Genomic DNA, 57671 nt, shown 5'->3' with positions numbered 1-57671 from the left:
CACAGTTCGCTCGGAAGCCGGGGCTGCCCTTCCTCTTAAGTGCGAAACCGCTGCGAAAGACCATCGCACGAATGGTCTCGGATCACGAGTACGCCTACTGGGATAGTGAGACGGGAACAGCGTACTGGAACGCCCAGTCCCAGCCAGACAATTGGCAACACAACGCGCCACTCCCGGAGTCACCGGACGTCACGACCTCGATTACCGATTCACAGGTCAAGATCGGCGACGAGTACGAACTCTTCGGGACAATCGAGGATCTCCTCGATCAGCACGCCGACGAGATTCGCCCGCCGGAACTGACGGAATGTGCGAACTGCGGTAAGGACCTCCCGCCCCAGAGCACCCACAAGCTGTGTAAGGAATGTCGAAACAAACCCGCCGAGTGTGACGACTGCGGAGAACAGGTGGACGGCAAGACGAAAGCCGACGAGCCCGTCCTCTGCGAGCACTGCAAAATGGGTCCCAGTGGAACGTGGAACAAATCCACCGGTTCGATGAGCGCGAAGCGGGCCTTCAGCGAAATTCGGGGGCACGCCGTATCCCAAGCCGGCAGTGATGCGACGCCGGGAATCGACTCACTCATCGTCCAGATCGAAGGCGATCAGCCATTCAAGCACGGATCCTTTGTCGCGCAACGATCGCCCGTCAAGTCCCGAAATGAGTCCATTACCGTGGATCTCGACTACAAGAGCCGTGCCGAGATGGGCAACGGCGAGGCAACCTTCAATGCTAACTTCACCGGGCCGCTTGACGCCTTCACCACGCTGAATCAGAGTCCCGAGGGCTTCAGCGACCGGGCAGGTGGTAATCAGAAGATCAAGCTGAGCTTTAAGTTCCAGATGGACGAACCGGAGGCCATCGACGGCGACGAAGACGACGTGCTCGCCCAGCTCGGTGACGAACTCGACGGGACGAACATTACCGTCAGAGCGCAGGCCGACGGACCGACGAACATCGAAGGTGACGACTCATGAGCATTCAACGAGACGAGGAACGAGCAGAGGCCTTCGCCCTGGGAAGTAGCGTCTACGGTGGACGTCCCACGTTTGCTCTCGTTCGCGACGAGACAGGGAACGAAGCAACGATCACGCTCTACGAACTTCTCCCGACTGAACAGGCTGACGCACGTCAGCGTCGACTGGAACGCCGCCGGCAACAGTCATCGAAAACCCATCCATTCCGCGAAGTGATTGGTGAAAACATAGAGGGTACAGAGGATTGGACGTGGGACGACTGGGTCGCTATGAAGGTGCGGCGGCTCTTCGGGTCCCGCCTTCGGTGTCTTCTCCAACTCTTCGATGAAGCTCTCAGTGATACGGATATTGATCCGTCGCTAGTTACCGGGACCGGATCTGCAACCGTCCTCATTCCCGAAGAGCCAGGAGTTCGGCTCTCACTCGGGTTCATCGGAATCAAACCGTTACAGCGAGTCGATCGGATGCGAGCACTCACCCGTGGCGTTGCACGGATGAGTTTAGAAGAGTGCTATTATTGGCACGCCAAGTGCCGTTCGCCGAATAGCCCAAGTGGAGAGAAGTCACTTCGAGTTTTATTGACCAACCATATTTCATAAACATGAGTGAAGAAACCCCTACCACAGAGACGGATGACAACAAAAGCGAAAGAAAGCCGCTGAAGGTACATAGCAACCTACCGATTAGATCAGTAGGGCTCGAAACAAAACGTGAACAAAAGAATTTCTCTGATAAGCCACCTCAGAACTACATTCACGTTTGGTTTGCTCGTAGACCCACTCCAGCAACGCGTTTAGGGGTACTCTCATCTGTTTTACCAGATACCGTAGATGATGATACGCTCCTGCGGTGGATGGGGATGAATCCAAATAATCTTGAAGATGACATGAGCATCGCAGAGCATATTCGATACAAATCGGACACCCTGGATCAAAGAAGCGGTCGCGTCTACGATCACTATGGATATCGCAAGGCGTACAAAAACCTCCCCGATGAAGAAGAGATGGGTAATTTCCATCAACAGGTACGGGAGACATGGGGAGGAGAACTCCCTACGGTTCTAGACGCCACTGCCGGTGGGGGATCAATTCCCTTCGAAAGTCGTCGTTATCAGCTTCCAACAATTGCGAACGAACTTAATCCGGTCCCGTCTGTTATTTTGAAAGCAGTACTTCAACAACCCCAAGTCGATGGTGATCTGTCTGATGATATCCAAAAATGGGGGGACCGTATCAATAAGCGTGCTCGTGAGCAACTGAAGGAGTATTATCCAGATGTTGAGGGACAACGTGATCTGGAATATATATGGATGCATCAGATTACCTGTCCTGACTGTGGATCAGAGATACCCCTCACCTTGAATTGGTGGCTTGAGCGTGAATCGTCGACAAGTGGTACTGCGCTTCAGCCGAAATCCGCTGAAGGGTCAACTGAATTAAAACTCCCCGTAGTGGAAGTGGGAACGGATGTCAAAAAGTCCGAATTCGACCCTGCATCAGGAACGGTAACGAGGGGGAAGGCAGAGTGTCCAACTTGTAATGTTACCGTAGATGGAGATGAGGTAAAAGAACAGGCCAATAACGGTGATATAGAGCTTCGGCTAACGGCCGTTCACTATGAATCACTTCACAAAGGAGACGGAAAGCGATATCGGGCAGCCAGAGAGGAGGACCTCAGAGCAGTAAACCGCGCCAATAAGAAAGTAAACAATGACCCAGACTTAGCGACCTTCCTGACAGAGAAAATCGAATCTGGAGCCAAAACCAGCGAACCGCGGAGATACGGGATGGACATGTGGCGGGATATGTTTGCACCACGCCAGCTGCTTACTCACTACACGTATTGGCAGACATTTGAGGAAGTGAAAAAGGCGATTCGTGACGGAGATCCTTCTGCCTCAATCTTGGAAAATGAAGAACCGACACCAGATTATGACGAAAAAGAAGCCGAAGTAATACTGACCTTCCTAGCGCTTGGTGCTGACAAGGCTGTTGACTACAATTCGCGTATGTGTACCTGGGTCCACAGTGCAGGAAAGATCGGCCACGCTTTCGGTCAGCATGACTTCGGGTTCAAATGGAGGTTTGCTGAAAGTCGGCTTCCAGCTGAAGGCCTAGGATATGACTGGGTCCTCGATTCGATGGTAGAAGTCTATGAGGAACTGAAAGAACTTGCAGGTCATGCTTCTGCTCCTATTGAGGTATTTCAAGAGGACGCTGCAAATCTGCCGTTAGACGACGGGGAAATCGAAGTAATCGTTCTTGACCCGCCCTATTATGATAATGTGATGTACGCAGAACTTTCAGATTACTTTTATGTATGGCTCCGTAGATATCTTGGTGACGTATATCCGGACTTCTTCCAGCAAGATCTCACCGAGAAGAATGAAGAAGCTGTGGCAAACGCCTCTAAGTTCGATGATATTGCGGGAGATAAATCGAAATCTGAACTAGCCAAGAATGATTATGAGAGTAAGATGTCTGAGATTTTCGGAGAGCTCTCCCGTGTACTCAATGATGAAGGTGTCTTCACCCTCATGTTCACGCACAAGAAGACTGAGGCCTGGGATACCCTAACAAAGGCTCTGATCAATTCTGGATTTGTGGTAAAATCAACGCATCCTATCAGTACGGAACGTCCAGAGAGTCTACATCAGCGGGGGAAAAATTCGGCTGAGAGCACTATATTGCTCTCAGCTGAGAAGCGTGGCGAGCGTGAAGACGAGTCCACCCTCTGGGGAGAAGTAAAGAATCGCACTCGTGAAGTTGCGCGTTCCCAAGCTGAGGAGATGTATCAGGATGAAGTCGAATTCTCGAAGGTAGACATTATGTTGGCCGCATTCGGGCCGACTCTGGAAGTATTCACGGAAAGTTATCCCGTCGTTGACGATGAAGGGAACGAGGTGCATCCTCAGATTGCTCTTGACGAAGCTCGAGGAGCAGTTAGAGACTACTTTATCGACAAACATCTCAATGAAGGAGTGAGGGATATCGATCCGAAATCTGAGTGGTACATACTATCCTGGTTGGTATTCGAGGCGCAACGATTCCCTTACGATGAAGCCCGACGTCTCGCAATCGGAGTCGGAGAGGACCTGGATTCGCTGAAGAAAACCCACCGAATGTGGCGAAAGAAGAGTGGTGATGTACTTCTCCGTCCCCATGGAGACCGGGTCCAAGACGTGAACAAGGATCGGGATAATCGATCGGGTCGCAAACCCGTAGACCCCGATGCCCTCTCATTCGGGGCTGCGCTCGACAAGGTTCACGCAGCCATGCATATCTATGATGTTCAAGGGGCAACCGAAGCGTGGAATTGGATGAATGAGAGAAACTGTGGCTCCGATCCAGCATTCAAAGCTACATTAGAGGCACTCCTGCGTGTCTTGCCGCATGACCATGACGATTGGGAGATAGCTAGAGACATCGCAGCTGGCGAAACTGGAGAACTGCTCGATCTCGACCTCGACGCCGATATCTTCATCGAGGAAGGCGAGGACAAGATACAGGGTAGCCTCAAAGATTTCTGAATTAATCCTCTTCAGCAGCTGGGACAGCTGATTTAGTCTTTTCAGTGATGGTGTCTGGCCATCGTGTCTTGATAATTTCTGCCATTCGTTTTTCTCGGTCCTCTATACGCTCAACAGACCAATCATCATTCTCGAAGATCTCGTTGAGCATCCGGAACTTGGACTCATCGAAGGCAGCTTTCTTCTTCTCGAAGGGGTCATTCTGGTTCCCGGCGTTATCCTCGATGGTCATCAGCGCCAGATTGCCCAGCCGGTCGCTGTTCTCGTTGATGATCTCTTGGAGGTGTTCGGGAAATTCGTCCGATACAGTCTGTGGCCAAACGTGCTCGATCGTGAAGCGGTCGTCCTCGTTGTCGACGACTTTCTGCACCTCGAAGGGGATGTTCTCCCGTTCGCGTTCTAGTGAGAGTTCATACGCGTAGAGCAGGTATCGAAGCTCGTTCTTCCGGTTGGAATCGCTGTAGTAAGAATAGACGTCGGCATCGTAGAGTGTGTCCATCAGGGTTTCATCGTCGCAGTAGTTGTTGACGTGGTCAGCTAGCTTGGCGATGACGTCGTCGACAGTACTTGGACTGATGTCTTCTGCTTGCTTGCCCGGTTCGTTGTAGTAGAGCTGCCGGGCCAGGGGATAGGCTCTTGTTCGCCCCGTGTCAGCGGCTTTCTGCTCGATCAAATACGTTCGAACGATGAACGTCTCGATTTTCTTGAGGAGACGGACGAACTCCGATTCCGAAATGAGGTCGCGGGTGTACTGGTCGTAGGCAGTGATGAGGAGGGGATAGAAATTTCCGAGACGACCTACGGCGTAGAGATTCCCCAGCCGAGTCTCAATAGGATTACTGCTAATTCCATCCAACGTGACCAGTTCCCGAAGCCGCTGGAAGGACCGCTTCAGATCGTTCGTATAGTCGATAATCTCCTCAGCGAGGTCGCCGTTGTCCGTGACGAACGCCTTCTTGACGTGCTCGAGGTGATTCTGGTAGTACCGTTTGTCGTAGCTCGTCGTCCAGTTTGCATCCCAGAGGATAAAGTGATAGCGCTGGATCTGGTCTTCGTCAAGGCCGCTCCCGACATCAGTGTCGGTGATCTGCTCGATGTTCGAATAGATCTCGCCGAAGTTCTCTTGGACGATGTTGATGAGTCCCTCAGTCCGCTGTTCCTCGTCATCTTCCCCATCCCGAGGCTCGTCGTCGGTAACCAGGGCGAGCCGATGCATCAGATAGCTCTTCGTGATTTCGAGGTCGGTGAGACCCTTCCCCCGGTCGTTGACGGTCTGGAAGATCCGCGCGGCTTCGGCCCGTGATTCGACGACGTACGCGAGGAGATCGAGATTCTGAATCGTCGAATAGAGGTCAGTGTAGAACTCCACCGGGCCCTCGTAATCGGTGTTTTCCGGCGGTGCGTCCTCCAGTTTCTCACGGAAGAACGACTTCGTATTCGCCAGCCGGCGTTTCGAGGGTGTGTCGAGCGTGTACTCTGCCTCGGGGTTCGAGCTCTGCGTCGATTTTTCCGTGTCGATGATGTCTTCGAGGATGTATTTCTTGAAAAATTTCGCATCGTCGTCTTCCTGGAGCCGAAGTCGTTGCTGGTCAGAAGCAACGAGGTAGTTATCCAAGATGTCGTCCGCGTATTCCTCCTTTCCGTGAGTGTGAAGCTGTTCCTGTAGTTCGAAGAGTAAGATTAGGAGTGTTGTAAGCCGTTGCTGTCCATCGATGATTCCAACTTCGTCGTACAGACTGTCATCTGATTCGTCCGAATCCTCGATCAGGAACGTCCCGATGTAGTGCGTCTTGTCGAGAGATTCGAGGAGATCCTCCCAGAGCTCACGGCGTTGCTTTTCATCCCACGAGTAGTTGCGCTGGTATTTCGGCACGTAGAATAGGTCACGGCCGGGTACGAGGTTTTTGAAGGGCTTCTTCCCAGTTTGCATGAAACATACCTCCAGGCGGCACCGCAAAAATTCTGTGCTACTTTATCAAAATGACCCACTCTTTATGTTGTGGAGCAGGCATACGTCAATATCAGATGGCTAATTCCCTCCGTGACTACGACTGGCAGTCTATCTACGAAAGCCAGCCCAGCAACGACGCAGCTCATCTAATCAAGGAGTTCTACGTTCCGGCGCTCGAACGAAGTATCCAGTACGACCGGATTGCAGGATACTTCGATAGCGGTTCTCTCGCTGCTGCTGCGAATGGAATCGAGACACTCGTCGAAAACGACGGCCGAATGCGACTCATCGTCGGCGCACAACTTCAGCCGAAGGACCGGCCTGTATTGGAAGCACTCGCCGACGATCTCGACGAGAATCTGACGGACTTGGAGGACGAAACACTCGATCAACAGCTACAGCTGCTTGCCTGGCTCCTCCGGGAGGGTCGACTCGAACTCAAGATCGCAGTCCCCAGCCGCGGGGAGTGGGGCATCTTCCACCCCAAAGTAGGCATCTTCCAAGATGAGGACAGGAACTGGATCTCGTTCGAAGGGAGCATCAACGAGACGGCTGGTGGCTGGACGCGGAACTACGAGCGGTTCAAAGTCCACCGCTCGTGGGACGACGGTCAAGCCCCCTATGTCGAAGGTGACCGAGAGTCGTTTAAGCAGCTGTGGCAAGACGAGCACGCCTACGTCGACGTCTACGATCTTCCGGAGGCCCTGAAAGAGGAGCTCATCGACTGGAAAGCCCCAGACAACGACGTCGAAGTCTCCCAAATCGTCGAGAAAATCCGCGAACCAAAGGCCCCGACCGACGGCGACAAAGGGCGAATTCTAGCCGACGGGGCACAAGCTCCTGGCGGCCTCCAACTCGCCGAGGAAGCGAGCACGATCGATCCGTGGCCACACCAGCGAGTCGTTTCCGATACGGCAGTCAACACGTATCCGAACTCATACCTCCTTTGCGATGAGGTTGGCCTCGGGAAAACCATCGAGGTTGGCCTGACACTCTCCCGCCTCGGACTGACTGGCGAACTCGAGAACACTCTCGTTCTCACACCAGCGAGTCTTGCCGTCCAGTGGCAGGAAGAGCTCTGGGAGAAGTTCAACATCAACGCCTATCGATATGACCGAGGGAGTGACTACGATTACGCCTTTGTTGATTCGTTTGGCCAAGAGCATCCAATCCCGGGAGGCGGAGATCTGGATATTGATGCGGACCGACGAGACGAGGCGTGGACGAACAGTCCGCTATGGCGGTTCGTACACACTCGGAGCGATGATCCCACGCCGACCGTCATCATCATGTCCTGGCACACGGCGCGTCTCACAGGCCGATGGGATCAGGTTGCTCCGGCTGACGAGGGGACCGTCCGAACGAGAAACGATATCCCAGCAAGCTGTCGAGGGCGAAGTACAGACGGGCGAGAGGGCGTTTGGGACGCTGTCGTCGTCGACGAGTCGCACAACGCTCGCCGTGGAAGCAACTTCTACAATCTCCTCGAACGGCTACGCGACCACACCCACTGCTACTACCTGCTCACCGCGACGCCAATGCAACTCCACCATCGAGAGCTATACGACCTTCTGACACTCCTCGATATTCCCGAGGCGTGGGATAGTCGGGATCAGTTCGTCGATTTCTTTGAAACACGCCAAGCACTTTCGACTGTTATCGAAGGTGGGGCCGACCTCTCGTCTCGGTCAATGCCGAACGAGCCGTCGCAGGCAACCCTCGATGGGTCCTTTCGGGATCGCTTTGATTCTTCGATAGAGTACGCAGACGTCATCCTCGAAGGGATCGTCGACGAACTCGGGTTGGAGGACCAAGGCCGAGGCGTTGCGAAGCAGCGACTGCTCCAAGCGTGCAACCTAGCACGAGGATATGGTCAACAGTATGATGACTACCGACGGAAGGTAGACACTACGATCAGCGATCAAATTGACCCGTTCGGAGCAGATGAAGATACCAAACTCAAGCGGCTGCTGTATCCGGAATCAGTGCTGAACGAGGAGATGATCATTTCCTCGCGAAGTGATCGCCTCGACGCGATTGACGAACTCAGTGAGGACGGTTGGCATGTGTTGCAAGACGTTTTCTCGTGGGCCACCCCGGTCGATGCGTGTATTCACCGGAATACACGAGATACACTAAGGAAATACCGCAAGGCAGGACTACTCGAGGCAATGGTCCCGACGCGAAAACCTGAACGTCGGCGGATCGAACTCAATGATCAGACCCGCCGGGTGTACGACCGGATCGACGATTACACTCGAACCTTCTACAAGAAGGCCCAGCAGTCGACTGAAACAGAAGCACGAGCAATCGGGTTCGTGATGACCACGTATCGTCAGCGGCTCACAAGCAGTGTCTACGCTATTTCACAGAGCCTCTCGTCGCGCCTCGAGAAGCTCCGTACTCAGCGGAAAGTACTCGAACGGCAGAAACGCATCCGGAATGAACAGGATGATGATCGTCAGGCGGCTCTGGATGCACTGAGCGACTTTGATGAGGACGAGATTGCCCAGATGGAAGACGCCGGTGAGGACGTTCTGAACGTCGATCTGACCGAGTTAGCACCAAGTCTCACAGACGAGGGCATTGACCTCCTCAAAGAGGAGATCAAAGAACTGGAGTCGTTCATTCAGGAGGTCAAGCAGGTCGACGATGATCCGAAAATGGATCAGTTGTACGAAGACCTCGATATGCTAGACCGTCGAGAAGGCCGGAGCCGGATCATCGTTTTCACACAGTACAAAGATACGATGCACTTCGTTCGTGGACAGCTTCTATGGAAGTACGGCGAGAATATCGCCTGCTATTCCGGTGACGGCGGCGAAATGTACGATGAGGATGCGGACACCTGGCGGAACGTCGGGAAAGAGCGTGTCAAGCGAGAGTTCTCTGATACTGATGGTGAGGTCGATATTCTTGTGTGTACTGACTCCGCGAGTGAAGGGTTGAACCTTCAGGAATGCGGTGCGATGATTAACTACGACCTTCCCTGGAATCCGATGCGAGTGGAACAGCGGATTGGTCGCATCGACCGGATCGGGCAAGAGTACGACAACGTATTCATTCTCAATTACAGCTACGAGGATACGGTTGAATCCGACATCTATGACCGGCTTGACGATCGAATCGGACTGTTCGAGTACGTTGTCGGAGATATGCAGCCCATCTTGTCCAGTGTTGGATCGAAAATTCGGGAAGCAACGATGGAAGAGGGTGCGAAAGCGGACAGTGAAGAATACGGAGAGCTTGAAGAGGATATTGACCGAGACATCGAGCAACAGCAAGCCGAGGACGATCCGGTCGAACTCAAAGATTCGCTCGCAGAGATTGACAGTGATCGTCCCCTCCGCGAACAAGTCATCCAAGAAGCGCGATTAGATGCATGGGAAAGTTACTCACACCCAGATTTGGGGAAAGTCGGGAACCCCGCTGAAAATCGAGACCCTGTGTTCACCGTTAAGGCGATCAAAGGGGTCTTCTTAGAGAATGAAACATTCAACGAAGCAGGTATCCAGTTTGATCCACTGTCACAATTAGACGCTGAGTTTGACCTCAGTGATCCCAAGGACGTAGAGTCTATTTACTGCTTACAGAATACAGGCGACACTCCCATCACAACGGAGGAGAACGAAGACACACTCGCAGCGAGTATCGCGGATCAACATGGGGGTATCGGTGTAACCTTCGATCCTGTGGCTGCCGATGAATATCCCTCACTCAGATTCCTCGCTCCGGGCAGCCCCTTATTCAACTGGTTGGCGACGACGCTCATCGAGGGATCGGATCAGCTGAATCTCACACACTCCGCCCGTACAACCAATACTAACGGTGATTTAGCCGACACCTCCGAAGAACCGTGGATTGTTACTGGCTGGTCTAAAGGGAATGACTCGGACATGGCCCTCGTCCACCTATCTGACGATGGCTCGGTCACTGATCAGTCTGAGAGTGTAGAATTCCTCAATAAATGGGCACAGGCATTCGTTGAAAATCGAACTCGGTCAAACTCTTAGATCGCAAATTCGCCGAAATTCCCACCTGTTTTGGAGCACTCCCGTTGTTGATCCGCAAGGGTGCCGCGATCTCCGTGAGTTACAACAATCGACTGCACCTTCATCGTTAGGTCTGATTGAGTTATTCCACCAGTGACTGTCCACAAGCTCATCCACCGGGGGCCGGACATTTCGAGACGATACGGAACTCGCTCACTGGTATGAGTCTACTCTGTTGCTATCCCCTGACACAGCAGATAGAGTCGATCCCTTCCCACCGACAGCTTTAGATTTAGACCGGGAGATCGTTGCGTCAATGACGCTCCAGCGTGCCCGTTCAGTAGACGAACTCTACGCCGAAACACAGGATTATGATCTCGTCCTTACCACTGACGGGCCGCTGAGTCTCGCGCTAAACCGACGCCTTGACCAACCACGATTAGGCCGCTTCGCTGCTACCCCACGAATGCTCGCCTCAGGCGAGTTCACCGCACACGACCAACGCTCTCTCTTCCTCGATCTTGTCACCCAAACCGACCTAAGCTGGAAGCACGCCTCGTACCTCGTCGACAACATCCTCCAGAGCTGGGAGGAGACCGGCGAAATCGATGCCATCCTCGACTACGATCGCTACGACACTAGCCCAACCCGAGAAGCCATCGACGTCATCCAACAGGCCGAAAGCTCTCACGCTGACCTCGCCGAGTACACTATTCCCGATGATTTCGACGTGGCGGTGATCGGCGAAGCACAGTTCACGACGCTCGACTGTACGATTCTTCCCGATGACTACGATACCATTAGCCCGTTCGCGGCAGATGCATTCGATCTCCCAGAGCTCTCCTTGTTCGACTCGACGACTGCCATCGTCGAAACGGTCACCGACGCCACCTCCACAGACAACGCCGAAGATGTCGCTGTGGTCATGGATCGCGGGAGCGAGTATCCTTCACTCATCGAATCAGCGTTCGAATCCGCCAATGTCCCCTACTACGGCGGGCCGGGCTTCGTGGACAACACCCGAATCCGCACGTTTCTCAGACTCCTCCGCAGGGCACTCTCAAGCGACAGCCTCCGGCTGAGCGACGTTCGTCCCATCCTCACAACGATTGGCATCGATCCACCGGTCAAACACGATCAGAAGCAGCTTCGAAGCCTCGATCAGCCCGAACTCGATCCCCTCCAGACCTTTTGCAGCACTATCAACGATCACACCGTCAACGAGGCACTCTCGACATACAAGGCGTGGTGCGACGAATCGTTCACCGATCTACGGAGCGAGCTCCGTCGACTCGGCCTCCTGGAACAGCTGGTCACCGACACAATTCTCGATGACCTCGAATACTACTTCCAATCGTTCGACGTCCCCACTGACGAAGAACAGGAGGGTGTACTCCTCGCATCGGCCACCTCCGCTGCGTACGTCGACCGTCCGGTGGTCTTCTACCTCGGATTGGACGCCGGCTGGACCCACTCAGTACCCGACAAACCGTGGGTCGATGCCGATCAGAAGGATCGCGAGTACCTCCAGCAGTTCCAGGTCCTCCTCCAGAACGGTGTCGAACAGTACTACCTCGTCAAGGATACCGAAGCCGGCGAGTCGATCACGCCCTGCCTCTACTTCCACGACCTCCTCGATGAAGAGTTCGACCGCTTCAGCGACCTTCCACACGTGCCGTACGGCCGACGCTCACCCAGCCAACCCACCACTGGCTTCGAGAAACAGTCCATCACCACGCCGTCTGATACCGTCGAAACAATCAGCCAGTCCTCGCTGAGTACGCTCGTCAACTGCCCACGGGACTACTACTTCGACGACCTCGTTGAGGGCCCGGATCGCGACTACCTTCAGAAGGGGAACCTCTTCCATGACTTCGCGGAGTTCTACGTCAACCATCCCGACGTGGTCGACACAGCAGGAACCGACGTCATCGTTGAGATCATGCGTGAGGGAATGGAGCCGTACGTCAATGACCTCGACCTCGCGACACTCGAAAGCGAACTCCGCGTTGGCATCGACGCCATCACCAGATACCTCGATGAGAACCCGCCCACAGAATCGACGTACGACGCCTACACGAACCCCGACTGGGGCAATCGCTTTGCCGAGCATTTCGGGCGGACGATCGACTCGCCGATCACCGAACGATGGTTCGAGAACAGCGCACTCGGCGCTAAGGGTATCATCGACCTGATTCACACACCGAGCCAGCTCCTTGATTACAAGAGCGGGAGTCACAGCTCCGCCTCGACGGTCGTGAAGAACGCCCGGATCGATGAAATCAGCGATACACCGAACTTCCAGGCGCTGCTCTACCTCGCCCAGCATCGCGATGAACGACCGGGCGAACGACTCAGGTTCCGGCTGTTCCACTTCCTCGAAACGCTGGATGATGCGATCACCGCCGATGAACCGCCATCCCTTGACGAGGGAATCACGACCCTGACCTACTATCCGACGTCCTTCGAGGAGCACATCCAACAGGAGGCTACCTTCGAGGCGCTCCGCGAGGACGGCTCCAACAAATGCCAGAAGACGTTCGATCAGGTCGAGTACGACACGTATCGGTCGTTCCTCGACTCTCACGAGGTCCCGGACACCTACGAGAAGGACGAACTGCTCGATTCGGCGTTCGCAGACGCACTCACCGAACAGATGAAAACTGCTGTTGGCGACTACAAGTACGTCGAAACGGGATGTGCCCAAGCACTCCGTCAGCTCCTCTCGATTCGTACCCAGAACTACTTCGCACCCGAGGTCGACGACTTCGAGGAGTTCCTCGACGAGCGTCTCGATACACTGAATGACTGGCGGGAGTCGCGCTTTCCGATTGCGACCGAGCTCGCCGGCGAGCCGAACTTCGATCGTGTCGACCACCGTGACCTCCTGTTGACCGACGAGCAGGCTCAGTCGCCCAGCACCACCGCCTCACAGTCCACTACTCTCGACACAGGGGAGGGCGATCAATGACGGACACAGCGATCACGCCGAACGACCAACAGCAGGAGTTGATCGACGCGACCGAGGGCACCTATCTCGTCGACGCGGGTGCTGGCACGGGCAAGACATTCACCGTCACCCGACGCTACGCGAACGTCCTCGATCAGGCCGATGTCGAACCGGAGGATCTCCTCTTGCTGACGTTCACGAACAACGCTGCCGAGGAGATGAAAGACCGGATCGTCGCCCACTGTGACTACGGGATGGCGGCGCTGCGCGACGCTCCGATCAGCACGTTCCATAGCCTGGCTCACGATATCCTGCTTCGGTACGGGTTCGAAGCGCCACAGATTCTCGGGATCGACGATCGCATCACCTCCTCGACGCAGCTACTCGAAAACGAGGTCATCGAGAACGAGCGGTTCCGGGAGTTCGCCGGGCGGTTCGTGCGCGACCATCCCGAGTACGAGGACTACTTCCGAATCCTCTCGGACGAGTCGTCACTCCTCGGGCTAATCAAACAGCTCGCGGCGAAAGGTATCTTTCCGACTCGTGAGGGGTGGTTCCGTCACGGCGAGCGCTATCTCGACGGCAACCTTGAGGAGTTCAGAGAGTATTTCGCCGCGGCGAACGCCCCGAACGAGGGCGCAAACGGACCGACACAGTCCGATCTTCGTGACAACCTCGGCCGCTACGGCCGGAACAAGTGCTATCTTCCGGAGGCACCAGCAAAGACCGGACTCCGGGGTGGCCGAGGCACCAAACAGATCGACGCCGAGTGGGCCGACCGAGCCTTCGAGGAAGATCGCACGGAGCTGAAGCAGTTCGTCCACGATCTGTACTTCGAGTACATCGAATTCGCGCTCGGCCGCAACTACCTCAACTTCAGTTTTCTCCTGTTGTTTGCGTTCGCGCTGCTCTGTGAGGACCACGCCCTCCGCGAGGAACTGGCCTTCGAGTACACGATGATCGACGAGTTCCAGGATACCAGCGAGATCCAGTTCAAGCTCGCTCTCCTGCTCGCCGGGACCGATAACATCTGCGTGGTCGGCGACTGGAAGCAGAGTATCTACTCCTTCCAGTACGCTTCGGTCGACAACATCCGCCGTTTCGAGGAGCGCCTCCAGACCTACAAGGGCGAGCTCAACAACGACATCGAGCGTGTTGGCTACCCTGTTGAGGACGTAACCGAGATCGAACTCACGCAGAACTATCGCTCGACACAGGAGATCCTCGACTTTTCGGAGTGCAGCTTGACGCTGCCAGCGACGAACAATGAGGACCTCGACGCCGACGCCGTTCGCGAATCGATCGTCTCGCTCGACGCCGATTCGAACAACGAGCATTCGCGGATCGAAGCTACGACTGGCGACGACGAGTACGAGACGCTCTTGGATCGCGTTCAGGAGATCGTGGGCAATCCCGAGTATGCGGTCGCAGATGCAGACGCCGACGACGGGCTGCGACCACCGACGTACGAGGACATCGCGATTCTCACTCGGACGCGGCGATTCGGTCGTGAGTTCCAGCAGCGCGCCGACGAGTATGGGTTCCCGGTGGCCTACGAGGGTGGTGTCGAGCTGTTCAGTACCGACCAGGCGTTGCTGTTGCTCGCGTGGCTTCGCATTCTCGAAAACGACGCTGATCGGGGCTGGGCAGTCGTGCTCGAACGCGCTGGCTACACGCTTGACGAAGCCGACCACATCCTCGATACGGAGGCCTATCCGTCGAACATGCTGTCGTTCCGCGATGAACTGGCGGACATCGAAACTGTCGGCGGGATCGCTCGCCGGGTGTTCGATCGGTATGGGTTCGAGGACGCCTACGCCGACACGCTCGTCACCACGCTCGAAGGGGTGTTCTCGAGTACGCATATGAACCGCGGCGAGGTCATTCAGTTCATCAAGCGTAGTCTCGACGCCGGCAGCACTCACGAGGTCGATGACTCCCCCGGAACAGATTCCATTACCGTGCAGACGATCCACGCGGCCAAGGGGCTCGAACATCCCATCGTGATTCTCGCAAACGTCAACCAGCACAACTTCCCGCCCTCCGGGGGTGGCGGCGACGCGATCCGGTACGGTGACACGGAGGGGCTTCGGCAGACCAAACGCTACTCGACGGTTCACGACCTCCCACACGTGTATCACAGCTGGCGACACGATATCCGTTCGGCGTGTCTTTCCCGCGAGTACGACGAGGAACGCCGGCTCATGTACGTCGCGATGACCCGCGCGAAGGACCACCTGATCTTCTCTGCGGGATCCTCGCCGAGTGCCCTCTTCGATAACCTGCCGCTCGAACCCGAAGAGAGCGAACCGGACGTACAGCCAGCTGACGGTGGCAGCACGGTCCAGAGTCACCTCCAGATATCCATCCCGAATCGAGTGGGGCCAGTAGCTCAGTCACCACACACGCTGATCGACGACAGCGTTTTCGAGGACGTTTCCGACGGGAGGGGCTCTGAGTTCGGCCGACGAGTCCACGAGTTCGCCGAACGCTATGCTGAAGGAGAAGCCGTCGAGCCGGAGAATGGCGAGGTCAACGCCGACGAGTGCCGCGTCAAAGCGTTTCTCGACTCCCTCGACGGCGAATTCCGCGTCGAAGAACCTGCCTACCTTCCCCTGACGGTCGACGGTGAAGAGGTATCGATCTCGGGCGTGATCGACCTGCTGTGCGTGACACCGGATAGAGTGGAGATCGTCGACTACAAGACTGACCGCGGGCGGCACGCCGAATCGGAGTACGAAAAGCAGGTCAGCGTCTACTATCACGTCGTCACGCAGTGCTTCCCGGACCGGGACGTCTCAGCCAGCATTTTCTACACCGAGGACAGCACTCGGGTTCCAATCACCCCGCTCACCGAGAACGAGCTCGTTGCTCTCGTGCGTGCGGAGATGGCCACCTCGAGTGCCGCACCTGCTGGGTGAGTGAGGACCGTCGTCTCTGGTCGCCCTGATTTGTACCCTCTCTGCGGACGAGCGTCAGTACTGCTCATCACAACCCTGATTTCGGTGTGGAGGAGCGCCTTAGGATGTCGTGACCGTTCGGGCGAGGTCGCGGAGTTCGTCGGTTACCGCGAGCGCGTCAAGCCAGCGCTCGGGAAGCGCCGACGCACCGAAGCGTGCGCCAGCAACCGCTCCGGCGACGGCACCGATAGTGTCGGTGTCACCGCCCTCGTTGACGGCGTTCACGATAGCCGACTCAGCAGAGTCAGCCGTCAACGCATGATATAGCGCGGTCTGCAGCGTGTGGAGGACGAATCCGGAATTCTGCAACTCCTTCGAATCGATGTCGTCGGGAAGGGGTTCGAGAACTCCAAGAAGACTGTCGGGAGCGTCGGGATGCAACGCATCGAGAGCACTGGCGAGGGGTTGCTCGTCCCCATCGAGTAGTGCTGCAATAGTGAGGTTCAGGGCCGCGCAGCCGTGCGTACATCGGGAATCGGCGTGCGTAATCCGCGACGAATCGCGGCTCACCCGCTGGAGGATATCCCAGTCGTCGGCGAACGCGAGCGCGAGCGGCGCACACCGCATTACACTGCCGTTGCCAGCATTGGAACCCTCGGGCTTTGCCTCCCAGACGTCCTGCCCCGCGCTGTCCCACGACGCACCGCGATCGATGCGTCCCAGCGCGTCGGCGGTCATGATCCCGATATCGAACGGACCGCCGTTGTACCACGCCACGAACCGCTCGGCGATGTCCTCCGGGGCGAACTCGCCACGCTCGACCAGGCTTCGAGCGATACAGAGTGCCTGCTCGGTGTCATCGGTGATGGTCCCCGCGGGCTTGCCGTGAGTGCCGTTGCCCGCCATCTCCCTGAGCGTGCCGTACTCGGCCTCGATGGCTCCCGGCGATCGAAACTCCACGGGCCGACCGAGCGCGTCACCGCAGGCCAACCCCAGCAGGACGCCCTCGGCTCTGTCATGTCCGACCATGCTCGGTCGAGCGCTGGCTGAGTATTATATCCCCGGCCACTGTGCCCTGTACAATGGCTCCGAACGCGGGAGAGTCTATGATGGTGTTCGCGTTCGATCGCGACTGGACGGTCGATGTGAATCCCCATCCCCAGCACGAGGCGGTCCCGCTCGCATGGGTGCGTCACCTCGCTCACGAAACCGACCACGAGGTCTGGGCGATCGGGAATCAGGATCTGAAAGACGAAGCCGACATTCCCGGCATCGAAGCGCTCGCGGAGCGATACTACGAGGAGGGTATCGGCCGTCTCGGCGAGCAAAACGAGTTCGGCCGCTACGAATACTGGCCTGAGCGTCCTGACCGCCTTCGAATACTCGCCGAGGAGTTCGCCGACGCGACGGAGTGCATCGTCGTCGATGATATCGATCTGAGTGATGTCGATGGCTGGAGTCACTACTACGCGTGGGACTTCGTTGCCGCCGTCGAACGCGGTGACATCCCTATCAATCCACCATCCAGAGAGGAGTGAGCGACCGAGCGCGCCGTAGCCGTCGCGTGTAGCGATCGTGGGCGGTTATCTCTCTGCGTCCGCCACCTCCATCAGTCGGGGCGGAGAAATCGGGTGAGGACACCCCGGTAGGTTTCGACGGTCGTGTGGAGTTCGTCGATGCTGATCGACTCGTCGACGGTGTGAGCGTCGTCCTCGATACTTCCAGGACCGAACAGGATCGTCGGGATGCCTGCTTGGGTGAGAGAACACGCGGTCGTCGCCGGCGAGCCTCGACCAGCTCGCTACAACTGAAACTCTGTATCCGAGTCAGCAAGCGGTGTCGCACCCTGTTCGACCGCCTGCTCGGCCGACAGTCGGTCCTGCATCACGAACACGGTGTTACTCCCTCGGCTCGTGTGGTACACCGAGTTGCGGAGGATATCCGCGTGGTCGGTGTACTTCTGTTTCACGACGCAGAACGGCTCAATCGCGTCGGGAGCCACGCGGTTGAGGTCGTAGAAATACTCGGCCAAGAACGACTCTATCCGGTCCATCTCGTCGGTGGGCACTTCGAAGCGATACTGCTCGCTGTCGTACCACTCCCGCAGCTCGTCGAAGACTTTCTCTTGATCGAAGTACTGGCTGAAGATATACAAATCGGCGTCTTCGACTTCGAACGCGTTGATCTCCGTTGTGTCGGCGTCGAACGTGGGCATGAGTTGAACGTCACTCTGGTTCCGGGCGCTCTCGTCGTCCTGTGCTGGTTGGGCAGCGATACTCATTCCGAGCGTAAAGCGTTTGCTAGCGGCCACCACAGCCGCAACAACACAGTTCTCTCTGCCCGTCGGCGTTGTCAGTGCCAATTGGCAACAAGAACTAAGAAATAGGAACCCGTACTGAAACGTGCAGGCGTGTTTACCTGTGCTACGTGCGGTCAACACGGGGACACCGTGCGTAGGAGTATACGCGAACCATGGGCCGGGGGTCACACTGGCCGGCCCATTTCCCAGTCAGACACTCGCCAGGGATGGCCTCGGGAGCGGGCTACGCGCTCATTGAAGGCTTCAGCCCCGAAATCCCACTAGCGGTCACGACTCGGACCGTCCTGGCAACTGGGAGTTGAAGGACGCGTCTCTGTGGAATGCTATTCTGCGCAGAATCCAGCGGACCTCTCTCGTATCTCCACCTTGTCGCCAGAACCACTTAAACAGCGATCGCTGACTACCCGTTCGGTAGTCAGACCGAGGAACCGATACCAAGATCCGGCAGACTCGGATCGTGGTAGGATGAGGCTGAAAGAGGCCCCAGTCACAAAAATTCAATCGTCGGAGACCGTGTCCGAATCCGAGATACGCACCGCAGCAGGTTTCGCAGTGAGGTTTTTGCGCCGTGCATCCCACTCAGAGAGGAAATACACTAGCACGCCCAGAAGGAGGAGTCCGATCGGGAGCAAAACGATCGGAGTGATGTTCGTAAGTCCGTACAGTCCGTAGATGACAGCTGCGACCACGAGCACGGTGCCGGCGTAGTACGCTTGCGTACGAACGTGATCGATGTGGTCCGATCCGGCGAACGTAGAGGCGAGAACGGTGGTATCCGAGATCGGAGAGATGTTGTCACCGAAGATAGCACCACTGAACATCGCACCGATCAGGAGCGCAACGAACTTCGTGGATCCTCCGCCGATATTCCACGCCAGCGGGATCACGATCGGGGTCATGACTGACATCGTGCCCCAGGAGGTGCCAATCGCGAACGAAACGAATCCCGAAATCAAGAACACGACCACCGGCAGTAGCTGTGGCGAAACCACCCCTTCGGCATACGCCGTCACGTAGGCACCTGTTCCCAGCGCCGTCGCAACCGATCCAAGCGACCATGCTAACACGATGATACTGAGGGCGGTAAGCATGGTTCCGAACCCGTCAATGATCGTTTCCATCGTCTCATCGAGTTCCATCACACCATGAGTGAGTGCCAATATCGCCGCTGTCGCCACCATGGCGAACGAGCCCCAGACGAGCGCCGTCGCGACGTTGGTGTTGTTGACCATCTCGACGATCGTTCGATCCGGAGCGTAGCCCATGAACGCCGCTCCACCGACGACGACGCTTACGAGTGCCACAACCGGCAGTACGAACATCCGAAGTGGTGCATCCTCGACTAATGGATCACCAAGATCGTCTTTGATGCTCTGTAGCGGTTGGGCTCCGTCCCGGGTGACTTTGCCGGTTCGCTGGGCCCGGTTTTCGGCGTCGAGCATCTCGCCGAAGTCTCGCTGCGTGATGACAATGATCCCCACCATCGCTATCGCAAGTGGCGAGTAGATGTTGTACGGAATGCTCTGAATGAAGGTCGCGGCCGCGGAGGGCGTCTCTTGGGCGATGCCGAGTTCGTTGTACTGCTGGGCAATGAGCCCGATCTCGAACGCGACCCAACTTGAAATCCCGAGGGTCGCCACTGGGGCAGCCGTCGAGTCGAGAATGTATGCCAGTTTCTCGCGGGACATCCGCATCTCGTCGGCGATGTCCTTGGTCGAACTCCCGACGATCGCATTGTTCGCATAATCGTCAAAACTCCAGATGAGACCGAGCAACCACGCAGTGATCCCAACTTTTCGGTGTGTGTCTACCCGTCGAGTCGCAAATCGTGCGATCGCAAGGGCACCGCCGAGCCGCCAAATGAGCGCGATTCCGGCCCCGAGGAGTAGTGTGAAGACGATGATCTTGGCATTGAAGGTGCTTTCTCCGATTGAGCTCACGATCCAGCTGAACGTCTGTGCAATGCCGATACTGCCCGTATAGATGATACCACCGGCCCAGATTCCGAGAAACAGCGATACCATCGCTCGACGAGTGATGATTGCCAACGCGATCGCCAGCAGTGGCGGAACCAGCGAAAGTGCACCGAAATCGGAAGGCATGCCCTCGATAACTCACGTAACCTAAAAAGATACAGGGTGGCGTCGGTTGTCTCACGGCGTCTCCGCAGTTAGAGGAGTTGGCCATGAGTTGCGTGGTTGCACGCCCGTTTCCAGTGTGGCAACGCTTTTCGCTTCACCACTCCGGTCGCCGAGTATGACTGTCTCCCGCGAGCAGTACGATGCGATCGTCGTCGGTGTCGGCGGCATGGGTAGTGCTGCTGTCTATCGTCTTGCCAAGCGCGGGCTCGACGTTCTCGGCATCGAGCGCTTCGACATCCCGCACGCGCGCGGATCGAGCCACGGGAGTACCCGGATCGTCCGGCTCACACAGCCTGAAGACCCCTCCTACGTCCCGCTCGCACGAGCGACTTTTGAGAATTGGCGCGACCTCGAACGGGAAACCGGACGCGACCTCCTCACTACAACCGGCTCGATTCACGCCAGCCCGGCCAACGCGGACCTGTTCACCGACGCCCGCCGCTCGGTCGAAACTCACGACGTCGATCACGAGGTGCTCACTGGAGCGGAGGTGAACGAGCGCTTTCCGGGGTACGACATTCCCGCAGATCATCGGGCAGTCTATCAGCCCGACGGTGGCTTCGTCGACTGCGAACAGGCTGTGATCGCCCACGTCGAAGCGGCCCATGCCGAGGGAGCCACCGTCAGAGCCCGCGAGCGCGTCCTTGACTGGCATGAAACCGGCGACGGCGTCCGAGTGAAAACCGACAAGGGTCGCTACGAGGCCGACGACGTGGTGGTGACCGCGGGCGCGTGGGCCAGCGACTTCTTCCCCGAGCTCGCGGCGGAACTCACCCCATGCCGCCGGATCATGGCGTGGCTCCAGCCCCACGAACCCGAGCAGTTTCGCCCGGAGACGTTCCCGGTGTTCAGCCTCGCCGGCGAGCATGGCGACGGGTACGGTTTCCCGATCCACGATGTCCCAGGATTCAAATTCGGCCGCGAGCCGTCGCTCCCGAATGCCGTCGACCCTGATGAGATGCCACAGGAGCCCACGACTATCGAGGAGGAACGCCATCGCGAGTCCGCCGACGCGTACTTTCCGGATGGAGCCGGCCCGACGATGCGGCTACGCACTTGCGTGATCACCGAATCCTCCGATGGCCACTTCGTGCTCGGCAGCCATCCCCACTACGACAGCGCCCACATCGCGGCCGGGTTCACCGGCCACGGGTTCAAGTTCACCGCCGTCGTCGGCGAGATTCTCGCGGACTTCGTCACTGACGGCGATACCGACCACGCTGTCGACCTCCACCGGATCGGTCGGTTCTTCGACTCGTAAAACCTTCAGCCGGGATTACCCCGAGCAGTCTGCACTACCACAGGGTCCTCACCAAGGTCTTGTATGCGGTCGACTACTGCTGACAACTCATGGCTACGAGAGGATCCTCATCGGTAACCGCATCTGCTCCTGGAAGCGTGACGCCGATCTTCGTCCCACCGCAATCTCCACAAGACGGGTCGTTTGGCGTGAGTTTTGCCATCAAGGACGGCGTCGACGCTACAGTCGAGCCCAGTACTGATGTGTCGGTCACCCTCGATGAAGAGTCCACCTCCTTCGAGCCCGTCGAGGGCGTCCTGCGACAGCTGGAGGTCTCAGGGAAGGTGTCGCTGATCGCGTCGATTCCAGTCGGGTATGGGTTCGGGACCAGCGGTGCCGCAACCCTTGCCACAGCGCTTGCTGCCAACGAAGCGTTCGACCTCGGACGGAGCCGCGAGGAGCTCCTCGAAGCGGCCCACCGCGCCGAGGTCGAAGCCGGAACCGGCCTCGGCGATGTCTTCATTCAGGATCGCGGCGGCCTCGTCTGGAACACTGGTGACGGGCCACAGCACTCGGAGTGGTCGGGCGATCTCGAGTACACTGCGGTCGATGGGATCGCTACCAGCACCGTCCTCGATGACGTACAGACTGTTGAACGAGTTCGTGAGTGCGGACAAGAGAGCCTGTCACGTTTCGCTCCCGAGACGTCGCTTCGAGAACTCCTCGAGCTGTCATGGGAGTTCGTGCAACGAAGTGATCTCGCAACCGATCGCGTCGTCGAAGAAGTACAGCGCGTCGAACGAGACGGTGGTGCCGCTAGCATGGCGATGCTCGGCGAGACCGTCATCGCCACCGGCGGGCAGAACCTCCTCGAACGAGCGACCCGAATCACGAATGAAGGGGCGCGCATTTGCTGATTTGAGGAACCAGATAGCTGAGAGGTGATACGCACTCCCTCGGACAACCGTGGCGGGAAATCCGACCTGTGCGACGATACCCGTGCCAATCGGTGACAAGAATTAAGAGACGGCCACCCGTACTGAGACGTGCAGGCGTGTTTGCCTGTGCTACGTGCGGTCAACACGGGGACACCGTGCGTAGGAGTATACGCGAACCATGGGCCGGGGGCCAAACCGACCGGCCCATTTTCTAGTCAAACGCTCGCCAGAGGATGGCCTCGGGAGCAAGCCAACGCACTCATCGATAGCTTCGGTCCCGAAATCCCACTGCTGGTCACGACCCAGACCGTACTGGCCGCTGAGAGTTGGAGGATGCGTCTCTGTAGAATGCTATTCCGCGCAGAACCCAGCGGACCTCTCTCGTATCTCTACCTTGTCGCCAGAACCACTTAAAGAATCAGCGACCATGGCCTGGACGCCGATTAGGGCTTCCCCCACGGCTGCGTTCAGGGCTACCTCTCTCGTTTCCATACTCTGTCTCGCCCGTGTAAGCGTTGAATAGCGTGAATTGCTCTGTGAAATTCGCTGTGACTAAGTCCGATGGCTCATCATTCAGATTATTCGTCTCGTCGGTTACTCCTTCACCGAGCCGCAGGTCCGAGTCGAGGGCTTCTGCGATTGCGTTCAGGTTTGTCCGTGCGGTTTCAGGGACGGCACCGCCCAGCAGGACGATGGCACCGCCGTTCTCGCGGAACGAACGCACGGCAGCGAGTTCAGCGTCAGTATAGGATTCAGTGGGTGCAGTAATCAACAGTGCTCGGGACTCGCCAAGTAGCTCGGCACCGAAGCCTGTCGCGAGTTCGTTGACACCCTCGAAAGCGATATCGACCCCTTCGAGGTAGCGTTGGTAGTAGGCGGCATCCTCCGCCGAGAGCGCGTAGCTTGCGCTGAACTGGCCGTGTCCACCGTCAATGAGGACCGGTGCTTCGCCGTACTCATCAGGGTCATCGCTGTCCGGTGGTCCTGCATGGTCGGGTGGTCCGGCATGAAGCGGTGGACCACCATGACCACGGTTATCGGGCGGACCGGCGTGGTCGGGAGGCCCAGTATGTGGCGGCCCACCGGCGGCAATGGCTGCGGCCCGCGATAGCAAGTGCGTCAGGAACACGTAATTGCCGTACCCGCTCGTGTCGACTGGATATCCCTCCGCAGTCTCGTACGCTTCGTCAACGAGCGGCGAACCGACTAGTGCAACGCCGGCGTCGTCATCGACCGCGACGAGCGGTGCGTTCGGTATTGTGGCGGTGTCCTCGGCCCGAACGGGCACGCGTCCATCGAGACTGTCGCTCGCACTCTCGATTGTAGCTGCCCGCGGAACGAACAGTTCCTCGACAGGGTCGTTGCGAATCGGCTCGGTGTTCGCCGGGTCACTCTCGGACCACACGTTTCGGCCGGCTTCACGAGCGTTGAGTTCAGTGGCGAGGAAGTCATCGTGGCGAGCCAGCCCGGAGTCATATACGCGGGCGTGACCCGCTTCGATCACCCGGCGATTGTACAGCGTCTCGCGGTTTCCCGAACTGTCGGCATCGTAGGTGAGGTAGCCAAGGACGCGTCCGAATTCGTCCCGGACCGGTTCGTTCGTGTCAAAACTGAGGTCCACACTATCTCCAGGCGAGAGTTCGCCCTCGGCGAACGCGGTGGCCGCGTTGCCCGCGGCTTCGAGGTAGTCGTAAGACTCGATTCCCTCCCACTCCTCGGCGCGCTCGGTACTGGTCGCACTGCCCGTCTCGGGCGTGTCGATGCCGAGCACTCGGATGGCTGTCTCCTGACTGCCCTCGAACTGGACATCGACAGTATCACCGTCGGTGACTTCGACCACCTCGACGGTGTAGGTTTTCGTGGGGTCGAGTTCGAAGCCCAGTCCCTCGCGGTCAGCGAAATAGTCGAATGCCGTGTTAAAGTTCGACGTCACCGGTACGAAGTTCGCATAGAGATTGTTTTCGGGGTCATACACTTGATCATCATTGAACCGGAACTTCGCGCCGATGGCTTCGGCAATTGCGTTCAGATTAGCAGTGGCGTCGTAGTTGCTGAAATCCGACTGGTCGAACAGCAATAGCGTCCCTCCGCTTTCGACGAACCCCGCGAGTGCGTCGCGTTCGGCCGTCGAGAAGGCATCCGCGGGCGAAGTGATGATTGCCACGTCGGCTTCTGTGAGATCGGCGGCGATGTCCGTAGTTGCGGCGACCTCGTAGCCGTTGTTCTCAGCGTAGCCGATGAACGCTGAGAACGAATCGGTATCGTAGAACTGGCCATGTCCCTCATCAAAGACGATGGTCGGCCCGTCAGTTTCGGCATCGAGGATGTTGAGCAGGAACTCCTCGTTGCCGTAGTTGAAGTCGGTATCGTCCTGACCGATGGGAGCGCCGAAGCCCACGATCCCATCGTCGCTCGTTACGAGCGGAAGTATCGTTTCATCGGGGTAGGAAACAGCGTCGTCATTCCCATCCTCGTCGCCATTGTATGCGGTGGGTTCTGCCCAGACCGCGACCAGCGAGTCGTCGGTGAGTGGTGCTCCGGTCGCGTCGAGCAGGCTGGCCGTCGAGTCGAACACTAGTGGTCGGATCGTCTCGGACGCTGAGAGCGATTGGGCGCTTGTCGGTTGTGCTCCGGCAAGCGCCGCAACACCCGTGGCTCCCAGCGCAGTCATGAAGGCTCGTCGGTGCATGATACGCCTTGCTCCAGAGGAGTACACAAATCACTTGCTATCGGATATTCAGTATGAGAAAATAGTACGAGGGGACAGTATATGCTGGCGGCGGTCGTCGGGTATCCTCCGAGCGAAAACGAGTGAACACCATGCTGCTAGTCTGGATCTGAGAAGCAACGAGTGACGCTGTGAATTCGGTGGATCAATCGTGGTCAATGAAGCTCTTCATCAACGAAACCGACAGACAGCTCTCCAACAACAATCTCCTTCACAAGAGTGATCCATGGGTATGAGCAGATGGATTTTGGATGAGTATTATTTGAATTCAGGCACTAAAATGGGCTAGCTGGCGATGAATAGTTGCATTTTTACTGTGGGATTGTGAGGGAATGGTATGGCGGCACATAGCTCTCAGAACGCGAGTGAAGTTTCGCCTGAGCTTCCAGATGTCGTCCCGTTTGATCTCCAACCGCTAACACGGTTGAGTTGGGAATTGGGACTGCGTATCGTCGAGGATGATGCAACCACAGTTCTGGACGAGTGGGAGCAGACAAACACCTCGTGGATGCTATCGGTTTTTCGTGCTACAAGCAACACCGTCATCATGCGTATAACAACGCCTGTTGGCAGAGAGAGGTTCTACGGAACGACTCAAGCGGATCTGCACTCAGCATTGCCAAGTCTTGCTGCAGCCCCGTACTGGGCACAACTTCGGGACTGAGTTTCGAGCGAAGTCGTGAGAGGGTCCGATCAATGGTGTATCGAATCCCCGCTTGTAGTGCAGAGGCGATAGATCGTACTCAATAGGCGGAAGAACGGTCGACGAACCTCTCTCATATCTTCACCTTATCGCCAGAAGCACTTGAAGAATCAGCGACCAGCAGAACGAGCTCTATCTTCTGGACGAAAACTGAGAGACAATCACGACTCCGCTAGACTTCTCGCTTCGACAGCTACTGAACCGTCTCGCAAAGGCCAGTCATGGTCGAATGACGAGCTTTCCGAACGCATCCCGGCTCTGCATATCCGCGAACGCCTGCCCCGTCTCATCCAGCGTATACTCGTCCCCAATGATCGGATCGAGTGTGCCATCAGCAGTGAGGTCGACGAGCGTCTCGAGATCAGGTTGGGTGCCCCATCGTGCTACCGATGACGTGCTTGTGGCCGAAGAACAACCGCTGTATGTTGATCTCCGAGGTACCGCCCGCGGTGCCGCCGCACACGGCCATCCGCCCGCCCCGCCGAAGGAGCTTGAGTCCCAGTTTTGTATACTCGCCGCCGAGGTGATTGAGAACCGCGTCAGCCTCCCCGATCTCAGCAGCTGTCTCTTGAATCTCGTCAAGGACACTCGATTTGATGACGTGATCCGCACCGATGTCGGCCAACCGATCCGCCTTCGCAGACGAGGTCGTCGTCCCGATCGAATGCCCGCCGAGAGCGTCGACGAGCTGGACGCCAGCCACACACAACGATTCGGGTCCGTGAGGATGAATCCGTTCTGGAAGCCGCCGAACGCGCGGACGTGGCGCTCCCGTTCGGGTGTCGGACCGGTGCGTGTGCCACCTGCACCGGGCGAGTGCTCGATGGGCGAATCGAACACGCACGCCCGCCATGCGCGCTGAAAGACCACCATCTGGCGGCGGGCTATGTCCTACTCTGTATCGCTGAGCCACGGTCTGCGTGTCACATCGAGGTCGGTGCGGACATCCAGGCCGAGCTGGTGTCGAACCCGTGGCGATAGGATCAGTTCTCGGTATCGATGTCGGGTTCGAGGACAAGTTTTCCACGAGCATGGTGGCTTTCGAGTTCCTCGTGGGCGGCTGTTGCGTCTGTGAGCGGGTAGATTTCCGCAACCGTTGGAATCACGGCTCCGTCATCGATCAGCGCTGTGATCTCGGACAGCGTCTCACCATCAGCTTCGACACCGACTTGACGGCTCTCGACCTCGTGGGCGTCGAGTTGCTCTTCAGGTGGGGCATCAAGGAGCGGAGTGACAATCCCACCCTCACGCAGGACGGACAGTGAGCGCTCGCCCGTTTCGCCACCGATCGCATCGAGGACGAGATCGACTGGTTCGTCGATTGCCGCTTCGAACTGTGTGTTCTCGTAATCGATGAACTGGTCGACGCCGAGATCAGTCAGGAATTCGCGGTTGTAGCCCGCAGCGGTCCCGATCACGGTCGCTCCATGGTGGGCAGCAAGTTGAACGGCGATATGGCCGACACCGCCCGCTGCCGCATGAATCAACACTCGGTCGCCTTCCTGTAGCTCGCCCTGGTCGAAGAGTGCCTGCCACGCTGTCAGCGCGACCATCGGGACGCCTGCGGCTGTGGTGTGGTCGAGAGCTTCTGGTTTTTCTACGACATCCGCGGCAGGCACCGCCGCGTACTCTGCGTAGGCGTTGCCGACATCCGGAAAGCGGGCGAGACCGTAGACGCTGTCGCCGGCGTCGAAGTCAGTAACCGACTCGCCGACCGCAGCGACGGTTCCCGAGAGGTCCCAGCCGGGAATCCACGGCAACGGATACTCAAACTGGCCCCGACGGCCAGCAGCGTCGACCGGATTCAGTCCTGCCCCATGGACGCGAACGAGCAGTTCATCAGCAGCGGGTTCTGGCCGTGTGATGGATTCGTAGCGGAGCACACTCGGGTCGCCGTGTTCGTGGACGCGGATCGCCTGCATCTCCTCAGACATGGGTGATCGGGAGGCGATAGGGTACGAATCCGGATATACTGTCGGGCGATCCTGTTTCTCGAATAGTGTTATTTCGTGGACAATGAGTGATCTGCTGCGAACGAATCTCGAATAGGGTGCCGTCCCAATCCGTCTGTCCTGTTCGTTACCGATTGCAGCGTGAACGAATCACGAGCCAAGCACCTATTTAGATGCTCGCAGTGGAACGGATTCCTATGCGCCTCCAGGACTACTGGGGAATCGGCCCGAAGACAGCTTCCCAGCTCGAAGACGGACTCGGCACTGAGCGGGCGATTCGGGCGATCGAATCGATGGATATCGGGACACTCGTCGATGCTGGACTCGCCCGCGGGCGAGCAACCCGGATCCTCCGACACGCCCATGGCGAACAGGGCATGGGCATCCTCACGACACCGGACGCCCGCACCGTCTACAAGGACCTCCTCGAACGGGCACAAGCGTACGCTGTTACTGACCACGCTGGCGACCGGATCCGTGTGCTGACGCCACTGACGTCGCGCGACACTATGGAAGACCGCCTCGACGAGGTGACCCTCGCAACAGACACGTGGGGTGATCTTGACGACTCCACCCGCGAGGCGGTGCTCGACGTCTTCACCCGCTTCGATGAGATGGGTGGTGGCGACCGAGCCGCGGTCGAGACTGTGCTCGCGCTCCAAGACATCGGGGTGAATGTCGGTGTGTTCGCCGGAATCGACGCGATCGATCCCGACGCACTCGACGACGCCCGCGAGGCACTCGGCTCACTCGACACCGAGGGCAGCGAACCCACCGTCCGCGAGGGCGTTGACGACGAACTCGATACGGCCCGCGAGCAACTCGCGGCGGTCGAACACCTCAAGGCGCAGGGCATCGATGTCATCGAGGCCATCCAATCGGACGGCGTTCGATCGAGTGAGGAGTTCCGTGAAGCGTTCATCAGCCACGTGGCGAACGAGACGCCACTCTCGGCACCACGTGTCCGGGAAGTGACTCCCTCCGAAGCTGCCGACGCTGCGGATTTCGTGACGCAGGGTCTCCGCGATCTACTCGCTGCACTCCGTGAATCAGTCGAGACTCGTGACCAGACGGTAGCGGACGAACTGGAGACCGCGCTCGACGACAGCCGCGACGAGATCGAGGCGGCCGTCACCGCGGTGAACGAGACGGCCTTCCAACTCTCGCTCACGCGGTTCGTCCACGCCTACGATCTGACTCGCCCCACGTTCGTCGAATCGGGCTGTGTCGGGGCTGTGAACGCCCGAAACCTGTCGCTCGTGGCCGCGGCTGACGACGATGTGCAACCAGTCACATACGCCGTTGGCGATCACGAGTGCGCGGACGAGGTGCCGACCGGAGACCAGGTCTCAGTGCTCACCGGGGCGAACAGCGGCGGGAAGACCACCCTCTTGGAGACGCTCTGTCAGGTGGTCGTGCTCGCCCATATGGGCCTACCCGTGCCAGCCGACGACGCCGAGGTGAGCCGCGTCGACGCCATCGTGTTCCACCGCCGGCACGCGAGTTTCAACGCGGGCGTGCTCGAATCCACGCTCCAGACGATCGTTCCGCCGCTGACGGAAAGCAACCGGACGTTGATGCTCGTTGACGAGTTCGAAGCGATCACCGAACCGGGAAGTGCCGCCGACCTGCTGTATGGATTAGTCCGTCTCGCCGTCGATGCGGGAGCTGTCGGTGTCTACGTGACTCACCTCGCGGACGATCTCGAACCCCTGCCCGATCGAGCGCGCACCGACGGCATTTTCGCCAGAGGGCTGCGCGATGACCTGACCCTCGACGTGGATTATCAGCCGCAATTCGAGACCGTTGGTCGATCCACGCCCGAATTCATCGTCTCGCGATTGGTGGCGAACGCGAGCGATAGGAGCGAGCGTGCCGGCTTCGAGGCGCTTGCCGACGCCGTCGGCGAAGAAGTCGTCCAGCAGACCCTGCTCGATGCAGAATGGTCGGCATAGACGCCTCCGCTAGCCCGGTTGCTGTCAAACAGGTAGACGCGACATAACCGAGGCTACTTTGCTTCCTGGCTGCCTCGAGTGGCGTATGGCGGTGGCCGGCGAACTCAGTGATTCGCACGAACTATCAGAGCGTGCGCGACAGTACGCAAACGCCGTCATCGACGGTGAAGAGTGGCCCTTGACGTCCTCCCTCGTTGACCTCGACTGTGTAACCTTCGAGACCAGCACCCGTATGAAACGACAGCACGGCGTGTGCTCCTCCGACGGAGACGGTCACTGTACGATTCGACTCTCCGAGCAGACCTACGAACGAGCGGGCTTCACGGCTATGCAGCAAACGATCCGACACGAACTCGTCCACTGCTATCAGCACCAGACCGACGGCGTTGATCCAGGACATGGTGAATCATTCAAGCAATGGGTCGATCCGCTAGCCCTCTCGGGGCGGTGTAGTACGCACTACGAGACCCAGCCCGAGGACTACAGGTATCAGTTCTACTGCACGCAGGGCTGTGGCTTCATTGGTGGACGCCATCGCTGGAGTGTGGCCGTCCGCCGCGCTATCCGTGGGACACAGGTCTGTGGGGAGTGCGACGGAGAACTCCGTGTCGAGGGCCCGCGCGGCTCCCTTGATGAGGTGCCCGAGTGGCGAACTGATTCGGCCATCGATGAAGATGGCCTTCGCTATCGCTTCTATTGCGCCAACTGTGGACTCATCGGCGGACGCAGGCAAATGTGTAAAACCGTCCGACGGGTGATCCGTGGAGAAACCGTCTGTCAAGATTGTGGTTCGTGGGAGATTGAAACCCGGGATGAGAATGGAGACATCGTTACGTCTACTCCCCAACGATGAGAAATATGCAAGAATATACGTACAGTACATCGAAGACCGATGACCAGTGACAAAGAGACGGTCCATGCCGACTTGGTGGAGGCAAGCACCTCTGTCATCGACCAACTCTTTGAGGATACTCGCGTCGTGGAGATCGGACAGGATAACTGGTATCCGGACCTACTGTTTCGACAGGACACCCCGATTGTCCACGAAACAGCGGACGACGCAACTATCCAAGTCCCGACAAAGGCAGAGGCCGACATCAGAGGGACCGGTGGCAGCGAAGAGCGGTACTTCAAACATATTTCAGGTGCGCGCTCGAGACTCGAAGACGGCTTGAACGCCCGCGATTTCGTCACCGAAGCCTACACTGACCCTGATCGCGGGCAAGGACGATTGCGTGTCTACGGCTGGAATCGTGACCCGTTATGGTTTCAGCATGGCGACTACATGAAGGTCTATCGCTGGCGAACACCTATCGAAGTGGTGCACGTATGTCCTGCTGGCGAGCAACCTCCCGAGAACCGGCCACTACCAGTGACAGGCGACGGTACGTACATCGGCGCGGATTCACATCATCTCTACCTGCGAGGGAATCGCGGCGGTGAGTACCTCATCGATTATGACGACGACGTTGGGTCATTGTATCAACGAAACACACAAATGAACGAGACGCTCGAAAAGATGGTTGAAGTGAGCCGTACCATCTTCGTCGGAAACCCAAAGACGGGCCCGCGATTGGATATTTCATCGGACGGGACAGAGGAGTAACCAGTGACGAAACCACAATCAAAACTGACGACGAAAGACAACCCGCCGCGGCGAAGAATTACAAGCACGATGTGTGCAGCGCCGCAGTGGTATCCGAACGAGCGGCCAAACGACGACGAGAGCCGTTCACAGCAGAATATAACCCCTCCTCTGCCGATTGCACGGAGCAACTGGCCATGAGTCACGAGTGCGATGACTGTGGTCAGGTGTTCGATACGCTCACACGCCTCCGCCTCCACGATTGCTCGACAGCAGACAGCTCTGATAGAAATACCGTCGGTTCATCGGAAAACGAAGACGGGACGCCGTCCGAATGGACGAATAGGAGACCCGAAGCTGTCGAACTCGAGGCTCTTGACGAATTACTCGCTAACACTACGGACGGGGGATTCGATACCCTCCCTCAGGCGATGGCGGTCTATGAGAGTGAGTTAGAATCTGCCAGCGAATCGGATGCATCCGACAGATACTCTGGGATTCGGAGAGCCTACAGACGACAGCTCGTCAGCGAGCTCGACGAGGCGACACGAGCGGAGGGATGGCCAGTTCTCGAAGAGTTCGTCCGGGCATATCACCCGGATACGGCCGAGGACTTCCCGCACGTGACCACGATACTCCAGAACGTCACCGGCAGGAATTTCATTCGGACGCGACTCGCGGATGGCGTCGAGGCGATTCCAGTTGTCACGGTCGAATACATCGAGGCCATCCGCACCGAGGTCGGCGGGTATCAGGACAACATTCTCGAAGGTCTTCACCCGTACGGCTGGGGTATCGGGCACCCGGACTTCGATGTCGCAGAGCGGATCCACGAGCACGCATCGAGCCACATCTTCTCGACAAGTCCCATGCTCGAACACGCGTTTTACGCCGACCAGCACACGGCCGTCGATCTCCTCGAACGGATCATCCACGACGAGTCGATACACCACGAGATTGCGCGCCGGCCAAGTGAGAAGATTACCGAGGCACGCTACCTGTTGGATGCCCCTGCTGGAGCCGTCAGCGACCACTACTGGCCGACGATACCCCGCTACTGGGACTGGCATGACGATCTCGCGGTCGATTTCGAGCTGGAAGACGACGTAGAACAGCGCATCCGGAGCCTCGTGAGAGAGGAAAGCCTTGAGAACGATCTCCCACAGGACTGGGAACTCACCGATCTCACGCTCTGACAATGATCACGACCGCGGACATCACTCTCGGAACTCGCTTTGGAGGGAGCGTTGATGTCCCCTTCGAAACAACACACATCACAAACGATCTCCAGCTGGCACTCGGGAGAATTCGAGGGACTGCCATCATTGATACAGCGTACACGGACCGTATTGATGAGGACAAACACTGGCACTATCAGTTTCTTGTCGACGCCACGAACCAACGGGTTGTGTTGGAACGACTCGAATTGTTCGATGGTGCTGACTCGGGAGCGTTCACTGACAGGGAGTTCCTCGATACGGAAGATGTTGAGCGAGGTGTCGTCGTTGAGGAGTACGAACGGACACTGGCACAGCTCCTTCGCCGAACCACCGAAATCGACAGCGGAGGGCTGACGACAACGCGAGGGGATGGCATCCTGAGTGCCGTTTACGCCAGATACGCCGAGTACCCCGACGCGGAAATCGCTAACACGAGGGCTGTGCCATTCGAATCGTATACCGACATCGAGGAACACTTTACACAGGCTGAGCCGCGACAACTCTGGCGTACGTTGACTGGCATCGACCAGCTCGGTCCGGCTCGTGCGACCAACCTCATCCTAACCAGCCAAGCCACTGACCTCACCGACCTTCGTGACCATCTTGAGGACGAACAATGGGAGTACCTCAGTAGGGAACTTGCGATCGACCCCTGAAAACGCCGTATTCCGGAACGCCTTCCAATGATCGGTGATAGTTCTCCTCGTTCTGAGCGCGCAGACAGAATTTTTCATCTCCCGTAGGAGTGAGAGAGCCGAACCGAATCGGCTCATTCCGGTGATACCATGTTCACAGATAGTACTCCCACCAGCAGTAGCACTGCTGCTGATGCTAACGACTCAGGCGCATCGATCGACGATCGAGACGAGAACCAGAGCCAGTCTGGACCCACGGTCGGCGTCAATGATCTCCTCGCCAGAGAGCGCACGCTTGCGTTCTGTGGCCTCGTTCCCGAGGGCGACGCTACCTATCCCGACGCTGTCGACCCAATGAAGAGCAACGGGCGACTCAGCGACAACGCCCTGTCGTTCAAAGAAGTGATTCGTCACCTGCCGATCGCGAGCAGCGGCGACCTCTACGCCGACAATCGGTTTGTCGGTCAGGACGGCAACATCAACACTGCCGAAATCCGTGATGTCGAAGGGCTCGACACCGACGCCATCGAGCAGGCGACCGGCATGAGCGTCGAGGACATCGCTATCGGTGCCGAACAACGTGACTCGCTCGTCGAGGTGTCCGACCACCAGGACATTATCGACGAACGCCGACTTGCCCTCCATACACTCGGCCTCCCCGTGAAGTTCCGGTGGCAGATCGCGTCGGATCAATACTGCATCGTCCAGCCTACCGATGCGTACATGCCCACAGTGGGAGCGCTCCAGAAGCGCGGCGCGACTGATGCGTTCGGCTGGGCGCATTACCGCGACTGGGGTGGCACGCTCAAGATGAGCGTGGTCCTGCCGGACCTCTGCCGAACGATCGTTCCACCTGACGACTCAGCCAGCTCAGACGACGGTGACAGTGATGCTGCCTCCCGCGCTCAACAGCGCGACGACGCACTCACCGGTGTGACTGGTGGCGAGGGTGACGGAGAGGGCGTCACCGTCTACGGTGGATTCCAGACGGGATACGACTTCCGGGGCTCCCAGACCCTCTGGGCGCGGCCGCTGCTGTACGTCCCTGCGAGCGATGCTGCTATCTTCGGGATGGGTCAACGGTACTCCCGCCGGCACGTCGGATCGGCCACCGACGCAGCGCACGAACGCAAAAACGACCGCGTCCCGATCAACGAATGGTGGACCAACATCTACGACGACATCGAAAAGCAGACAACCACGGTCGACCGGGCGATCCTCCGGAGTCGTGCAGTCGCTATCGACTTCGAGGACGTGCCCTACTCGGTCGACGAGTTCTACACCTACTTGGGCATCCCCGGTAAGTACGCTGAAGAGGCTGCCGACCGTGCGAAAACGTTCGCCAGTCCACCCTCATCGCCCACGATCTGGAATCTCCAACTCTCGCTGCTGGTTGTACTCGACGGGCTCTACGAGGGCTCACACGCTTCGGACACCTATCAGAGCTACAACGAAGTCGCCCAGCAGTTGCTCCGCCAGCCTGCTCACTCGATTCAACTCGCGCTGAAAGAGCACGATCTCCGAGCTGATGAGAATACGGCGGCCAAGCAACTCCCACCAGAGCAGCAGTCGCTCAGCGACGCCATCGAGGATCTCGCCACCATCCCCGGTGTCGATGCCGACACCGAGACTGACCTCTCGAACGTCGATGCCCAGCGCATCCAGGAAGATGTCTCGGGCGGGCTCCAGCAGAAACTCGACGCTCTCACCTCCTGATCGTCAGCTTTCGTGGATTGTCTCGTTCTGTACTACATATCCGGTTTCTGTATCTGAATATTGTATTCGATTTCTATATCAGAATACGATAGTCTGATTACAGTATCTGATTTTTTCTTCCTGAGAGGCGGTGACGGAGCACAGTCAAACAGCCTTCAGTGAGCCATTTAGTCCACGATAACCATGTCATCAGCCACAGCCACGAGCGACGCCGAACCAAACACAGACGCACCATCCGACGAACAGCGCCTTCTCAGCCACCTCGCCAAACACCTTGTGCGCGAGATGGGAGGCAATCTTCCCGTCGAGACGCTTCACCTCCGTGCGACCGATTACTTCGATATCGAAGCTGAAGCAGTCCAGGACCTCACCGAAGAGGGGGGTGAAGCAGACATCTATCAGATCGAACGCGGGGATGGGAACGCTCAGCGCATCACGGCCGTCGATCCCGTGGGAGAAGCGCCAGACGTGCTTGGCGACATCGCTGGACTCGATATCGAAACTGGCGATGAGCCGGCGGACTTTACACAGCTCGACAGCGTGGCCGAAAGCATGGCTGGGTCGCTGCACGATGCTGGTTTCGATTCCTACGGAGCACTCCACGCGGCCACGCCGAATGATCTGACCGACATCCCGACGATGACCCAGAGCAAGGCCCAGCTCGTCATCGATCAAGCCGGTCAACACATTCCGACCGAGAAGATGCTCGCGTCCGAAGCGCTCGAACGCTATCAGAACCACCTCGACGAGTACAATGGCCAGCGTGCGGTCGTTCAGGATATCGTTGAAATCTCTCAGGATGTGGGAGATCCGGTCGCCCTCGGTCCCACTGCTTCTTCGACCGAGCCGGATTATGAGGGGTTTCTGGTTCTCGAAGACACGGGCCATCCACATCTGGTTCAGGCAAACGAGTTCCCCCAGCATGACGGCAAGCCAGTTAAGCCAAAGACAAAAGAAGTCGAGCACGTCGGGCTGAATACGCTCGAAGCCACCGCTCAAAAGCTCGCTCGTGGGAACATGGGACTGCGGTTGATCGGGCCGCACGGTTGCGGGAAGAACTACCTGTTGAGGTACCTGCACTGGAAGACGAATCGCGTACTGGTGAGCGTTGATGCTGACTCGTCAATGGTCGCTCAGGACGTGCTTGGTATCTCAACAGTGAACGAAAACCGCGTGTCCGTGTTCCGGGACGGTCTTCTCACCAAAGCGATGAAGCACGGCTACTCGATCGTGATCAACGAGGGTAACGTCGTGCCGGCGGGTGTGATGATGGCACTCCAGAAGATCCTGAACCAGAACGTGCTCACGGTGAAGGAGTCGGGCGAGGAGATCGTCCCACACCCGGCCGCGCGGGTGATCATCACGATGAATCCGCCAACGCGAGAGTATCGTGATAGCGAGCCACTGAACGCCGCGACTCGTGACCGCTTTCAGACGATCTACTTCGATTACCTCGATGACGACGAGGAAATCGCGCTGCTCGACCAGATTGCGAATGGGGATCGACTCCGCGTCAAGCGCGACGACATCAAGCGGATGGTCGAGTTCGCGGATGCAACTCGGGACAACAAGACGTGGCCGACCGTCTCGACACGAAAACTCGAACACGCTATCGACTGGATCGACGAGGGTGCGAGCGTTCGCGGCGCGCTCAAACACGTCGCGAAAGCGTCCGCCGAACCGCATCAGAATCCAGCCGACACCCACGAGAAAATTGAAGATATATGACGAACGCACCATCAGTAGGTAGTACAGCGATGCCCTCATCGAGAGCGGGTTGGTGTCTCATCTTCGTTGTGACAGTAGTGGTGATCGCTGGGGTCATCGGGATTGGGAGTGCCCAGGAAACACCGGCTACGGCAGTAAATACGACCACGACACCCACTACAGAAGACACACAGACGGCAAACGGAACGTCGACGGTCAGTGCGACAGCGAAAGCGACAGTCTCAGGTTCAGCCGCTAGTACGACATCCACCCGGCCACAAACGACACCAGACGCGAACGACGGGTGGCAGAACGCGACCCCAATCGACGCAAATCGAACCGTCAACGGAACCCTCCCAGCCGGCGATCAAGATTGGCTGGTGTTCACGCTCAACTCGGGCGGGAACATCACTGTCCGTCTCGCTGCGGCCAATCGGACGGACCTGAGTGGGTTTCTCTACAACCACGAGGGCGACCGCCTCGATAGCTCGTACGTCGCTCCGGGTGAGCAAATCTCGCTCTCCGGCGAAGCTACCACTGGCGGTGAATACTACGTGTTCATCCGGAACGAAGCCAGCTCTCTCGGTGCATACGCCTTCAACACATCTGTTACTGGAACTGAAGCGCTGGCATCCGAAGAGACATCACTCCAAACAGAGATGAATAGCAGTGGTGGGAGTGGTTTCAGTTTCGCTCTTGATCTGCTAGCTGGAATCGTCGTCGTTGTGGCAGGTGGCTATCTCCTTATTCATGGTGTCGACGACTCCAGCCAAGTCGAAGATGAGTGATATTTGTGAGATTTAGTACGCTGCTATAGTGTTTAGCCGAAGTCCCTGTACTTTCTCTTCGCTTATCTCTCACCAGCTGTCAGAAACGGCGTGCAAGATACAGGGCGCGTATCTCACACAGGCTGGCATTTCGATCGAACCCGTCGAACTGTCCGAACAGTCCGCGTATTTCCCATCAAGTCAAGTAGGGAAATTACTTGGTGTGACGGAGTACAGGACAAGTGCATGAAACTCATCTACACCGACGAAACATACACCACCCAACAATCGGAATGGTTGGGTCTCGGAGCTTTCATGATCGATGCAAATGACTGGCCGAAGTTAGAAGACGGGCTCCAGTCTGCCGTCAGTGGGTACGTCTGGAATATGATAATCGACGGCGATCTCAAAAATCTTCGAAACGCCAGTAACGATCGGTTTGATGACGGCGAACCCAAAGAATGCAGCCACAGCGTCTACGAATACCTCGACCGGGAAATCGACTACAACGTCACCAGCGTTCTCATCAACCGAGACGCATACGACCACAGGCGACACTCATCTCTCCGCGAAGAACCCTATCTGCAAGCCTACGTTCTCCTTCTTGAGCGGATCGAAATCTTTCTCACCCAAGCTGCAGACAAGGGCATGATCTTCATCGACAGTCGTGACACTACCCAGGACAACACCATCAAAGAGGCACATCGGAACCTCCAAGAATACGGGACGGACCACATCGATTTCCGGCGCGTGAACAACATTTCAATCCCCTTGGAAGACGAAGACTCGTACGGACTGCAACTCGCAGACTGGGTCGTTTCTGCCGTGAAAGACTGGGTAATCGACGGCTACACAGACGAGTTCTACCAACATATCGACCCACACCTCCTGAGAGACAATGACGGTGACATTGTCGGGAGTGGAATCAAGGTGTACCCGGAAACGTTCGATGAGCTGAACGGGATCTAAAGTGAGGCTTACGCTCGGTATCCCCGAGGGAAAATCACCGTCGCGGGCGCAGCTATCGCCGCCGTCAAAATAGGAGGCTCAAAGGTTATAGACTGGTGGCGAGACCGCCGTTCAAGTCATAGGGTTACGTCCACGACTTGCACCAAGAAATGCAAATTCACCTCTCACAGTTGCTAGAGTCAGAGGAAACTCTGCTCGGATAGAACAGGGATACCTGATCAATTACAACACGCCAGTTCCGCAGGTACTCATATACAACGGTGGTATGTGTTTACCCCGACGCAACTTCGGGAACAGCCTGAGTTGGTGAAATCATCTCGTTGTCCCGGACAACCCGCTGGAGCTGTTCGTATGGATTCTGTCCCTGCTGGCTCCACGTCGCCAGCAGGGACAGCACGGTTTCGTGAACGAACATCCCGCGCTCGTTGCGAAGCGTCCCAATGAGCTTGCGGAGGATCACCGGTTCACGCAGGGCGTTTTCGGCGGCGTTGTTCGTCGGCGAGACGGCTGGCTCGCCGACGAACGTCAGCCAGTGATCAAGCCCCCCAGCGATTTTCCCGAGTAGTGTCGCCACTGGACTGTCGCTCACTGAGCGGTCAACGAGCGTTTCAAGTCCTGTTCGAGCCAATTTTCTCATCCGGGTACGCTGACGCTCGGATGGGTCGGTCTCCAGCCACGACTGGAGACCGACGTACATCTGCTTGAGCGTCCGGTAGATCGGTTCTGCTTCCGCGTGATCATCGGCTACATCCTCAGCCTCTCGCAGAATGTGCGCCCAGCACCGCTGGAGGTTCCTGCTGAAGGCTGGATACGCCGTCCAGCCGTCGCAGACGATGGTTCCGTCGAAGTCCTCTCCGAGGACTTCTTCGGGAACGTCACTGCCGCGGCTTTCGCGGATAGCGTACAGCGTCTGCTGGTCGGTGCGAAACGTCCAGAGCCAGATTTGCTCCCCATCGAGCTTGTGTCCTGTCTCGTCGACGTGGACCACGTCGGCGTGCTGGATCTGGGCACGGATCTGCTCGTACTCGCAGCGACCGGCGCGCGCAGCGCGCTCGGTCGCGCGCCACGCGGACGCGGGCGAGAACTCCAGTCCGTGGAGTTGGTCGAATCGATCCACGATCTTTCGATGGGGTAGCCGATGCTCGTACTTGGAGAGGGTTGCTTGCGCAACGACGTTCACCCCGAACTGTCCCTCGTCGGGACAGTCGGAGTGTGAAGCAACCGTTTCAGCGCCACAAGCGTCGCACTCGTAGCAGTGGCGGTTGTACTGAGTGGCTTCTGGCGGCTGTGGATCGGGGATCTCTTCGACGAGTCGAGGGCTGACGCCCTCCGACTCGTCAAAGTGCTCACCGCACTCCGGACAGCACTCACAGGTAACCTCAACTTCCCTGTCCGGATCAGGAGCGTTTCGGAAGGCTGGGTCGTGTCCGGGTTTGCGTCCAGGTGTTCCACCGTCAGTGCGAGCGGAATCGTCGTCGTCCTCGTCATCCGAGGACGACGACTCATCAGCGTTCGATTGGTCTTTGCTGGGTGGTGTGTGCGGTCCTTCGTACCACCGAAGCTTGGCCCTGAGACGCTTGTTTTCTTCTTCGAGCGCAGCGATCCGCTCAAGCAGTTCTTCATCAGAATCGTTGGAGGTCATCGAACAAGACCTCCGTTGAAAACAGACGACACGGGATGGTCTCCGGCGTGGAGACCATCCCTCAGAGACTCCCGAGTCGTCTGCTGCATTGATCTACGGAACCGATCAAATGGCAGCTACGAGAGAGTGACGAAATCGTTCTGGGGGTAAACAAGTACCAACGGTGCAACCACGGTCAACACACCAATCGTATACCGGACCTCAGAGTGATACGGCATCACCACGCCCTGCCCTTCCGAATACCACATAAACCCGGTTGTCAGCGCCAATGCACCCACTACGTACTCGCTGATGAAATCAGCATACGGTAAGCACATAGGGCTAGCCGGAGCCGCATCGAGCAACGCAATATACAGAATCGCAGCACCAGCTAGATATGCGGCTAGCACGACCTTCGCGTACTCCTCCGGTCCAGGCTCGTCAACATCCCCAGCGACCGGCGGCAGGTCGGGCTCTCCAGGGAACCACTCCCGAGATAACAACCTCGGACCCAGCCACTCATGCCAGAAATCAAATGCCAGCACACCGGTGAAGACAGTCAAACCGACCCACGTCAGAGCATCCAGCATCGATCAGTCAGACAGACCCTCGAACGTTTGCTGCTCGCTGAGAGCCGGGCTGAACAGCTCAGTTATCGGCCCCAGCTGATCAGCGGTCGCCTTCAACCGGGAGAACGTGGTTTCGTCACCATCCCAATATCGTTCACCGTTCTGGTAAACGGAAGTCAAGACTCCGACTTCCTCTAGTTGGACGAGATATCGCGACATCTTGAACAACTTCTTCTGCTGTTCTCGGCCATCGTACTCGAGTTTGATACCATCGCGGAGAGCCGATTCCTTGATGATTGGGAGTTCATCCAGCTCAAGCGCACGCCGGTAGTAGAACCCGGCCAGTGCGAGATACGGACCGAGCGTCCGCTTGATCATCTCGAATTCACCAACGTTGTGCTCGAAGTACCGACCCAGCGCCGCATTCAGTTCGTCTTGGTGGGTCTCGATCCGGTGACCCTCGAACTTGTCCTTCTCTTGGATGGTGTTGAGAACGTCACCACTCCGGAGCACGTCGCCTCTGCGTTTCAGCAGATCGAGCTCGACTAGACTGTCGATGTACTTCTGGTACTTATTGGAGCTCTCGTAACTATCCATCATCTCGATCGACGTAACTGCGATCTCACCATTGAAGATAACCTCGGAGAGAATGTCTTGGAGAGGTGCGTACTGGTTTTCGGGGAATGGGAGATGCGAGAGATTACCTCCGGTCGCGCGTACCAGTGCCTTCTGAATCGCCTCATTGAGCTCTTTCTCGTAATCCTCTAACGCGTCTTTGACCTGCGACTCGGTTGGATGATTGACATCTTTCGTTGATGCATCCACCGTGACGTCACTGACGTGTATCGGGTCTAGGAAGCGCAGGTCGACTGCGTTCTCTCGGTCTTCGTCAAGGATGAGCTTCGGGGACCGGAGGATGATGGGGAACGTGTATTCGAGTTCATCTTCATCGAACTCACCGTCGTCCAGACGGAGGTAGGTACCAAGGTTGAAGCGTACAGCTTCCATCGCTGCACGGCGGGCTTCCGGTAGACCGACGCCCGCGTCTTCCATGGTACTCATAGTTCATCCCTCCGTGTAGGTTCTAACCCGTCCCTGAGTCTCACTTCTATAGCCGTATTAAACTCCGGGTCCCAGGCATCATCTAGCCTGTCTATTTCCAGCGTTGTAGTTCCTTCTACAAGAGGGTCCTCAATCGTGATGTGATCGTTTCCGACCCCACACACCACAACCCCATGCATCGGTCCCTTTCCTCGCTCATTGTTTTTTAGGAGAACCTGATCAACCCAGATAATGGTCGGCAGCAGCTGATCAAATCCTTCGCTGGCGAATTCGTCGACACGCTGTGGTAGTCCATTATACCGGTACTTGAGATGTAGTTTCAGGCCGCCGGTTTCGGACGCGAGCTGCGTGAGCGGTTGCTGCCCGACGTTTTCCCAACCCAGTTCACCAATATCGATGTGATCGTTGATGAGATCCAGCTTGGGGGGCTGTGTTCTGTCACGAACGTTTTTGTCTGGGTATTCGTTCGCGACGTAGTGAATGGCTAACCAGAGGGAGTAGTGAATGCACTCGGGGGCACTCTGAGCTTGTCGATACCCCGGCATGTGGAGGATGTCGTAGTCGTGCTCACCAGGATTTGCTATTAGTGGGCTCCCTACCATCGATATCCCCACTGCTTCGCGTTCACGAGTGCCTCTGACAACCAATCGGTCTGGTTAATACTTCAAACCACAGGCTTTACTGGTTCAATTTGTATCAGAAACCTGAATTGAGGTGTAAATCCTCCACCGAACGACGATGCACTCCCCTCTATTGACTAGTCCGGCTATATGTACCGACCTGTTGAATGTATCCTCTGAGGGCACTGGAGAAAGGGGGTTTCGCTATATAATTCCTGGCGAGAGAGTCTGTATTGCCAGAAAATCAGTGTCAAATTCTTAAGGGCCCCTTTTACTGCGCCCTCATCCTCTGTATCTTGCACGCTGAGTTCAACAGGTAACCAATCTGTATCATTGAAAGTACGAACACTTCGGCTAATCCCTATAGAAGGACCATAGTTTTTCTGCGGGGAGAGGCGTGACCGTCAATGACAGCTTCATCATCAGTCGCCACACAATCAGACAGCGCTACCGCTGCAAGCGATGCTCTCGCACCACCGGCTGAGACAGTTCGTTCGTGCGCAGACCGTGAACGCCGACTCACCGAGTACATCCGTGCCCATACGGGCGAGGATATCGCCGTCCGGCTTTCCTCAGACGTGCCGACCGCCTTCGTTGTGCCGACCAGTGAAGAGGCACTGATCGAGTCCGATAATGCCGACTTCGCCGATGATGAGGCTCGTCAACTCGTTGAGTCGGTCGACGCCGACTATCTCGTTCTCATATCTACTCGCCCAGCGACCATCGACAATCTCCCGATCGCCGACCAGCTGACGGCCGATCGCGCCCAACAGTTCGGCTCCGCACTCCACGAGTTGGGCCACATCCGTTATACGGCCATCGCGAACGCCGCAGCACTCCTCGAAGAGCGCGTCGACGAAGCCCATCAGGAGTTCGTTCATGGGCTGTGGAACGCCTGTGAAGACGCCGCCATCGAAAACCAACTCAGACTCGATCAGAGTCAGATCGCTGCCGACCGGATCGAGCTCGTCAGGCGCAGCATCAGCACTCACGCTGAGGAGTATCAGACCGGAGAATCCTGTGCGTTCACCTTTCGGGATGCGATCGAGACAGCACTGTACGATGAAGGCATCTACGACACGGGCGTACGTGACGCGCTTTGCGATCCCGACGACGATCGGATCGTGTTCGCTGGTGACGCCGACCGACAGGCATACGAGCAGGTCGCCGACAGCATCTCGGAACTCGTCGCGACGATCCTCAGTACGCCCAACTCTGTCGAGCGCATCGAACACATCCTCGACTGGTGGGAGAGTGTCGTCAAACCGCTGCTTGACCCGCCTCAACAGAACCAGCAGGAGTCCAGCCAGCCAGATCCCGATGGAGCTACCGGCGAGTCTAATGCCGACGCCAGCAGCAGTGACAGTAGTAGTTCATCAGCTGACGGTGAAACAGAGAAACCCACCGATGGGAGTGCAGACGCAGACCGATCGTCGGTGGAGGGTGAAGCTGGTCAGACCGGCGAGAGCGCTCCGGACAACAATCGGTCGGGAGACGATCCTGACAGCAGTAGGCCTGACGAGGGTATCACGCCAGATGAGATGGGTGGGGCAGGTGAAAGTGAGGAGTCGAGTAATTCGCAGGCGGGTGATCAGCCGGACCCGGATGCGATCAACACCGACCAGCGCCAGTCCCATCCAGGAGCGGATGTGCTCGACTATCCAGACATTGGAAGCAACGAAGACGCTGACGCACTTCGCCAGCCCGGACATGATGGGAGAGACAAGGACGAAGCCGGATCAAACGGAGACAGTGAAGTCGAAAGAGAGTCGGCTGACGACCATCAGGCCACAGGAGGAGATCGTGAGAACGAGAGTGCCGCCGATACAGCAGGCGATGCTGGTAGCGAGGACGATGGCCGTGAAAACGCCGATGTGGTTGGGGGTTCGGACACCGACACCAGCCCAGACGAGGGAGGTGATACTGACGCTACGCCGGATAGCGGCACTGACGCAGGCAACAGCGAGGAGACGCCCGGAAGCGACGATGGACAGTCTTCCCAGAACGATGGTTCTGGCGCGAACCACAGCGAGACCACCGACGTAGCTGGTGAGAGTGACGAACAGGGCAGTGAGGGTGAATCCGAAAGGCAAACATCGGAGTCCCAGTCCCGGTCTCAATCCTCCGGAAACCCGTGGGGACCCAGCAACGACACGAATCAGGCCTCGCTCGGGAGCTTCTCCACATCGGAATCTCAGACTGAGAGTGGAGCATCCGCTTCGGATAGCGGTGGCAGCGACGAATCACCTGCCAACGAGTCCGATGCGGAACGTGACGGCTCTCCCACGGATGTCGGTGACGCTAATGAATCAAAGCCAGAATCAGAATCGGAATCGGAGTCAGAGTCGAACGAAAGCGACACCGTAGGCGATTCTGGAAACGACACTACCGACGGCGGTGATGAGAGCAGCATTAATGAGGGATCGAACACTGGTAGTGGGAACGACAGTGAGAGCGTCGGCGACGAGGGACCTGCCGAAAGTAGCAGCATTGAGGACAAGGACGGGGTCACTACTTCAGAAAGCGACACGCCGGCTTCCGATGGCGACACCGAGCGTGAGGATACGTCAACCGAGACCACTCCCGACGCAAACAAGCGGTCACCGGCATCGACCCCCGATCACGCAGACAGAGATGATAGTCTCGATCGTGAGGGTGCGCTCGAAACTGACCGGGATGCAGCACACGACGAAGCCGAGCGTGCAACACCCGACGAGAGAGGGCTTGAACGCGATCTTGAGAATGTCGCCGACGCGCTCGATGCCCTCGACGAACAGAAAGGAGGGGGAGCCGCACCAGGATCGCTGTCGGAACTCGACATCATGCCAGACATGGAGGAGTCAAGCACAAAAACGACGGCGGAGCGGTGGGGAGACGCCGCTGCCGATGCGGAGTTCGTTGGTGGCTCTCTTCGAAAAGCACTGAAAGAGAGTCACCGGGATGCACACCGCTCTGGCGTCACCAGTGGCACGTTCGATCGACGGCGTACGGCCGCTCTCGCCCGTGGCGATGTCGACGTGTTCCAAGTGCGCCAGCCCGGCGATGATAAGCAGTACGACCTCGTGATCATTCTCGATCGGAGTAACTCAATGCGGAAGCATATCAAAACCGCCGAGGACGCGCTCGTGCGGTTCGCACTCGCGTGCGAAGAGATCGGTATCAACGTCGGCGTGATCGACTTCATCAACACAGAAGCCCGGCTGATCAAGCCGTTCAGCGTTGGGAGTGAGCACGTTCGTGAGAGCCTCCTCTCCGAACAGTACGGTGGCAAGACACCGCTCGCAGATGCACTGGGGCTCAGTCGAGAGCTGCTCGAGCAGCGACGGAACAGCCCGCTTGTGCTTGTCGTCACCGATGGTAAGCCAGGCAGTGCAGATGCCTATCAAGACGAACTCACCCAGTCGTACGCGCCCGTCTGTGGGGTCACGCTGGTTCTCGATCAGCCCTCGGGGAGCGTGCCCGAAAGAGTCAGTCGCAACGAGCGGTTCTACGATCGTCACGTGTACGTTCATGAATCGGGCCAACTCGCTGACCGGCTCGATCAGTTCGCTGTGATGTTCAGCGGGTTGTGATCCTGTAGCCGGGCTGCGGTTTTTCTTTCCGAGAGAGATGAGGCGATCTTCATGTCCGACACACTGTCTTTCGACGATGGAACAGAACTCGTCTTCGAAACACCTCCGTGGGCGTCCTGGAATCTTGACGTCCACCGGAATGATTCCGGACGCGATGCCGCTCACGCAATCGATCCCGAAACCCGTCGCAATATCGCGATCCACGAACGAGACTGTCTCTACCGACGACGCGAAGTTGCTTCGCGGCCTGGAGAGCGGTTGGCAGAATATCGCCGTCTCAAACTTCGTGAAATCGACGTCGATGGGCACGGGAACGTGTGGCTCGAATTCGACGCCGGTGAGCGATATAGCGCGAAAGGCGTTCTCACGACGCTTGAATCATCAGATCGGACTTGGCGACGCCAGACACCACGAGGAATCGATGGATCAGGCTCAACCTGGCGGCGGTGGGAAGACGTGCGCGACCGATCAGACGTTCCAACGCCGCCATCGTGTGCAGCGCTCACTGTCGGCCAAGTCTCAGGAGCTGGCTCACGTGCCCGGATGAACGATTTCCTAGAAGGTGGTCCAGATGGACTCGTGGACCATACGCTTGGCAGCGTCCACGTCTGGAAGGCTGCATTCGAAGCCACCTACCACGGTGAAACAATCGCTGTGTTGATCCTTTCAACACCCGCCTCACCACACGCTGATCCGAACTCGGAGATCGTGATCTCCCGGCTGGCCTGCCACCCAGTACGGCCTCAAAACACCTCGTCATGGTTCATCGCCCGAGCCAGAGACTGGGCTCGCGATCACGGCTACGAGCGGCTTGTCGCCTACGCGGGTGTCGGAGGCAACGATGGCACCTGCTACGAGGCCGCTGGATTCGAACTCGAAGAATCAGTCTGGGCAGACGGGAGTGGCTGGACCAATCGCGATGGACGCAGAAAAGTCGCCAATGGTGATCGGTGGCGACGCTCAAAGTGGGTGTACATTCTTGATTAACATCCTCCAATCGAAGAACCCGCTTACCCGGTTTTTCCAGTCCAGAGAAACGAGACAGCAACCAACAACTGCTCGCCTTCATCCGTATCCATGTCTTCACAACAGATCCAACCGACAGACGAAAGCCTGCCATCGCTTGATCTCCCGTCCGGTGCGCTCCCCGTATCGCATCCCAACTACGTTCACGATGTCGAAGCTGATCCGCCCGAGATCGAACCAGTCGAGCACCGGTTGCGCGTCGATTTCATCGACGGTGGCCCTCTGACGCCACATCCACTCCACGGGTCGCACCAGCCGCGTCCGCGCCGGTACGCCGATCGGACGCTCACCGAGATCTCCCAGGCTGAACAGCGCTATTACCCGACGCTGCCAGATGGGGAGGAATTTGCAGATGCGCCTGCATTCCTGCGCGACGAACTCGCACCGTACTTCGCCGAGCTGCGTGAGATCCAACACCGACGATTCGAATGGTATACTGAGCATATCCCAAGAAACCTCGACCAGATTCTCGGTACTGTCGAGAGTCTGTATCCGAGCGACGCCGGAGAGGCATTCGATGATGCGAATCAGTGGATCGGAGCCGTGATCATCCCCACAGAAACACCAACTGACGAGTTCGCAAACAAACGGGGCATCGACGAACAGTACGTCGTTCACGAAACGGATCTTGACGATCAGACAGCACCCTCTGAGTACGGTATCTCGCTTCCAGCACCAATCCTCACTGGGAAATACAACAGCCAGAGCCGGTATTCGCTCATCCCGTGGTCAGATGGGTTGGTCTGTGCTTGCCCGTACAAACAGAAGCGGCCGTCGCGAGTGATGTGTAAGCACGAGCTCGCGGCGACGATACGCCTCGCAAACGAGGATCAGTACGTGCTGCCAGTCGATGACGGTGTTGAGGTCCCCCAGCGGGCGCGACGATTCGTTAGTCCCACCATCGCTGCTCAGCACACGCCACGCCCTCCTCGCGAGGAGTAAGAGCAACCGTTGGGTTTTTGTCAAAGGTAAAAATGAGCTAAACTGATGCAACGAAACTATGCCGTGATTGGCATAGCGTTTGTTTTGGTCACATCAATTATCGGAGGTGGAGTTTTCCTCGGAGACTCCTCCTCGAGTGATGCCACAAACGCTGTCCAAGCCGAAACAGCCGAAATGAGCGTTGAAAATGTAGAGGTCGTCAACCGCTCGAACGGGATCATCACCGCCGAGGTCACGATCTCCGGCGAGATGAATCAGAGTCAGCTCAAACAGTCTCTTTCGGAAATGTACGATGATCGGAAGGTGGCTGTCAGATCCATTCGTATCGAGAATGTCAGCGGCGATGTCGCAACAGTGTCGCTCGTGACGCGAGGGGACTCGAACTCAGAGACCGTCGAGACCCAAATCGAAGACCAACTCACGAACCGAACCACGGAGAACCAGACAACGACGAATCAGTCAACCACAGCGGCCAACAACTCATCCGACAGCGACGAGACGATCGATAGAGATCCGAACGCAACCCACTATCAGATCGACTTCGTCAAGGGTGAGCCGATCGAGAACCTTCGCGGTCCCAACGGCACCTATACGAACGACCAACTGATTCGGTTCGCGCACGGCAGCAACGAAACGCCGCTCTATCGGTCGTCTGACGGCGAATTTACCACGAACGAGACGCTCGCACGATGTGTCGAAAGTACGCCAATCTCCGTTGATGCTGAAAACAATACTGCCACGGTGGCCGTCAGTGTTGCTGAAGGGTGCGGGCCGGTCGAACTCTCGCTGGTGAGCTACACGAAACCCGAACCGGTCTGGAGTCCTGAAACCGAGCACCTCCAGGTGTTCGTCGACGCCGATACTCAGACAATCGGACCAAACGAATCCCAGAATCTGACTATTGATCTACCGAACAATACGTCTTCGATGGCAACGACAGATCCGACCACAACCGAAGAGAGCGAGACCACCACTGAAACAGCAGAGACAGAGACAGTAACTCCGACCACTACAGAAACCGAATCGAGCACCGAGACAGCCACGGAGTCACCGACAGCCACAGAGACGACTGAAGCAGAAGGGACAGCTACATCAACGGAAACCTCAACGGCAGCAGATACTCCACAGTCGACAACTACCACGTCAACTCAAACGCCGACCGAAGCCACAACAGCAACTGATACGGCAACTTCAACGGACTCAGCAGCTGAATCCGAGACTGAGACTGATACCGAGACCGAGGCATCAACTCCTGAATCGGCCGACACGTCAACACCCACTGAAACATCCGAGCCAACTGAGACAGCCACAGAAACCGACACACCAACCGAAACGCCTGAATCAACCGAGACATCGACTGAAACGTCCACTCCAACGGAAACACCGACTGAAACGACCGAGCCGACGGAGACACCAGAACCTACCGAGACACCACCTGAGCCACCAACAGTTACTCCAGAGCCAACAGAAACACCAACTGAAACACCAGAACCCCCCGAAACCGACACATCGACTCAAACGCCAGAACCTACCGAAACCCCACCGGAACCACCAACAGTTACTCCGGACCCGACAGAGACGCCGACACCGACACCGACCACAACTGAAACGTCCACCCCGACGGAAACACCGACTGAAACGCCGCCTGAACCACCGACAGAGACACCAGACCCGACAGAAACACCTACCGAAACACCAGAACCCCCTGAAACCAACACACCGACTCAAACGCCAGAGCCTACCGAGACACCAGAACCTACCGAGACGCCACCTGAGCCACCAACTGATGGCTCTGACGACGCTGTCGACAATGGAAACGAAGACTCGACTTCAAACGAAGTGGCAAGCGCAGATGACACTGAGATGAACTCTCCTACATCTACAGCCAGCAATTCAGGAACGAACGGGACGCAAGAGGGAGGCAACGAATCAGCAAATGCCAATCTGATCGCTGCCCCTTACAAGTCAGAATACCGGTAAGCAACTGAAATACTTTTATCGACGAGAATTTTGGACTGGGTTCAGATTAGCCGATAGAAAGCAGAGAGCAGTGTCGCTGGGTCTCGTTTGTCTCCTCCAGAGGGGTGGAAAACCCCATCCCTACCTCGACGACACCTACACCAAACCCGTTCTCGACTCGCTCACCGACGTTCGTCAGCAGACTGGCCACGGCTGGGCACGCGTGTTCCGCGACTGGATCGATATCGTCTTCGCGAGCCTCCAACGCGACGACGACAGCCACGGCGAGGTGGTCGATCGATACGAGAGCGATTTCGGCGAAGAGACGACACAGACTGCTTTCAGAGCATATTCGGAAGGCTTTGCCAACTTGCTCGCAGCGATGGAACAGACAGACGCCGACGTGCTCGGGTGCCTGTACCAGGAGCATGGCGCTCCGTCCGAAGAAAACGGACAGCACTTCACGCCACCGCCTACTGCGCGATTGCTCGGAGGAATGATGCTCCCCACTGTCGGGGAAATCGAGAGCACAACCCCAGACGACCCAATTCCCATTCGCGACCCTACCTGCGGGAGCGGCGGTCTCCTTATCGGTGCTGCCCAACGCCTCGAAGAACTCGCTGACTCTCCATACGCCGCTCTGTTCGTCGGACAGGACATCGACAGCAGATGCGCCAAGATGACCGCGATCAATTTCGCCATCCGAGGACTTCCTGGCTTTGCGATTCACGGGGATTCGCTCAAAGCCGATCCGATGGCCGCATGGAAGGTCATGCCCTCGAAAGGGCTAATGGATGCGCCGATCCAAGAGTGCGAGCCGCCACAATTCCTGTCCACCTCGGGGGATGAGGCCCCTGGCGGTTCGTCACCGCCCACAGCAGCAGATGGCGCGGACGAGGCTGGAGAACAGAATGTCCAGGTCGACGTGGACGTGGAGATGGATACGCAGCAGGCCCAGTTCGCTGCATTTACTGACGGTCAAGGCGGCGCTGACCAGTGAGGACAGCTCGGTTTTTCACTCGGTGTGGGGAGTGTCCGAATTCGGATTCGGGTTTCCACCCATGTCCAGATCTCATCCACCAGCACCAGCAACTGGCACCACATCAGGGCAAACAGATTCGCGGGCAGTTGGGAACGGTGACGACATTGCTGCCGCCCGTCAAGCGGACTACGTCGCGTTTCTCCACCGCCATCCGTTTGCCACCGATGCCTACGAACTCGGATTTCTCCCCGGTATCCGCGAGGACTACTCACTCCAGATCAGCGACTTCGCAAATGTCGAGACGCCCGTCCTGATGGTCGATAACGACTTTCGCGACCCCGATGCCGATCGATACGTTACACGCATCCGAGATCTCCCCAAGCAGCCGTGGGTGTGTGTTCTCAGCGATGTTACGACGCCTGAGCAGGCTCGTGACTACACATGTCTTGCCCGATCGCTCGTCGATGAGTTTCCCACCACCGAGTTCGTGATCGTCCCGAAATGCCCTGAGGCGTTCGAGATCATCGACGAGCGATTCGTTCTCGGTTACCCGATGGGATACTCGGATATCCAGGCGACGGACATCAGCACCCTGAGCGATTGGCGGGGGCGACGCATCCACCTGCTCGGCGCGAGTCCACCCAAACAGTTCGAGGCGATTGAACGGTTAACCCAGCCAACGATAACCGGCGACCCACCCGCGGATATCGTCGGACTTGACTGGAACGGCCCCCAACGTGTCGCGTACCTCGGAGAATACTGGAGCCGTAACGGCTGGCAGGCGGCTGATTACCTCTCGATCCGCGAAACTGTCAGAAAGAGCCTCCGTGAGATGCGAAAATTCTGGCAAGAACGAGGAGTCTGGCCGGCCGAAACGGCGATAGAGAGTATCGGAGCAGCTGTGTGCGAACCTGACGACCCGGTGTTCGCAGCCAGTGGTAAGACTATTCGAGAGCGAGAGGCACTCGAAGACGCGGTTGTCGTTGACTACGAAGGCGGACAGACTCTAGCCTACCGTAGCGACACCGAGCGTGCGCACCTCGAGTATCGCTGTCCGAATCTCTGTTCAGGAGACGCGACCCCGTTTGCAATGTGAGCGTTACAATAATCGGATGTGAATTTTAGGGTGTGACCCCGTTTGCAATGTGAGCGTTACAATAATCGGATGTGAATTTTAGAATGCGGCCCCGTTTGCAATGTGAGGTGGCTCGGAGCAGAAGTTCCTACGAAGCAAACTCGTTCAAATTTGCTTCAACAATTGTTTCGATCACATCTTCTTCCTGAGTCACTTCAGAAAGACGTTCATCACTGTCTGTGATGATTCTGACAACAGATTCCGGATCAAGATGAGGAAAAGTGTATTCCGAGAACATGCCCTGTTCGTTTCCGCGGCCGCGTCGGTTGTTTTCTATAACCTCGTAAGTAGAGAGTTCCCGCATCCATCGCAGATAGCTATGCTTTGAGCGCATTTCTGAACTCGTCTGATCCTGAATCCAACGGTAGAGAGTATATCCCACATTCGATGGGACGCGATTAGAGCGCAACATAGGCTCCTGATTCAGCACTTTTTCACCATGGATGGCAACGAGGGCGGTCGAAAGAAGCGATACCTGCTTCTGATGAGACACCTTTTGGATTATGTCTTGGACGTAATTCTTCTCAACCTCGCTTCGAGCTTGCTCAACGTGTTGTTCTAAAATTTTGTCTTTTTCGAGACGGTTGACAATGTTTCCAGACTCCCGAAGCAAATCAATCGCGAATCGCGCGTCTCCTTCACCCTGTGCACTGACCGCAGCCACGAGTTCAATGACTCCTTCGCCGAGTATTCCATCACGAAAGGCATCACGTCGATGGTCAAGAATCTCAGTTAGCTCGTACGCATTGTAATCGTCAAAGGAGATTTCCGAGGGGTTGAATGTGCTGGCAGTCCGAGAATTTAACCCATCCATCAAACTTTTCGGGCTATTAGTGGTGGCGATGAGAGAAATTGTTCCATCCATATTTCCGATTCTTTTCGATCGAGTGAGGTTATAAAGCACGTCAGAAAATGCAGGAGTTTCATCTTTTGTACGAGTATCGCCAATCAAAAGATCTAATTCATCGAGAACAATTATTGCAAGACTAAGATGATCATTCACAATCTCAAAGATTCGATCGTACCTTGAACTGGTAGATACCCCACGTTTTGATGTTTGTTCAAGATTGAGGTTGGCTTCTAAAGAATGTGCAATCTCGTGGATGGTTTCATGCTCTGATTTTTTATGTTTGCCATTAACCTCGATATATTCTATTTGAATATCTCGCTGTCTGCCAATTTCCATTGTCTTATTGGCTACAGTGCCTGCACAGAGTGTTTTACCTGTTCCAGATGGTCCACGAAGTAACATATCTTCTGGATGCTCGTTGTGAAGGGCCGGCTTAAGTGTATTTATGATGAGGTTAAGTTGTTTGTCTCGGCCGACAATACGGTCTTCATTGACGATGGTCTCCGGCTCAATGAGGTTCTTGTTTCTGAAAACGGATTGATAATCACCAGCGAGTTGTTCAGAGATAGAAAGTGGTTCCGATTGTTCGGTCATAACGATGCATCCCCTCACTTTGCAATAACTCTTACGACCGTTTGCAGAGTTAACGAGAATTCAGCAACCATACAGCGCGGAGCCTCCTTCCTCAAGGAGTGGCGGAGTTCCGACGGAGGTCGGAACGGAGCCGCGAGTAGGGAGGAGAGGAGCGCGTAAGCTTTGTCGTGAGTCTGTGCAACCGCCGTTTGCTCGGTGCCGGCAGTCCGACTCCCGAGCGGCGTCTTTATGTACCTGCATGGTCTATCTGAACCATGGACGTGCGCCGTACTGCCGTCGTGAAACTCGCCGTTTCCGACGAGCAACGCCGCGCACTCCACGCGACCGCCGAACAGTACCTGCACTGTGCGAACCGCACCGCCGCGTTCTGTTGGGCCGACACCGACTACCACGAGTGTCGTACCCACAAGCGCAACGTCCGGGACGCGCTCTACGACGGCCTCCGCGACGAGACGGAGCTTCAAGCCCAGCTCGTCCAAGCCGCCATCAAGCGCGGCGTCGAAGCCGTCAAGGGCTGTGTCGAACGGTGGAAGAAGGGACAGAGCGTCTCCCGGCCTGTATTTACGTCCGAAACGATGGACTACGACCGGCGGTGTGCGACGTTCCGACGGCGCGAACTGTCGCTTTCCACAGTCGAAGGGCGTATCGTGTGTCCGTTCGTTCTGCCATCGGACTCCCCGACACCCTACGAACGGTACGTCTTGGGCGAGGAGTACGAATTTCGGCAGAGCACGGTTCGGTATGACAAAACGACCGACGAGTTCTACGCACACATCACGACACGGCGGTACGACAACGCCAACGAAAGAGGTTCGACAGATACCGAGCACCGTTCGGTCCTCGGTATCGACCTCGGCGTGAACTTGCTGGCCGTCGCTTCGACGGGCACGTTCTGGCAGGGCGACGACTACGACCACTGGGTGCGCGAGTTCGAGAAGCGCCGCACGAAGATGCAACAGCAAGCGACGCAAGCGGGTCACCACGCTATGAAGCGTCTCGGTCGCCGCGAGCGAGCGTGGCGGAAGCAATACCTCCACACGCTCGCCAACGAGATCGTGACCGAAGCCGTCGAGAATAACTGTTCGACCGTCGTGTTCGAAGAACTCGACGGCATCCGCGAACGGCTTCCACAGGCCGATTGGCACCACATTTGGGCGTTCCGACGCCTCTACGAGTACGTCGCGTACAAGGCACCCGAACGCGGTGTCTTGGTCGAAACCGTCGACCCGGACCACACCAGCCAGCGATGTTCGAAGTGTGGGTTCACCCACGAGAACAACCGCGACGGCGGTTCGTTCGCGTGCCTCTCGTGCGGGTACGAACTCCATGCCGACTACAACGCGGCCAAAAACATCGGGTTGCGATACGCCCGACAGGAATACCACAGACTCCGCTCGTCGCAAATGTCTTCGGGCGGAGACGCACCAGTAGACGTGCGTTTGAATCGTGGGACGATGACCGACGACGGTCCACGGCTTATTGCCGGGGACTGATTGTCGGGAGTCCACATGAAAGCCCCTTCCTCCGGGAGCGAGCGGCGTCTGCCGCGAGCGAGCAGGGAGGGGTAGTTTACTACACTCACCCCGTTTGCAATGTGAGTCATCTCTTAATCGGCAGGGACGACTGAATTAGAACCGGAATTCCCTGCTAATGTTAGATATCTACTATATGACCAATCATCTCTTTTTCTAGTGCGGGTTCGGTACACCATTGATTGCAATAAGTCTTTTGCTCAATAGCCTAATTTTTCCTTAAAGCGTGCTGCTTGTGAGTGTTTCCACCGGATTGGGCTCTTACTGTTGGTTTACGTCCGAGCTAGCGTACTCTATTCTCTGGAAGCTAACATTGCAAATGGCGGGGGAGGGATCTTCAGAAGATAATAGCCCCCATACGGCATTCGTCTTTAGCTAAGCCTCGATCGTTGGCTGAGTGACGGTAGCGAGCCGTTCTTGGAGAATCGGTCGCTGTTGGTGGATCTTCTGAGCATCTTCGATCAGCCGTTCCAACAGCGGTGGTGGAGAGTAGCCAAGGTAGTCACCGAGTTCGTGAAGGATGAGCTGGGCGTGCGACCGGAAGGTCGCCGCCCAGCGTTCCGTCGGAAAGACGCACTCGTCATCAGCTTCCTCTGTCACTACCTTTAGCAACGCTCGACTCACCACCAACGACAGCAACGCTGCGTACAGCAGAACCTCCACCACGTGCTTCTTGCTTGTATCGAACTCGTCCAGTTCGTACTGCGTCTTCAGCTCTCGAAACAGTACCTCTACTTCCCACCTGCACCGATACAGTGTCGCTATATCCGCCGGGAGAAACGACTCCCGCGACAAGTTCGTGATGTACAACTGGTAGTCGTCGGCGTCCTCAACGCGGACGCCGACGACGCGGAATCGCTTCGTATCCCACGACTGCGTGCCCGCGTACTCGCGCCGCTGGAACGAGACTTCTACTTCGACATCGATATACTTCCGCTGAAGATCCTCCACGATGTCGTAGACGTGCTCACCTTCGAGAGGAATGGCGCGACCGCGCCATTCCCTCAACTCTGCCGTTATCACTGGATTCGAGCTGCTCTTCAGCTGACTCACGAAGTAGCCGTCGTTCTCATCGATCAGTGCAAACCGGCGGAACTTGAAGTACGCTCGATCGAACAGTACCAGCCGTCCTTTCAGCCACGAGCCTGTATCGAATGCGGTGCTGTCGTGAGCTTTTTCGTCGGTGACGCTGAATCTCTCGATCGTCCGGTCGGTGGCATTGTGGAGCAGGTGGAGCCGTGCTCCAGCCTGCTCCTCTTTGCGACCTTCGTACTCCTCAGCAAGGAACTGATGCAACCGCAGGACGGTTCCATCAGCGATGATCACGTCTCTGAACCGGCTGAATTCCTCACTGACCGTGTGTGGGACAGCGACCTCGTCGAGACTGCGCTCGACGAGGTCGCAGAGATACTCCGCGAACAGCGGTGTGAGTCGCTGGTAGAAACCGCCAGGTGAGAGCACCTCGTCGGCTGTAGAGTTGTAGGCACGTCTGAAGCCGGCGAGTGTTCGGCTCTCGCCTGCGGCGAAGCCGAACACGAACGCCCACACCAGCGCTGGGATCTGGAGCTTCCCATCTCGCTCGACCACGCCGAGTTCCTCGGCGTGCTCTTCGAGCATCGTCGATGGAAAGAGCGTAGTGAGCCGCTGCATAATTCGAGGTGAGGAGGCATCGTCGTACACAGACACCGCCTCCTCACTCCTGCCGAAAAGATGCCTCGATAAGCCGCCGCTGTCACGCGATTCTTCGTTTAGCTAAAGACGGATGGCCCCCATACGGTTTAATATTCGTAGCCGTATACATCGCCTGTGGACGACACTGTGAGCTGGCTCCGCGACCGTCCATACTATCGCAACCAGATCAAAACTCATCAGGTGATGGAGGGTCGGACAGGCAGCTATGGCGATGTAGGTGTCGAATCTCGGCTCGAACGAGCGCTTGAGCGGCGAGGGATAGACCGGTTCTACCAGCATCAGACGGCTGCTATCGACGCGATCCGCGACGGCGAGAATGCCGTCATCGCGACACCAACCGCCAGCGGCAAGAGTCTCATCTACACTGTCCCCGCAGTCGAGCGCGCGCTTGATCACGACGGGCGTACGCTGTATATCGCGCCCCAGCGTGCGCTCATCAATGACCAAGAAACGAGCTTTACCGACCTCACGGATGATCTCGGCCTCGGAGCCACCGTCGACGTGGGCCAATACACCGGCCAGCTCTCACAGACTGAAAAACGCGCCGTGCGGGGCGACCAACCGCATATCGTCTTGATGACGCCCGACCTCCTGCATTATGGCGTTCTTCCGCATGATCACCTCTGGGAATGGTTCTTTC

General features: G+C 57.2%; 37 protein-coding genes and 2 pseudogenes (2 of these 39 cut by a window edge). 24 read left to right on the top strand and 15 right to left on the bottom strand.

Going from position 1 to position 57671, the window contains the following annotated elements:
* Positions 1 to 977: the 3' end of a DUF499 domain-containing protein gene (locus PHA81_RS11645; protein ID WP_337958932.1), read on the top strand. 2365 nt of this gene lie to the left of the window's left edge; only the last 977 of its 3342 coding nucleotides appear in the window; its start codon lies beyond the left edge, outside the window; its stop codon occupies positions 975 to 977.
* A 601-nt stretch (positions 978 to 1578) separates the two neighbouring features.
* On the top strand, positions 1579 to 4506 hold the full coding sequence (locus PHA81_RS11640) for a DUF1156 domain-containing protein (protein WP_273836905.1): 2928 nt from the start codon (positions 1579 to 1581) through the stop codon (positions 4504 to 4506).
* A gap of 1 nt (position 4507) precedes the next feature.
* Here PHA81_RS11640 and PHA81_RS11635 read toward each other — a convergent pair whose 3' ends face one another.
* Entirely contained in the window at positions 4508 to 6436 is a 1929-nt protein-coding gene (locus PHA81_RS11635) for a DUF262 domain-containing HNH endonuclease family protein (RefSeq protein WP_273836904.1), read from the bottom strand.
* A gap of 95 nt (positions 6437 to 6531) precedes the next feature.
* Between PHA81_RS11635 and PHA81_RS11630 the strand changes: the two genes are divergently transcribed.
* The 3 genes from PHA81_RS11630 (at position 6532) to PHA81_RS11620 (ending at position 16320) form a co-directional block, all read left to right on the top strand.
* Positions 6532 to 10470: a helicase-related protein gene (locus PHA81_RS11630; protein WP_273836903.1), complete on the top strand. Its 3939-nt coding sequence runs from the start codon at positions 6532 to 6534 to the stop codon at positions 10468 to 10470.
* A 295-nt stretch (positions 10471 to 10765) separates the two neighbouring features.
* Positions 10766 to 13420, top strand: a complete 2655-nt coding sequence (locus tag PHA81_RS11625; RefSeq protein WP_273836902.1) for a PD-(D/E)XK nuclease family protein — start codon at positions 10766 to 10768, stop codon at positions 13418 to 13420.
* Positions 13417 to 16320 (top strand): ATP-dependent DNA helicase, encoded by a 2904-nt coding sequence (locus PHA81_RS11620; protein WP_273836901.1) that lies wholly within the window; start codon positions 13417 to 13419, stop codon positions 16318 to 16320. The genes PHA81_RS11625 and PHA81_RS11620 overlap by 4 nt, the downstream gene beginning before the upstream one ends.
* A 99-nt stretch (positions 16321 to 16419) precedes the next feature.
* On the opposite strand, the gene PHA81_RS11615 is transcribed toward PHA81_RS11620, so the two are convergent.
* Complete coding sequence (locus PHA81_RS11615) at positions 16420 to 17328, bottom strand: ADP-ribosylglycohydrolase family protein (RefSeq protein ID WP_273836900.1); 909 nt, start codon at positions 17326 to 17328, stop codon at positions 16420 to 16422.
* 53 nt (positions 17329 to 17381) lie between these two features.
* Here PHA81_RS11615 and PHA81_RS11610 point away from each other — a divergent pair, with 53 nt between their 5' ends.
* The gene (locus PHA81_RS11610; protein ID WP_273836899.1) at positions 17382 to 17837 is read left to right on the top strand and encodes an adaptin protein; all 456 of its coding nucleotides are present in this window, start codon (positions 17382 to 17384) and stop codon (positions 17835 to 17837) included.
* Positions 17838 to 18100: 263 nt separating this feature from the next.
* Here PHA81_RS11610 and PHA81_RS11605 read toward each other — a convergent pair whose 3' ends face one another.
* Together PHA81_RS11605 and PHA81_RS11600 are read right to left on the bottom strand one after the other, a co-directional pair.
* Complete coding sequence (locus PHA81_RS11605; RefSeq protein WP_273836898.1) at positions 18101 to 18580, bottom strand: hypothetical protein; 480 nt, start codon at positions 18578 to 18580, stop codon at positions 18101 to 18103.
* A gap of 536 nt (positions 18581 to 19116) precedes the next feature.
* Complete coding sequence (locus PHA81_RS11600) at positions 19117 to 20721, bottom strand: Na+/H+ antiporter NhaC family protein (RefSeq protein WP_273836897.1); 1605 nt, start codon at positions 20719 to 20721, stop codon at positions 19117 to 19119.
* A gap of 154 nt (positions 20722 to 20875) precedes the next feature.
* Between PHA81_RS11600 and solA the strand changes: the two genes are divergently transcribed.
* Positions 20876 to 22021 carry an N-methyl-L-tryptophan oxidase gene (solA, locus tag PHA81_RS11595; RefSeq protein WP_273836896.1) on the top strand — a complete coding sequence of 382 codons (1146 nt, stop codon included), beginning with the start codon at positions 20876 to 20878 and terminating at the stop codon, positions 22019 to 22021.
* Between the two features lie 188 nt (positions 22022 to 22209).
* Positions 22210 to 22917 carry a GHMP kinase gene (locus tag PHA81_RS11590; RefSeq protein ID WP_273836894.1) on the top strand — a complete coding sequence of 236 codons (708 nt, stop codon included), beginning with the start codon at positions 22210 to 22212 and terminating at the stop codon, positions 22915 to 22917.
* Between the two features lie 439 nt (positions 22918 to 23356).
* Here the strand turns inward: PHA81_RS11590 and PHA81_RS11585 are convergent, their stop codons facing one another.
* The 3 genes and pseudogenes from PHA81_RS11585 to PHA81_RS20930 all read right to left on the bottom strand — a co-directional run bounded on the left by PHA81_RS11585 (position 23357) and on the right by PHA81_RS20930 (position 27072).
* Positions 23357 to 25627: a DUF4350 domain-containing protein gene (locus PHA81_RS11585; RefSeq protein ID WP_273836892.1), complete on the bottom strand. Its 2271-nt coding sequence runs from the start codon at positions 25625 to 25627 to the stop codon at positions 23357 to 23359.
* A gap of 961 nt (positions 25628 to 26588) precedes the next feature.
* Positions 26589 to 26720: pseudogene (locus PHA81_RS20935) on the bottom strand (zinc-binding dehydrogenase); the annotation flags it as partial.
* 10 nt (positions 26721 to 26730) lie between these two features.
* Positions 26731 to 27072, bottom strand: a complete 342-nt coding sequence (locus PHA81_RS20930; protein ID WP_337958931.1) for a zinc-binding dehydrogenase — start codon at positions 27070 to 27072, stop codon at positions 26731 to 26733.
* Positions 27073 to 27080: 8 nt separating this feature from the next.
* On the opposite strand from PHA81_RS20930, the gene PHA81_RS11570 reads away from it, so the two are divergent.
* On the top strand, positions 27081 to 27350 hold the full coding sequence (locus PHA81_RS11570; RefSeq protein ID WP_337958933.1) for a 2Fe-2S iron-sulfur cluster-binding protein: 270 nt from the start codon (positions 27081 to 27083) through the stop codon (positions 27348 to 27350).
* Positions 27351 to 27352: 2 nt separating this feature from the next.
* Here PHA81_RS11570 and PHA81_RS11565 read toward each other — a convergent pair whose 3' ends face one another.
* Positions 27353 to 28303 carry an NADP-dependent oxidoreductase gene (locus PHA81_RS11565; RefSeq protein WP_273836891.1) on the bottom strand — a complete coding sequence of 317 codons (951 nt, stop codon included), beginning with the start codon at positions 28301 to 28303 and terminating at the stop codon, positions 27353 to 27355.
* Positions 28304 to 28518: 215 nt separating this feature from the next.
* Here PHA81_RS11565 and PHA81_RS11560 point away from each other — a divergent pair, with 215 nt between their 5' ends.
* The 9 genes from PHA81_RS11560 (at position 28519) to PHA81_RS11520 (ending at position 38875) form a co-directional block, all read left to right on the top strand.
* The gene (locus PHA81_RS11560) at positions 28519 to 30276 is read left to right on the top strand and encodes a DNA mismatch repair protein (RefSeq protein WP_273836890.1); all 1758 of its coding nucleotides are present in this window, start codon (positions 28519 to 28521) and stop codon (positions 30274 to 30276) included.
* An 85-nt stretch (positions 30277 to 30361) separates the two neighbouring features.
* Complete coding sequence (locus PHA81_RS11555) at positions 30362 to 31129, top strand: SprT-like domain-containing protein (protein ID WP_273836889.1); 768 nt, start codon at positions 30362 to 30364, stop codon at positions 31127 to 31129.
* A gap of 39 nt (positions 31130 to 31168) precedes the next feature.
* On the top strand, positions 31169 to 31882 hold the full coding sequence (locus PHA81_RS11550; RefSeq protein WP_273836888.1) for a hypothetical protein: 714 nt from the start codon (positions 31169 to 31171) through the stop codon (positions 31880 to 31882).
* Between the two features lie 176 nt (positions 31883 to 32058).
* Positions 32059 to 33057 carry a hypothetical protein gene (locus PHA81_RS11545; protein WP_273836887.1) on the top strand — a complete coding sequence of 333 codons (999 nt, stop codon included), beginning with the start codon at positions 32059 to 32061 and terminating at the stop codon, positions 33055 to 33057.
* 2 nt (positions 33058 to 33059) lie between these two features.
* On the top strand, positions 33060 to 33737 hold the full coding sequence (locus tag PHA81_RS11540; RefSeq protein ID WP_273836886.1) for a hypothetical protein: 678 nt from the start codon (positions 33060 to 33062) through the stop codon (positions 33735 to 33737).
* A 129-nt stretch (positions 33738 to 33866) separates the two neighbouring features.
* Positions 33867 to 35432 (top strand): hypothetical protein, encoded by a 1566-nt coding sequence (locus tag PHA81_RS11535; RefSeq protein ID WP_273836885.1) that lies wholly within the window; start codon positions 33867 to 33869, stop codon positions 35430 to 35432.
* Between the two features lie 183 nt (positions 35433 to 35615).
* On the top strand, positions 35616 to 37160 hold the full coding sequence (locus tag PHA81_RS11530) for an AAA family ATPase (protein WP_273836884.1): 1545 nt from the start codon (positions 35616 to 35618) through the stop codon (positions 37158 to 37160).
* Between the two features lie 359 nt (positions 37161 to 37519).
* Positions 37520 to 37927, top strand: a complete 408-nt coding sequence (locus tag PHA81_RS11525) for a hypothetical protein (RefSeq protein WP_273836883.1) — start codon at positions 37520 to 37522, stop codon at positions 37925 to 37927.
* A 225-nt stretch (positions 37928 to 38152) separates the two neighbouring features.
* Entirely contained in the window at positions 38153 to 38875 is a 723-nt protein-coding gene (locus tag PHA81_RS11520; protein WP_273836880.1) for a DUF3800 domain-containing protein, read from the top strand.
* Between the two features lie 271 nt (positions 38876 to 39146).
* On the opposite strand, the pseudogene PHA81_RS11515 reads toward PHA81_RS11520, so the two are convergent.
* The 4 genes and pseudogenes from PHA81_RS11515 to PHA81_RS11500 form a co-directional block, all read right to left on the bottom strand.
* A pseudogene (locus PHA81_RS11515) lies at positions 39147 to 40575 on the bottom strand (IS66 family transposase).
* Between the two features lie 58 nt (positions 40576 to 40633).
* Positions 40634 to 41059 (bottom strand): hypothetical protein, encoded by a 426-nt coding sequence (locus PHA81_RS11510; protein ID WP_273836879.1) that lies wholly within the window; start codon positions 41057 to 41059, stop codon positions 40634 to 40636.
* 30 nt (positions 41060 to 41089) lie between these two features.
* Positions 41090 to 42118, bottom strand: coding sequence for a hypothetical protein (locus PHA81_RS11505; protein WP_273836878.1), 1029 nt, complete (start codon positions 42116 to 42118; stop codon positions 41090 to 41092).
* Between the two features lie 5 nt (positions 42119 to 42123).
* Positions 42124 to 42729 carry a hypothetical protein gene (locus PHA81_RS11500; RefSeq protein ID WP_273836877.1) on the bottom strand — a complete coding sequence of 202 codons (606 nt, stop codon included), beginning with the start codon at positions 42727 to 42729 and terminating at the stop codon, positions 42124 to 42126.
* 614 nt (positions 42730 to 43343) lie between these two features.
* Between PHA81_RS11500 and PHA81_RS11495 the strand changes: the two genes are divergently transcribed.
* Positions 43344 to 46319, top strand: coding sequence for a VWA domain-containing protein (locus tag PHA81_RS11495; RefSeq protein WP_273836875.1), 2976 nt, complete (start codon positions 43344 to 43346; stop codon positions 46317 to 46319).
* A 1083-nt stretch (positions 46320 to 47402) separates the two neighbouring features.
* On the opposite strand, the gene PHA81_RS11490 is transcribed toward PHA81_RS11495, so the two are convergent.
* Positions 47403 to 47963: a hypothetical protein gene (locus PHA81_RS11490; RefSeq protein ID WP_273836874.1), complete on the bottom strand. Its 561-nt coding sequence runs from the start codon at positions 47961 to 47963 to the stop codon at positions 47403 to 47405.
* Positions 47964 to 48332: 369 nt separating this feature from the next.
* On the opposite strand from PHA81_RS11490, the gene PHA81_RS11485 reads away from it, so the two are divergent.
* From PHA81_RS11485 to PHA81_RS11475, 3 genes are all read left to right on the top strand, one after another.
* The gene (locus tag PHA81_RS11485) at positions 48333 to 50267 is read left to right on the top strand and encodes a hypothetical protein (RefSeq protein ID WP_273836871.1); all 1935 of its coding nucleotides are present in this window, start codon (positions 48333 to 48335) and stop codon (positions 50265 to 50267) included.
* A 70-nt stretch (positions 50268 to 50337) separates the two neighbouring features.
* Positions 50338 to 51246 carry an N-6 DNA methylase gene (locus tag PHA81_RS11480; protein ID WP_273836870.1) on the top strand — a complete coding sequence of 303 codons (909 nt, stop codon included), beginning with the start codon at positions 50338 to 50340 and terminating at the stop codon, positions 51244 to 51246.
* Between the two features lie 61 nt (positions 51247 to 51307).
* Entirely contained in the window at positions 51308 to 52324 is a 1017-nt protein-coding gene (locus PHA81_RS11475) for a DUF6610 family protein (RefSeq protein ID WP_273836951.1), read from the top strand.
* A gap of 127 nt (positions 52325 to 52451) precedes the next feature.
* Here the strand turns inward: PHA81_RS11475 and PHA81_RS11470 are convergent, their stop codons facing one another.
* Complete coding sequence (locus tag PHA81_RS11470; protein ID WP_273836869.1) at positions 52452 to 53807, bottom strand: AAA family ATPase; 1356 nt, start codon at positions 53805 to 53807, stop codon at positions 52452 to 52454.
* Between the two features lie 254 nt (positions 53808 to 54061).
* Between PHA81_RS11470 and PHA81_RS11465 the strand changes: the two genes are divergently transcribed.
* Positions 54062 to 55300: a transposase gene (locus PHA81_RS11465; RefSeq protein ID WP_273836868.1), complete on the top strand. Its 1239-nt coding sequence runs from the start codon at positions 54062 to 54064 to the stop codon at positions 55298 to 55300.
* A 414-nt stretch (positions 55301 to 55714) separates the two neighbouring features.
* Here PHA81_RS11465 and PHA81_RS11460 read toward each other — a convergent pair whose 3' ends face one another.
* Positions 55715 to 56989: an IS4 family transposase gene (locus tag PHA81_RS11460; protein WP_273836867.1), complete on the bottom strand. Its 1275-nt coding sequence runs from the start codon at positions 56987 to 56989 to the stop codon at positions 55715 to 55717.
* Between the two features lie 225 nt (positions 56990 to 57214).
* Between PHA81_RS11460 and PHA81_RS11455 the strand changes: the two genes are divergently transcribed.
* Positions 57215 to 57671 carry the 5' portion of a DEAD/DEAH box helicase gene (locus PHA81_RS11455; RefSeq protein ID WP_273836950.1) on the top strand. It continues 2528 nt past the right edge of the window, so 457 of the gene's 2985 nt are visible here — the first part of the coding sequence; its start codon is at positions 57215 to 57217; its stop codon lies beyond the right edge, outside the window.

It is taken from the genome of Halococcus sp. PRR34 (assembly GCF_028617175.1).
Lineage (GTDB): Archaea > Halobacteriota > Halobacteria > Halobacteriales > Halococcaceae > Halococcus > Halococcus salifodinae.
This window is presented reverse-complemented; position numbering and strand designations above follow the sequence as displayed.

Coding starts and splice junctions, on each gene's coding strand:
- PHA81_RS11640 (WP_273836905.1), top strand. CDS start 1,579: ATGAGTGAAGAAACCCCTACCACAGAGACGGATGACAACAAAAGCGAA.
- PHA81_RS11635 (WP_273836904.1), bottom strand. CDS start 6,436: ATGCAAACTGGGAAGAAGCCCTTCAAAAACCTCGTACCCGGCCGTGAC.
- PHA81_RS11630 (WP_273836903.1), top strand. CDS start 6,532: ATGGCTAATTCCCTCCGTGACTACGACTGGCAGTCTATCTACGAAAGC.
- PHA81_RS11625 (WP_273836902.1), top strand. CDS start 10,766: ATGACGCTCCAGCGTGCCCGTTCAGTAGACGAACTCTACGCCGAAACA.
- PHA81_RS11620 (WP_273836901.1), top strand. CDS start 13,417: ATGACGGACACAGCGATCACGCCGAACGACCAACAGCAGGAGTTGATC.
- PHA81_RS11615 (WP_273836900.1), bottom strand. CDS start 17,328: ATGGTCGGACATGACAGAGCCGAGGGCGTCCTGCTGGGGTTGGCCTGC.
- PHA81_RS11610 (WP_273836899.1), top strand. CDS start 17,382: ATGGCTCCGAACGCGGGAGAGTCTATGATGGTGTTCGCGTTCGATCGC.
- PHA81_RS11605 (WP_273836898.1), bottom strand. CDS start 18,580: ATGAGTATCGCTGCCCAACCAGCACAGGACGACGAGAGCGCCCGGAAC.
- PHA81_RS11600 (WP_273836897.1), bottom strand. CDS start 20,721: ATGCCTTCCGATTTCGGTGCACTTTCGCTGGTTCCGCCACTGCTGGCG.
- solA (WP_273836896.1), top strand. CDS start 20,876: ATGACTGTCTCCCGCGAGCAGTACGATGCGATCGTCGTCGGTGTCGGC.
- PHA81_RS11585 (WP_273836892.1), bottom strand. CDS start 25,627: ATGCACCGACGAGCCTTCATGACTGCGCTGGGAGCCACGGGTGTTGCG.
- PHA81_RS11565 (WP_273836891.1), bottom strand. CDS start 28,303: ATGTCTGAGGAGATGCAGGCGATCCGCGTCCACGAACACGGCGACCCG.
- PHA81_RS11560 (WP_273836890.1), top strand. CDS start 28,519: ATGCGCCTCCAGGACTACTGGGGAATCGGCCCGAAGACAGCTTCCCAG.
- PHA81_RS11555 (WP_273836889.1), top strand. CDS start 30,362: ATGGCGGTGGCCGGCGAACTCAGTGATTCGCACGAACTATCAGAGCGT.
- PHA81_RS11550 (WP_273836888.1), top strand. CDS start 31,169: ATGACCAGTGACAAAGAGACGGTCCATGCCGACTTGGTGGAGGCAAGC.
- PHA81_RS11545 (WP_273836887.1), top strand. CDS start 32,059: ATGAGTCACGAGTGCGATGACTGTGGTCAGGTGTTCGATACGCTCACA.
- PHA81_RS11540 (WP_273836886.1), top strand. CDS start 33,060: ATGATCACGACCGCGGACATCACTCTCGGAACTCGCTTTGGAGGGAGC.
- PHA81_RS11535 (WP_273836885.1), top strand. CDS start 33,867: ATGTTCACAGATAGTACTCCCACCAGCAGTAGCACTGCTGCTGATGCT.
- PHA81_RS11530 (WP_273836884.1), top strand. CDS start 35,616: ATGTCATCAGCCACAGCCACGAGCGACGCCGAACCAAACACAGACGCA.
- PHA81_RS11520 (WP_273836880.1), top strand. CDS start 38,153: ATGAAACTCATCTACACCGACGAAACATACACCACCCAACAATCGGAA.
- PHA81_RS11505 (WP_273836878.1), bottom strand. CDS start 42,118: ATGGAAGACGCGGGCGTCGGTCTACCGGAAGCCCGCCGTGCAGCGATG.
- PHA81_RS11500 (WP_273836877.1), bottom strand. CDS start 42,729: ATGGTAGGGAGCCCACTAATAGCAAATCCTGGTGAGCACGACTACGAC.
- PHA81_RS11485 (WP_273836871.1), top strand. CDS start 48,333: ATGCAACGAAACTATGCCGTGATTGGCATAGCGTTTGTTTTGGTCACA.
- PHA81_RS11475 (WP_273836951.1), top strand. CDS start 51,308: ATGTCCAGATCTCATCCACCAGCACCAGCAACTGGCACCACATCAGGG.
- PHA81_RS11470 (WP_273836869.1), bottom strand. CDS start 53,807: ATGACCGAACAATCGGAACCACTTTCTATCTCTGAACAACTCGCTGGT.
- PHA81_RS11465 (WP_273836868.1), top strand. CDS start 54,062: ATGGACGTGCGCCGTACTGCCGTCGTGAAACTCGCCGTTTCCGACGAG.
- PHA81_RS11460 (WP_273836867.1), bottom strand. CDS start 56,989: ATGCAGCGGCTCACTACGCTCTTTCCATCGACGATGCTCGAAGAGCAC.